The organism is Streptomyces sp. NPDC058457 (assembly GCF_042720695.1).
Taxonomy (GTDB): domain Bacteria; phylum Actinomycetota; class Actinomycetes; order Streptomycetales; family Streptomycetaceae; genus Streptomyces.
In genome coordinates this window covers 1-43,603 of record NZ_JBHXLU010000097.1, presented here as the reverse complement: position 1 = coordinate 43,603, position 43,603 = coordinate 1, and the positions used below count along the sequence as shown (strand labels likewise).

Annotated in this window: 42 protein-coding genes; 19 read left to right on the top strand and 23 right to left on the bottom strand. The window is 71.8% G+C overall.

The genetic code is table 11. From position 1 onward, the window contains the following. Window positions 1–422: 422 nt before the first annotated feature. From ACFWPS_RS44790 to ACFWPS_RS44780, 3 genes are all read right to left on the bottom strand, one after another. Window positions 423–1,538: a WD40 repeat domain-containing protein gene (locus ACFWPS_RS44790; protein WP_383717473.1), complete on the bottom strand. Its 1,116-nt coding sequence runs from the start codon at window positions 1,536–1,538 to the stop codon at window positions 423–425. Window positions 1,539–1,619: 81 nt separating this feature from the next. After that, entirely contained in the window at window positions 1,620–2,840 is a 1,221-nt protein-coding gene (locus ACFWPS_RS44785) for a metallophosphoesterase (RefSeq protein ID WP_383717470.1), read from the bottom strand. Between the two features lie 530 nt (window positions 2,841–3,370). Further along, window positions 3,371–4,345, bottom strand: coding sequence for an enoyl-CoA hydratase/isomerase family protein (locus ACFWPS_RS44780; RefSeq protein ID WP_383717466.1), 975 nt, complete (start codon window positions 4,343–4,345; stop codon window positions 3,371–3,373). A 50-nt stretch (window positions 4,346–4,395) separates the two neighbouring features. Between ACFWPS_RS44780 and ACFWPS_RS44775 the strand changes: the two genes are divergently transcribed. Both ACFWPS_RS44775 and ACFWPS_RS44770 read left to right on the top strand, forming a co-directional pair. Beyond that, window positions 4,396–5,415: a CoA transferase gene (locus ACFWPS_RS44775; RefSeq protein WP_383717463.1), complete on the top strand. Its 1,020-nt coding sequence runs from the start codon at window positions 4,396–4,398 to the stop codon at window positions 5,413–5,415. Further along, window positions 5,409–6,698: an amidohydrolase family protein gene (locus ACFWPS_RS44770; RefSeq protein WP_383717461.1), complete on the top strand. Its 1,290-nt coding sequence runs from the start codon at window positions 5,409–5,411 to the stop codon at window positions 6,696–6,698. Before ACFWPS_RS44775 ends, ACFWPS_RS44770 begins: the two co-directional genes overlap by 7 nt. Here the strand turns inward: ACFWPS_RS44770 and ACFWPS_RS44765 are convergent. The 13 genes from ACFWPS_RS44765 to ACFWPS_RS44705 all read right to left on the bottom strand — a co-directional run bounded on the left by ACFWPS_RS44765 (window position 6,686) and on the right by ACFWPS_RS44705 (window position 20,320). Continuing rightward, window positions 6,686–7,462 (bottom strand): SDR family NAD(P)-dependent oxidoreductase, encoded by a 777-nt coding sequence (locus ACFWPS_RS44765; RefSeq protein WP_383717458.1) that lies wholly within the window; start codon window positions 7,460–7,462, stop codon window positions 6,686–6,688. The genes ACFWPS_RS44770 and ACFWPS_RS44765 overlap by 13 nt on opposite strands. 3 nt (window positions 7,463–7,465) lie before the next feature. Further along, a complete protein-coding gene (locus ACFWPS_RS44760) occupies window positions 7,466–8,614 on the bottom strand; it encodes an acyl-CoA dehydrogenase family protein (RefSeq protein WP_383717456.1) in 1,149 nt (382 codons plus the stop codon). 14 nt (window positions 8,615–8,628) lie between these two features. Next, entirely contained in the window at window positions 8,629–9,765 is a 1,137-nt protein-coding gene (locus ACFWPS_RS44755) for a thiolase family protein (RefSeq protein ID WP_383717453.1), read from the bottom strand. Next, the gene (locus tag ACFWPS_RS44750) at window positions 9,762–10,565 is read right to left on the bottom strand and encodes an enoyl-CoA hydratase/isomerase family protein (protein WP_383717450.1); all 804 of its coding nucleotides are present in this window, start codon (window positions 10,563–10,565) and stop codon (window positions 9,762–9,764) included. Before ACFWPS_RS44750 ends, ACFWPS_RS44755 begins: the two co-directional genes overlap by 4 nt. Continuing rightward, a complete protein-coding gene (locus ACFWPS_RS44745) occupies window positions 10,562–11,746 on the bottom strand; it encodes a CaiB/BaiF CoA transferase family protein (protein ID WP_383717448.1) in 1,185 nt (394 codons plus the stop codon). The genes ACFWPS_RS44750 and ACFWPS_RS44745 overlap by 4 nt, the downstream gene beginning before the upstream one ends. A gap of 1 nt (window position 11,747) precedes the next feature. After that, window positions 11,748–13,331 carry a FadD3 family acyl-CoA ligase gene (locus tag ACFWPS_RS44740; RefSeq protein ID WP_383717446.1) on the bottom strand — a complete coding sequence of 528 codons (1,584 nt, stop codon included), beginning with the start codon at window positions 13,329–13,331 and terminating at the stop codon, window positions 11,748–11,750. A gap of 15 nt (window positions 13,332–13,346) precedes the next feature. Then, the gene (locus ACFWPS_RS44735; RefSeq protein ID WP_383717444.1) at window positions 13,347–14,495 is read right to left on the bottom strand and encodes an acyl-CoA dehydrogenase family protein; all 1,149 of its coding nucleotides are present in this window, start codon (window positions 14,493–14,495) and stop codon (window positions 13,347–13,349) included. Next, a complete protein-coding gene (locus ACFWPS_RS44730; protein WP_383717441.1) occupies window positions 14,492–15,457 on the bottom strand; it encodes an acyl-CoA dehydrogenase family protein in 966 nt (321 codons plus the stop codon). Before ACFWPS_RS44730 ends, ACFWPS_RS44735 begins: the two co-directional genes overlap by 4 nt. 2 nt (window positions 15,458–15,459) lie before the next feature. Next, on the bottom strand, window positions 15,460–16,260 hold the full coding sequence (locus ACFWPS_RS44725; protein WP_383717439.1) for an enoyl-CoA hydratase/isomerase family protein: 801 nt from the start codon (window positions 16,258–16,260) through the stop codon (window positions 15,460–15,462). Window positions 16,261–16,399: 139 nt separating this feature from the next. After that, window positions 16,400–17,209 (bottom strand): FadR/GntR family transcriptional regulator, encoded by an 810-nt coding sequence (locus ACFWPS_RS44720; protein ID WP_383717436.1) that lies wholly within the window; start codon window positions 17,207–17,209, stop codon window positions 16,400–16,402. Window positions 17,210–17,232: 23 nt separating this feature from the next. Beyond that, window positions 17,233–18,000, bottom strand: a complete 768-nt coding sequence (locus ACFWPS_RS44715) for an SDR family NAD(P)-dependent oxidoreductase (RefSeq protein WP_383717433.1) — start codon at window positions 17,998–18,000, stop codon at window positions 17,233–17,235. 10 nt (window positions 18,001–18,010) lie between these two features. Beyond that, on the bottom strand, window positions 18,011–19,174 hold the full coding sequence (locus tag ACFWPS_RS44710; RefSeq protein WP_383717430.1) for an acyl-CoA dehydrogenase family protein: 1,164 nt from the start codon (window positions 19,172–19,174) through the stop codon (window positions 18,011–18,013). A 285-nt stretch (window positions 19,175–19,459) separates the two neighbouring features. Then, the gene (locus tag ACFWPS_RS44705) at window positions 19,460–20,320 is read right to left on the bottom strand and encodes a TetR/AcrR family transcriptional regulator (protein ID WP_383717428.1); all 861 of its coding nucleotides are present in this window, start codon (window positions 20,318–20,320) and stop codon (window positions 19,460–19,462) included. Between the two features lie 167 nt (window positions 20,321–20,487). Here ACFWPS_RS44705 and ACFWPS_RS44700 point away from each other — a divergent pair, with 167 nt between their 5' ends. Genes ACFWPS_RS44700 through ACFWPS_RS44690 form a run of 3 tightly spaced genes read left to right on the top strand, consistent with a single transcriptional unit; the run spans window position 20,488 to window position 23,347 of the window. Next, entirely contained in the window at window positions 20,488–21,378 is an 891-nt protein-coding gene (locus ACFWPS_RS44700; protein WP_383717425.1) for an acyl-CoA dehydrogenase family protein, read from the top strand. Next, window positions 21,375–22,532, top strand: coding sequence for an acyl-CoA dehydrogenase family protein (locus tag ACFWPS_RS44695; protein ID WP_383717423.1), 1,158 nt, complete (start codon window positions 21,375–21,377; stop codon window positions 22,530–22,532). The genes ACFWPS_RS44700 and ACFWPS_RS44695 overlap by 4 nt, the downstream gene beginning before the upstream one ends. A gap of 23 nt (window positions 22,533–22,555) precedes the next feature. Beyond that, on the top strand, window positions 22,556–23,347 hold the full coding sequence (locus tag ACFWPS_RS44690) for an enoyl-CoA hydratase (RefSeq protein WP_383717421.1): 792 nt from the start codon (window positions 22,556–22,558) through the stop codon (window positions 23,345–23,347). 75 nt (window positions 23,348–23,422) lie between these two features. Here the strand turns inward: ACFWPS_RS44690 and ACFWPS_RS44685 are convergent, their stop codons facing one another. The 4 genes from ACFWPS_RS44685 to ACFWPS_RS44670 all read right to left on the bottom strand — a co-directional run bounded on the left by ACFWPS_RS44685 (window position 23,423) and on the right by ACFWPS_RS44670 (window position 26,542). Continuing rightward, entirely contained in the window at window positions 23,423–24,376 is a 954-nt protein-coding gene (locus tag ACFWPS_RS44685) for a dihydrodipicolinate reductase (protein ID WP_383717418.1), read from the bottom strand. Between the two features lie 113 nt (window positions 24,377–24,489). Then, window positions 24,490–25,017: a carboxymuconolactone decarboxylase family protein gene (locus tag ACFWPS_RS44680; protein WP_383717415.1), complete on the bottom strand. Its 528-nt coding sequence runs from the start codon at window positions 25,015–25,017 to the stop codon at window positions 24,490–24,492. Beyond that, entirely contained in the window at window positions 25,014–25,739 is a 726-nt protein-coding gene (locus ACFWPS_RS44675) for an SDR family NAD(P)-dependent oxidoreductase (protein WP_383717412.1), read from the bottom strand. The genes ACFWPS_RS44680 and ACFWPS_RS44675 overlap by 4 nt, the downstream gene beginning before the upstream one ends. Then, window positions 25,736–26,542 (bottom strand): TauD/TfdA dioxygenase family protein, encoded by an 807-nt coding sequence (locus tag ACFWPS_RS44670; RefSeq protein ID WP_383717409.1) that lies wholly within the window; start codon window positions 26,540–26,542, stop codon window positions 25,736–25,738. Before ACFWPS_RS44670 ends, ACFWPS_RS44675 begins: the two co-directional genes overlap by 4 nt. 142 nt (window positions 26,543–26,684) lie before the next feature. On the opposite strand from ACFWPS_RS44670, the gene ACFWPS_RS44665 reads away from it, so the two are divergent. The 11 genes from ACFWPS_RS44665 to ACFWPS_RS44615 all read left to right on the top strand — a co-directional run bounded on the left by ACFWPS_RS44665 (window position 26,685) and on the right by ACFWPS_RS44615 (window position 37,749). Further along, window positions 26,685–27,416, top strand: coding sequence for an SDR family oxidoreductase (locus ACFWPS_RS44665; protein ID WP_383717406.1), 732 nt, complete (start codon window positions 26,685–26,687; stop codon window positions 27,414–27,416). Further along, window positions 27,413–28,879 carry an aldehyde dehydrogenase family protein gene (locus ACFWPS_RS44660; protein ID WP_383717403.1) on the top strand — a complete coding sequence of 489 codons (1,467 nt, stop codon included), beginning with the start codon at window positions 27,413–27,415 and terminating at the stop codon, window positions 28,877–28,879. The genes ACFWPS_RS44665 and ACFWPS_RS44660 overlap by 4 nt, the downstream gene beginning before the upstream one ends. Then, a complete protein-coding gene (locus tag ACFWPS_RS44655) occupies window positions 28,876–30,081 on the top strand; it encodes a CaiB/BaiF CoA transferase family protein (protein ID WP_383717400.1) in 1,206 nt (401 codons plus the stop codon). Before ACFWPS_RS44660 ends, ACFWPS_RS44655 begins: the two co-directional genes overlap by 4 nt. A 57-nt stretch (window positions 30,082–30,138) precedes the next feature. Then, window positions 30,139–31,524, top strand: coding sequence for an ABC transporter substrate-binding protein (locus tag ACFWPS_RS44650; protein ID WP_383717397.1), 1,386 nt, complete (start codon window positions 30,139–30,141; stop codon window positions 31,522–31,524). Window positions 31,525–31,532: 8 nt separating this feature from the next. After that, complete coding sequence (locus ACFWPS_RS44645) at window positions 31,533–31,733, top strand: ferredoxin (protein ID WP_383717394.1); 201 nt, start codon at window positions 31,533–31,535, stop codon at window positions 31,731–31,733. A 33-nt stretch (window positions 31,734–31,766) separates the two neighbouring features. Continuing rightward, the gene (locus tag ACFWPS_RS44640; protein WP_383717392.1) at window positions 31,767–33,137 is read left to right on the top strand and encodes a cytochrome P450; all 1,371 of its coding nucleotides are present in this window, start codon (window positions 31,767–31,769) and stop codon (window positions 33,135–33,137) included. Next, window positions 33,134–34,810, top strand: coding sequence for an OB-fold domain-containing protein (locus ACFWPS_RS44635; protein ID WP_383717389.1), 1,677 nt, complete (start codon window positions 33,134–33,136; stop codon window positions 34,808–34,810). The genes ACFWPS_RS44640 and ACFWPS_RS44635 overlap by 4 nt, the downstream gene beginning before the upstream one ends. Window positions 34,811–34,826: 16 nt before the next feature. After that, window positions 34,827–35,741 carry an alpha/beta hydrolase gene (locus ACFWPS_RS44630; RefSeq protein ID WP_383717386.1) on the top strand — a complete coding sequence of 305 codons (915 nt, stop codon included), beginning with the start codon at window positions 34,827–34,829 and terminating at the stop codon, window positions 35,739–35,741. Beyond that, window positions 35,734–36,234, top strand: a complete 501-nt coding sequence (locus ACFWPS_RS44625; RefSeq protein WP_383717383.1) for a DoxX family protein — start codon at window positions 35,734–35,736, stop codon at window positions 36,232–36,234. Before ACFWPS_RS44630 ends, ACFWPS_RS44625 begins: the two co-directional genes overlap by 8 nt. Before the next feature lie 16 nt (window positions 36,235–36,250). Next, on the top strand, window positions 36,251–37,066 hold the full coding sequence (locus ACFWPS_RS44620; RefSeq protein ID WP_383717381.1) for an NAD(P)-dependent oxidoreductase: 816 nt from the start codon (window positions 36,251–36,253) through the stop codon (window positions 37,064–37,066). Between the two features lie 89 nt (window positions 37,067–37,155). Then, window positions 37,156–37,749 carry a TetR/AcrR family transcriptional regulator gene (locus ACFWPS_RS44615; protein ID WP_383717378.1) on the top strand — a complete coding sequence of 198 codons (594 nt, stop codon included), beginning with the start codon at window positions 37,156–37,158 and terminating at the stop codon, window positions 37,747–37,749. Here ACFWPS_RS44615 and ACFWPS_RS44610 read toward each other — a convergent pair. The 3 genes from ACFWPS_RS44610 to ACFWPS_RS44600 are packed head-to-tail and all read right to left on the bottom strand — an operon-like array spanning window position 37,725 to window position 40,378. Then, on the bottom strand, window positions 37,725–38,576 hold the full coding sequence (locus ACFWPS_RS44610) for an NAD(P)-dependent oxidoreductase (protein ID WP_383717375.1): 852 nt from the start codon (window positions 38,574–38,576) through the stop codon (window positions 37,725–37,727). The two genes, ACFWPS_RS44615 and ACFWPS_RS44610, sit on opposite strands and share 25 nt — an antisense overlap. Next, the gene (locus tag ACFWPS_RS44605) at window positions 38,573–38,944 is read right to left on the bottom strand and encodes a carboxymuconolactone decarboxylase family protein (RefSeq protein WP_383717372.1); all 372 of its coding nucleotides are present in this window, start codon (window positions 38,942–38,944) and stop codon (window positions 38,573–38,575) included. The genes ACFWPS_RS44610 and ACFWPS_RS44605 overlap by 4 nt, the downstream gene beginning before the upstream one ends. A gap of 18 nt (window positions 38,945–38,962) precedes the next feature. Next, window positions 38,963–40,378 (bottom strand): aldehyde dehydrogenase family protein, encoded by a 1,416-nt coding sequence (locus tag ACFWPS_RS44600; RefSeq protein ID WP_383717369.1) that lies wholly within the window; start codon window positions 40,376–40,378, stop codon window positions 38,963–38,965. Window positions 40,379–40,514: 136 nt separating this feature from the next. On the opposite strand from ACFWPS_RS44600, the gene ACFWPS_RS44595 reads away from it, so the two are divergent. From ACFWPS_RS44595 to ACFWPS_RS44585, 3 genes are read left to right on the top strand one after another with little or no spacing between them, the layout of a single operon-like run. Next, the gene (locus tag ACFWPS_RS44595) at window positions 40,515–41,798 is read left to right on the top strand and encodes an aromatic ring-hydroxylating dioxygenase subunit alpha (RefSeq protein ID WP_383717366.1); all 1,284 of its coding nucleotides are present in this window, start codon (window positions 40,515–40,517) and stop codon (window positions 41,796–41,798) included. A 33-nt stretch (window positions 41,799–41,831) separates the two neighbouring features. Next, a complete protein-coding gene (locus ACFWPS_RS44590) occupies window positions 41,832–42,161 on the top strand; it encodes a hypothetical protein (RefSeq protein ID WP_383717364.1) in 330 nt (109 codons plus the stop codon). Then, window positions 42,161–43,423 carry an amidohydrolase family protein gene (locus ACFWPS_RS44585; RefSeq protein WP_383717363.1) on the top strand — a complete coding sequence of 421 codons (1,263 nt, stop codon included), beginning with the start codon at window positions 42,161–42,163 and terminating at the stop codon, window positions 43,421–43,423. The genes ACFWPS_RS44590 and ACFWPS_RS44585 overlap by 1 nt, the downstream gene beginning before the upstream one ends. Window positions 43,424–43,603: the final 180 nt, after the last annotated feature.

The window sequence follows — 43,603 nt, the reverse complement described above, 5'->3', positions numbered from 1 at the left end:
GTACCGGGGACGGGGTTCGGCGGCGAGGCTCACGCCGCTGGCCAAGGTCCGGAACCTGGTCGTCGCCGACCGGTAAGGCCGCGAACGGGGCACCCTCGCCCATCGGCAATGCGGTCACCCGTTGCGTGGCTGGTCATGGGGCGGGGCGGTCTTCCTGAGCCATGCGCGTGCGGCCCCTCTACGTCACGGCGCTGCTCGGCTTGGAGACAGCGCGTGCGGTGCGCAGGCTCTCGGAACGTGAGCCCGTGTTGTCAGCGTGCAGCGGTCGTTGACGCCCTGAACCGTCTCGGAGAACCCCTACCGGAATGCGGGCCGGGCCGGTGTTCGACTCGGGCACGACGATCGTCAGTTTCAGATCGTCGGGGTCGGTACAGCGGCGAAGCCGGACGTTGCTGATTCTCGCCCCTCCCAGGCGCATACTGTCAGCGCGTTTCCCACAATCTCACGGTTGTGTCGAAGCCGCAGCTGGCGAGCAGCCGTCCGTCCGGGCTGAACGCCAGACCCTGCACGGCCTTGCGGTGGCCGGTGAGCTGGACGGTCGCGGTCAGGTGCGTGGGGTCGGTGACGTCCCACAGGGTCACGATCGCGTTCTCGCATCCGGAGGCCAGCAACCGGCCGTCCGGGCTGAACGCCACCGCATACATCTGCCCCGTGTCCCCAAGGCCGGCCAGGGGAAGGGTGGCGGCGTCCGTCCGCACAGGATGTGCCGGGTCGGTGACATCCCACACCATGACGGCTCCTTGCCGCCACGATCCGTTGGTGCCGGAGACAACGCCCAGATCCCCGCTGGCGGTGGCCAGTAGCCGCCCGTCCGGACTGAATCCCACCGAATGAACGGCAGGCGCCCCGCCTGAGGTCAGCGACTTGACCCAGTCGCGGGCCTGCGGTCGGAGGACGGCGGTGCGGACCGGACGCGTCGGCTCGCCGACATCCCACAGGACCGCGGTGTCCTTGTCGCCGTCGGAACCCGTGGCCAGTAGCCGTCCGTCCGGACTGAACATCACCGTCCTGACGGGACCTGACCGCCAGGCATGCCGGTGGTTGGTGACAGGGGTAGCCCGGCTCGGCCGTGCCAGGTCGGTGATGTCCCAGATGATCACGGTGCGGTCGCTGGCGCAGGCGATGAACCGTCCGTCCGGACTGAAACTCACCGCGCGGACACCGCCTTGCCGCCAGCCGTCGCGGGACAACCAGCCGGGACGTTCATGGACAAGGGTCACCGACCGGGTTGGGTTTGCCGGGTCCGTGACGTCCCAGAGGAGCACGCTCCAGTCGGTGCTTCCGGATGCCAGCAGCCGTCCGTCCGGGCTGAACGCCACCGCGTTCACCGCTCGGTGATGGCTGGTGAGTGCGGCGGCCTGGATCGGGTGGGATGCCTCCGTGACGTCCCAGAGGACCACGGTCCTGTCGCTGCTTCCGGATGCCAGCAGCCGTCCGTCCGGGCTGAACGCCACCGAGTTCACCGCTCGGCCGTGCCCGCTGAGGGTAGCGGCCAGCCCCCGCGAGGGAGGCGGCGACGGCCGTCGCAGGAATGCCATGGTGCAGTCTCGCGCGATCCGGAATCCCAGGGAAGGCGGAGGACCGACTTCCGCTGTCCGGCAGTGCGACGGTCTCCGGTGCTACGGCGAGGTGGGCAGGTGGGGGGAGCGGAGCACGAGCAGGGTGATCTCGCTGGGGGCGAAGACGCGGAAGGGCGGGCCCCAGAAGCCGGTGCCGCGGCTGGTGTAGAGGAGGGTGCGGGTGCCGTGGTGGCTGAGGCCGGCGAGGGCGGGCTGGTCGATGCGGACCAGGTGGTGGAAGGGCCAGATCTGGCCGCCGTGGGTGTGGCCGGAGAGCTGGAGGTCGATGCCGTCGGCTGCCGCCCGGTCGACGAACGTGGGCTGGTGTGCCAGGAGCAGGACGGGCAGGTCGGGGTCGGCGCCGTCCAGGGCTCCGGCGAGGTGGGCGCGATGGCCTGGCAGGCCGGAGGACTCGGCGGTGACGTCGTCCACGCCGGCGACCACGAGGGTGTCGCCGCCGCGTTCGAGCAGCAGATGGCGGTTGCGCAGCGGCTCCCAGCCCAGCTCGTCCATCAGGTCGACCCAGCCCTGGGCCTCGCTGTAGTACTCGTGGTTGCCGGTGACGTAGACACGGGCCCGGGTGGCCCGCACGGTGCCGAGGGGGAGGGCCTGGGCGCGGCGGCGTTCGGCCGTGCCGTCCGCGATGTCGCCGGTGTGGCAGACCAGGTCGGCTTCCAGGGTGTTGACCGTCTCGCAGACCCGGGCCGACCAGCGGGCGCGATCGAGCGGGCCGTAGTGGGTGTCGGTGATGAGGGCGACGCGGAGGCCGTCCAATCCGGCACCCAGGCGCGGGAGTTGCACGTCGAGGCGGCGTACGCGTGGCACGCGGCGGGCTTCGGCGTATCCCCAGGCGAGCAGTACGGCGGTCGTGCCGAGGACGGCCCAGGTGACGATTCGGGCCCGGTCCTGACTCTCGCCGACGCCGGCCACGGTCAGGGCGAGCCGCAACAGGACGCCGAGCAGGACGGACCAGGTGAACAGGACCCAGCTCGCGCCCAGCAGGGTGTCCCCGACGATCGCCGCCCGGTCCTGCTGGCGCCGGCCGTGGCCGCGGACCATCGCGAGCGGCATACCGACGAGGCCGAGGACGAACAGGGCGGTGCCGACCGGCGTGACGGGCCGCGGCCAGTGCTGGCCGGTGTACAGGAGCACCCAGCAGGGCACGGCCCACAGCAGGACGGGGGCGATCAGGGGGATGTAGCGCATCAGGCGGTGCAGCGGGCTCTGCCGCGGAGCTTGCACTTCGCTGTCGGCGGGTCGGGTGTTGCTGGTGTCGGTCACGCTTCCCCTCTCTCACCAGGCTGCCGTCCTGTGCACTGTATCCGGTCGTCCTCGGGCCGGCCCGACCCGGCGTCCACGGGTGCGGTCCTGCGGGGCGAAGGGTTCTCCGCGGAATGGCAGGACTCCGCCGTGGACAACTCCGCCGGCATGAACCGCCGTCTGGACGCCCTCCGCTGGGCGCTGTTCACGCAGACACAGTGCCGTTGCCTGTCGGGCTGGTGCGCGGCCGGCTGACCGACTCGGTTTCCGCGTCCACCGTCCCGGTCGTAGCTTCGCGGCTCCGGTTCGATGTCGCGCGGGAAGTCGGAGACGGCGAGGGTGTTCGGCCGCGTCGACTGCTCCGCGATGTACCCGCCGTCGGTCCGGAACCATCGCGCCGACCGGGCCAGGTAGGCCGCGGCGTCGGGCGCGAGCTTTGCCGGGTCGGCAGTGAGCGCACGCTGCGGGGCGACGTTCGTGAGGTGCAGGGCGGCCACCCGGTCCCGGCGCCGTCCCGGTGGGCGACGGCGGTCGCAGGGGCGCGGGGGTATTCATCCGGCGGTGCCGGTCTGCGACGGAGTTGCGGGGGACTCGGCGGCCGGACCGGGAGTCAGCGCGTCGACCAGCCCCCACCTCAGCGCCGTCTCCACGTCTGTCGCAGCTCCTGACAGGGCCAGGTACGCGGCTCGTTCGCGGCCGATGCGGGCGGGAAGGCTGACGGTGCCGCCGGCACCGGGGATCAGCCCCATCCTGATCTCGGGAAGCCGGAAGGTCGTACCGGCGGCGGCCGTGATCGATCCCGCGAAAGCGGCCAGTTCGATGCCCGCGCCGACGCAGGGGCCGTGCACGTGGGCTGTCACCTTGGGGGCGCACCGCTGGAGCAGTGCGGCGGGGCTGCGGTGAACGCGTACGAGGTGTGCTTCGGCGGGGTCGCGCGATGTGCCGAACTCGGAGAGGTCACCGCCGCTGCAGAAGGCCGGCCCGTTGCCGAACAGGTCGACGTGGGTGACCGTCGCGTCCAGTACGGCGACCTCCAGTGCCTCGCACAGGGCGTCCCGTGTGGCGGCGTCGAAGGCGTTGCGCACCTCTGGCCGGTCCAGGGTGAGCGTCATTCGTGCACCGTCGCGGTGCACCCGAACGGGCTCGGCGGCGGGGCGAGAGGCGCGGGGGCGGGCCGAGGTCAGCCAGGTGCGGAAGTCCCGGCCCGCCTGGAGCGTGGAGTAGGCGAGGGATTCGAGGACGAGACGGTCGGACCCGGAGAGCGCGCGGCCCATCCGGAGTACCTGCACGAGGCTCACGCTGGCGGCCGGATGGCGTGTCACGGTGGTGTGCAGGAGCCGTGCGGTCGCGTACGGATCGGCGCAACTCACCCACGGGCGCGGGGGATCAGGGGCAGCGGTGAGCAGGATGTCGAAGTCCTCGGTCGTATCCCTCGGCCGGGCGGCGACAGCGACACGTACGTGGTCCGTCCCGGCCGGTGACGGCAGAGCGCGGTCCAGGTCGACGCAGGAAAAGGGCGACTCCACGGTCCGGAAGTGTAATCTGGCGTCTCCTGAAGGAGAAGGGCGTTCACTTCATGGAGAACCCAGTTCTCGATCAATGGGCGGCCGACGTCGAACCCTGCCTCGGCCCGCTGTCCGAGGTCGTGGACGACTTCACCCGGCTCACGGGCGTTCCGGTCGATCTGCCTGACGTCCTGTTCCGCCGCGCCCGGTCGGCCTCGTTCGGACGGCCCGGGAAGGTGTCGGCGGGCGGCTCCTGCCACCTCATGGCCGCGGAGGACGGTTGGGTGGCGATCAACCTGGCCCGGCCGGACGACGCGGCCTCCCTGCCCGCACTGCTCGGGCTCCTCGGCAGTGCGCCCGGCACCGGTCTGCGAACCGCCGTACTGCGATCGTCCGCCACCCGAGCGGCCCGCGCTGCTCAGTCGCTCGGCATCCCGGCGGCGGTGCACGCGGAGGCAAAGGGCGGTCGCGGGCCCATACGCGTGGAACGCCTCGGCGCGCGCTCTCCACGTCGCCTCGATGGGCTGCGCGTCGTCGACCTGTCCGCGTTGTGGGCCGGGCCGCTCTGTGCCCGGCTGCTGGGGCTGGCCGGAGCACGGGTCGTGAAGGTGGAGAGCACGGAACGGCCGGACGGGGCGCGTTCGGGGCATCCCGCTTTCTACGACTGGCTGCACGACGGCCACGAGAGTCTGGTGCTGGACTTCGCGTCCGGCGCCCTGGCCGCCGCGGTCGCCGAGGCCGACGTGGTCATCGAGGCCTCCCGCCCACGGGCCCTGCGGCGACTGGGCGTACGCGCCGAGGAGTTCCTGGCCGCCCGCCCGGGCAGGGTGTGGGTCGGTATCACCGGGTACGGGCGCGACGACGACCGTGTCGCCTTCGGCGACGACGCGGCCGCGGCCGGCGGCCTGACCGGCCTGGACGAGTCGGGGGCCCCGGTGTTCCTCGGTGACGCGCTCGCCGATCCGGTCACCGGTCTGTACGCCGCTCATGCGGCCGTGCGTTCCCTGGAGCGTGGCGGCGGCGAGCTGGTATGCGTGTCCATGGCCGCCTGCGCGGGTGCCCTTGCGGCGAGCCGGGGAACGCGGTGCTGATCAGGGCGGTGGAGGTCGAGGGACACGGTCAGGTGGACGTACGGGTCGGGGCCGACGGCCGGATCGCGGAGATCGGCCCCCGCCTCGCAGGGCCGGCGGACGTGCACGGGCGCGGCGGGGCGCTGTTGCCCGGACTGCACGACCACCACGTCCACCTCACCGCGCTGGCGGCTGCGACCGCCTCCGTACGGGTCGGACCCGGCGACGTACGCGGACGCGCCGGACTCGCGGCGGCGCTGCGCGAGGGTCCACCGGGCGAATGGGTGCGGGCCGTCGGCTACCACGAGAGCGTGGCCGGAGAACTCGACCGGTGGGCGCTGGACGCGATCGTGCCCGACCGGCCGGTACGGGTACAGCACCGCAGCGGCGCCATGTGGTTCCTGAACAGCGTTGCGCTGCGGTCGGCCGGCCTGGACGACGGCGAGGACCGTGACGGCCGGCTGTGGCGGTCGGACGAGCGGCTGCGCCGCCTGGTTCCGCCGGTCCGGCTGGACCTCGCCGGACTGGGACTTCGGGCGGCACGGTGCGGCGTCACGGGGTTCACCAACGCCGATCCGCGCCCGGCGCCCGGACTCGGGCGGACCCTTGCGGCGCTGCCGCAGCGGGTGGTCGTCATGGGAGGGGACACGACGGCACCGGTCAAGATCATGCTCGACGACCAGAGTCTGCCCACGCCCGTCGGCCTCGCGGCCACCATCGCCGGACTGCGGCCCCGCCCGGTCGCCGTGCACTGCGTCACCCGTGTGCAGTTGCTCGTGACCTTGCTTGCCCTGGAGCAGGCCGGACCGGTCGACGGAGACCGCATCGAGCACGGGGCGGTGATCCCGGGTGACGTCCTGCCGTGGCTACGGCGGCTCCACGTGACCGTGGTGACGCAGCCGCACTTTCCCGTCGAGCGAGGCCGTGAGTACGCCACCGACGTCCCCCCGGACGACCGGCCACACCTCTACCGCTGCCGCAGCCTGGCCGAGGCCGGCATCCCGCTGGCCGCCGGAACCGACGCCCCGTACGGCACCCCCGACCCGTGGGCGGTGATGCGGGCGGCCGTCGCACGGGCGGACGGCGAAGCGGTTACGGCGCGGGCTGCCCTGCGACTCTTCCTCGGTGCACACGAACAGCCCGCCCGGCCACGGCGGTTGAGGGTCGGGAGCCCGGCCGACCTGTGCCTGCTCGATGCGCCGCTGCACGAGGCGTTGGACGCGCTGTCCGCCGATCTCGTCCGGGCCACCTACGTCGGCGGCCGGGCGGTCACTCCTTGCAGCACGCTCACTCAGACGCTGTAGCCGCCGTCCACGGCCAGGGCCTGCCCGGTGATGAACGCGGCCCGGTCCGAGGCGAGGAAACAGACCGCTTCCGCGATGTCCTGACCGTGCCCGAACCGGCGCAGGGGGATGTTGCGCCGGGTGATCGCGAGGGCTTCCGCGTCGAGTTCGCCGGTGTCGATCAGCCGGGCGGCGATGCCGTCGTCGAGCATGCCGGGAGCCACGCAGTTGACCCGGACCCCGTACCGGCCCTCCTCGGCGGCCAGGGCGCGGGCGACGGCCTCGACCGCGCCCTTCGTCCCCGAGGACAGCCCGTCCCGGACCGGGTAGCGACGGGTGGCGACGGTGGTGACGGCGACGATGCTGCCTCCGCTCGCCCGCAGCAACGGCAGCGCCGGATGCACGAGGTTGAAGAACGCCACGGCGTCGGACTCCAGTTGGGCGCGGTACCGGGCGGGCGTGACCTGGCTCAGATGGGTCATGGGCACGTGGGGTCCGGCGGCGTACACGAGCGTGTGCAGGCCGCCGGACGTCTCGGCGGCCTCGGTGACGGCCCGCGCGGTCGCCGCCTCGTCGGTCAGGTCGACCCGCAGCGAGTGGACTTGCCGGCCGAGCGCCTTGACCTCGTCCGCCAGGGCACCCGCCGCCTCGTGGCTGGCCCGGTAGGTGAACGTGACGTCGCTTCCGTGTTCCGCCAGCGTCCGTACGACCGCGGTGCCGATGCCGCCGGTGCCGCCCGCGACGAACGCGGTCCCGGGCCGGCCGGTGAAGTCCTCCACGGACATGGCTCACAACCCCAGTGACTTGGCGATGATGACCTTCATGACCTCACTCGTCCCCGCGTAGATCCGCGTGATGCGGGCGTCCGCGTACAGCCGGGCGATCGGATACTCCAGCATGTAGCCGTATCCGCCGAAGAGTTGAAGGCATCGGTCCACGGCCCGGGCCTGCATCTCGGTGCAGAACAGCTTGACCTTCGCCGCGTCGGCGCCGGAGAGCCGGCCGTCGACCAGGTCCAGGACGGCCCGGTCCAGCAGAGCCTGCGCCGCCTCGACCTCGGCGGCGACGGCGGCCAGTTCGAACTTGGTGTTCTGGAAGGCGGCGACCGGCGAGCCGAACACCTTGCGTTCCTTGACGTAGGCGATCGTCGTGTCCAGAGCCGCCCGGGCCTGTGCCACCGAGCCGACCGCGACCGTCATCCGCTCCTGCGGGAGGTTGTGGCCCAGGTACCGGAAGGCCGCGCCCTCCTCGCCGAGCCGGTCGGTCACCGGCACCCGTACGTCGTCGAAGGCCAGCTCGACCGTGTCCTGCACCTTGATGCCCATCTTGTCCAGCACCCGGCCGCGGGTGAACCCGGGCATGCCGTCCGCCACGACGAGCAGCGTCAGCCCTGCTCGCCGGTCGCCCGGGTCGGTCGCCGTACGCGCCACCACGATCACCAGATCGGCCAGCAGCCCGCCGGTGATGAAGGTCTTGGCGCCGTTGAGGACGTAGGTGTCGCCGTCGCGTACGGCGGTCGTGCGGATGCCGGCGAGGTCGGAGCCCGTGCCCGGTTCGGTCATCGCGATCGCGGTCAGCAGCCGCCCGGACGCCAGCCCGGGGAACCAGCGCCGCCGCTGCTCCTGGTTCGCATAGGCGAGGAAGTAGGGCAGCACGACGTCGAGTTGGGTGCGCACGGTGCCCAGGGTGACCAGGGCGCGGGCCGCCTCCTCCTGGAGGACGACGTTGTAGCGGTAGTCGGGCAGCCCGCTGCCGCCGTACTGCTCCGGGACCGCCATGCCCAGCAGGCCCAGCGAGCCGAGGGTCCCGAAGAAGTCGCGTGGGATCCTTCCTGCCTTCTCCCACTCGCCGTAGTGCGGCACCACCTCCTTCGCCACGACCTCCCGCACCAGTGCCCGGAACGCCTCGTGGTCGTCGGTGAAGACATCCCGTCGCATGCCGAACGCCCCTGTCATTCCGCGAGTTCGACGAGGGTGGCGTTCGCCGTGCCGCCGCCCTCGCACATGGTCTGCAGGCCGTAGCGGATCCCGAGGGCGCGCATGTGATGGATCATGCGTGTCATCAGGACCGCACCCGACGCGCCGAGGGGATGGCCGAGGGCGATCGCCCCGCCGAGCGGGTTGAGGCGCTCGGGGTCGGCGCCGGTCTCGGCGAGCCAGGCCAACGGGACGGGTGCGAAGGCCTCGTTCACCTCGAAGACCCCGACCTCCGACAACGCCACCCCGGCTTTCCGCAGCACCTTCTCGGTCGCCGGGACGGGCCCGGTCAGCATCAGCACCGGGTCGGAGCCGACGACCGCGCCCGCCCGGAACCGCACGAGCGGGGTCAGGCCCAGCGCACGCGCCCGTTTCGGCGTGGTGATCAGCAGGGCCGCCGCGCCGTCGGAGATCTGCGAGGCGTTCCCGGCGTGCAGGACACCGTCCTCCTGGAAGGAGGGCTTGAGCCGCGCCAGTGACTCCACGCTGGTGCCGCGCCGGATGCCCTCGTCCGCCGTGACCCCGGCCACGGGCACGATCTGCCCGTCGAAGGCCCCGCCGTCCTGCGCGGCCGCCGCCCGCTCGTGCGACAGCGCGGCGTACGCGTCGAGCCGCTCCCGCGTGAAACCCCACTTCTGCGCGATCAGCTCCGCGGAGATGCCCTGGTTGAAGGAGAAGTCCTGGTAGCGGGCCAGGACTTGGGGCCCGTACGGCATGCCGCCCGCCTTCGCCGAGCCCAGCGGCACCCGGCTCATGACCTCGACGCCACCCGCCACGACCACGTCCTGCTGCCCCGAGAGCACCGCCTGGACCGCGAACTCCAACGCCTGCTGACTCGACCCGCACGCCCGGTTGACCGTCGTCCCCGGGATGCTCTCGGGCCAGCCGGCCGCCAGCACCGCGTAGCGGCCGATGTTGCTCGACTGGTCGCCGACCTGGGACACACACCCCCAGATCACGTCGTCGACCATCGCCGGATCGACGCCGGACCGTTCGGCGAGCGCCGTCAGCACCGCCCCGGACAGGTCGGCCGGATGGACGCCGGCCAGCCCGCCGTTCCGTCTGCCGACGGCCGTACGGACCGCCGCCGCGATCACCGCTTCCCGCGTCATGTGTCCTTCTCCGTTCGTCTCGGCACCGCCCAGCGGCCGGTGAACAGCGGCTCTCGCCTGTCGGCGAACGCGGTGTACGCCTCCCACACGTCCGCGGTGGCGAAGTTGACCGCCTGCGCCCGCGCCTCGTTCGCCAGCGCGTCCCGCAGGGTGCGGTCGGCGCCCTCGTCGAGCAGCGCCTTGATCTGCGCGAGCGCGACCGGTGCGCCGGACGCCAGGCGCGCCGTCAGGTCGTCGACGAAGGCGTCCACCCTGTCGGCGGCCACGACCCAGGTCACCAGGTTCAGCGCCCGCGCCTGCTCGGCGTCGATCGTCTCCGCCAGCAGGGCGAGCCGCTTGGCCTGCTGGAGTCCGACGAGCTTCGGCAGCAGCCACGAGCCACCGCAGTCGAGCGCCAGACCGCGCCGCGCGAAGATCTGCGAGAACCGCGCCTCGGGCGTGGCCACCACCAGGTCGCAGCCGAGCGCCAGGTTCCAGCCCGCGCCCACCGCCACACCGGTCACCTTGGCGATGGTCGGGAACGGCAACTCGTGCAGCAGCAGCGTCACTTCACTGAGCGTCCGCATCCGGTGCAGCGGATGCCGGTCGGTCACCGGCCGGGAGATGTCGGCACCGGAGCAGAAGGCACCGCCCGCTCCGGTGAGGACCAGAGCCCGTACGGAGCTGTCGGCTCCGGCCTCCCGCAGGGCCGCCGCCAGCGCCTCCCACAGCTCGGCGTCGATGGCGTTCCTGCGGTGGGGCCGGTTCAGCGTCAGCGTCCGTACGCCGTCGGAGGTGTCGCTCGTCAGGAGCACGGTCACCGCACCGCTCCCTGCTCGCGCAGCGCGACGACGTCCGTTGCCTCGAAACCCAGTTCGGCCAGTACGGCGTCGGTGTGCTCGCCCAGTGCGGGGACGGCGCCCATCGGCGGGTCGTACCCGGCGATCACCGGCGGCGGCAGCAGCGCGGGCACCGGGCCCGACGGTGTGCCGATCTCCCGCCACCGGTCGCGGGCGGTCAGCTGTTCGTGGGCGAGGACGTCCTTCGCCGTGTTGTAGCGGGCGTTGCCGATCCCGGCGGCGTCCGCGCGGTCCTGGACGTACACCAGGTCGTGCCGCGCGCACCAGGCACCGATCGCCTCGTCCAGCGGGGCACGGTGCCCGACCCGGCCGGCGTTCGTACGGAACCTCTCGTCGTCCGCCAGGTCCGGCCGGCCCAGCAACTCCCGGGCCAGCCGCTGCCATTCGGCGTCGTTGGTGGTGCCCAGGACGACGGTCTGCCCGTCGCCGGTGAGGTAGGCGCCGTAGGGCGCGACGGCGGGCGAGCTCATGCCGAGCGGCTGCTGCTCGATCCCCGAGTGCAGGGTGTAGGTGAGCGGATACCCCATCAGCTCGGCCATGGTGTCGAACATGCTCACCGCCACGGACGACGGCGGACCGCCCCGGCCCGTGCCGTACAGCAGCGCCAGGACCGACAGCGCCGCGTACAGCCCGCTGCACACGTCCGCCACGGGCGGCCCCGGTTTCGCCGGGGCGCCGGGGCGGCCCGTCACCGAGCAGGCGCCCGACTCCGCCTGGACCAGCATGTCGTAGGCGCGCTTGTGGGAGAGCGGGCCGCCGGGGCCGTACCCGTCGATCTCCACGGGGATCAGTGCGGGGTGCCGTACCCCCAGGTCGGCGGGGGAGAGGCCGAGCCTGGCCGTGGTGCCGGGGGTGAGGTTGGAGACCAGGACGTCGGCGCGCTCCAGCAGTCGGTGCAGGACCGCGAGGCCGGCCTCCGACTTGAGGTTCAGGGCCACCGACTCCTTGCCCCGGTTCGCCCACACGAAGTGCGCCGCCAGCCCGCCCACCACGTCGTCGTAGTGGCGGGCGAAGTCACCGCCCTCCGGGTTCTCGACCTTGATGACACGGGCGCCGAAGTCGCCGAGCGTGCGCGTGCACATGGGGGCCGAGACGGCCTGCTCCAGGGTCACGACCGTGACGCCGGTCAGCGGTCCGCCCACCTCAGAACTCCCCGAGCCGGGCGCGCAGTTCGTGCTTGAGGATCTTCTGGCTCGCGTTGCGCGGGAGCCCGTCCACGAAGCGGACCCGGCGGGGGACCTTGAAGTTGGCCATGTGCTCCCTGGCCCAGGCGATGATCTCGCGCTCGGTCGTGTCCGCCCCCGGCTTCGGCACGACGAACGCGCAGCCGACCTCGCCGAGCCGCTCGTCGGGGACGCCGACCACCGCGACCTGCGCGATCGCCGCGCAGCCCAGGAGCAGTTTCTCGATCTCGGCGGGGTAGGCGTTGAAGCCGCCGACGATGAACATCTCCTTCTTGCGGTCGACGACGGACAGGTTGCCGTCCGGGTCGAGGCGGCCGATGTCCCCCGTGTGCAGCCAGCCTTCGGGGTCGATCGCGGCGGCGGTGGCCTCGGGGTCGTCCCAGTAGCCGCGGGTGACGTTGTAGCCGCGCACCAGGATCTCCCCGTCCTCGCCCGGAGCGGCGTCCCGACCGTTGTCGTCGGCGATGCGGACCTCGACGCCGGGTACGGCCCGGCCGGTGGTGCGGGCCACCGTCTCCTCCGGGTCGCCGACGCGGGTGCTGGTCACCAGCGCGCTCGACTCGGTCAGCCCGTAGGCGCTCAGCACGATGTCGAAGGTCAGCTCCTTCTTCATGGCGCGGATCAGGGCCTCCGGGATCGTCGTGCCGCCCGTCATGGACACCCGCAGCGAGGACAGGTCGTACGCGGACCGGTCGGGGTGGTTCAGGAGGTCGTGGAAGATGGTGGGCGGGCCGAGGAGGATGCTGACCCGTTCGTCGGCGACGATCCGTAGGGCCCGTTCCGGGTCGAAGACGGCCATGGGGATCACCGTCACCCCGTGCATCAGGGAGGCCAGCCACCCCGCCTTGTAGCCGAAGCAGTGGAAGAACGGCGGGATGACCAGGAACGTGTCGGAGGCGTCGAAGGTGTACTCCGTGGACATCCAGCCGTACGCCCGCAGTGACTGTCCGTGGGTCAGCTGCACGCCCTTGGGGTGGCCGGTGGTGCCGGAGGTGAACATCACGTCGGACAGGTCGTCCGGGGCGATCCGGTCGATCGAGGCGTGCGCGGCAGAGGGCGCCGTCCGCGCTCCCGCGTCGAGGAAGTCCTGCCAGCCCAGGGTGGCCTCCACAGGCGGGCCGAGCAGCGACACGGAGGTGGCCAGGGCGGGCAGCCCGGGGTCGGCCCGTCGCAGCTCGCCGATGTAGTCGGTGCCGAGGAAGGAGGCGGCCGCGAAGAGGGCTCTGGCACCGGACCTGCGCAGGATGTAGGAGATCTCCTGGGCTTTGAAGCGGGTGTTGAGGGGGACGACCACACCACCCGCGCCCTGGATGCCGAGGGCCGCGACGATCCACTCCGTGGAGTTCGGCGCGCACAGGCCCACCCGGTCCCCGGGGCCGATGCCCAGCGCGAGTGCCCCGCGCACCGCCCGGACCATCCGCTCCTCCAGCTCACGGAAGGTCAGACGCCCTTCGCCGTCGACGAGGGCCGGGGCGTCGCCGAACCGCCGGGCGGCGATCCTGATCATGTTCGGGATGCTGCGGAACTCCTGGTCGTGTCGCATCGGTGGCTCCGTTGTTCAGGCACGGTCGTCGGCCGGCAGGCGCAGCAGCCGCTTGGCGATGATGTTGCGCTGGATCTGGGACGTTCCGCCGTAGACCGACGCGGCCCGGGAGTAGAGGTAGTCCCCGAAAACCTCGCCGCCCTCCGCGTGCAGCTCCTCGGGGAACACCAACAGGGCGGTCTCGTAGAGGCGTTGCTCGGCGCGGGTCATCAGCAGTTTGTCGACGGACGAGTCCGGTCCGGCGACCTGACCGGCGAGCCGCTGCGCGGTCCGGCGCCGGGCGTGGGCGACGAGGACCCGGTAGTCGACCACGCACTGCCCGATCCGCGCGAGCAGCCCGTCCGGCAGGCTCCCGCGCCGGTCGAGCGCGGTGCGGCGCAGACGGTCGACGAGCAGCCCGTACTTCGACAGGTGCCCGGTGTCGAGGGCGTTGCGCTCGTACGACACCGTCGTCATCGCCAGTGGCCAGCCGTCGCCCTCGGCGCCGACCCGCTCGGCCTCCTTGACGCGGACGTCGTCGAGGAACAGCTCGCAGAACTCCTCGTCGCCGTTGGCCGCGCGCAGCGGGCGCACGGTTACACCGGGCCGGTCCAGCGGCAGGGCGAACGCCGAGATAGAGGTGTGTGCGGGAGCGGTGCGGCCGGTGCGGGCCAGGAGCAGGCAGAGGCCGGAGTACTGGGCGTAACTCGTCCACAGTTTCTGCCCGTTGACGAGATAGCCGCCGTCCGGCTGCCGTTCGGCGCGGGTGCTCATGCCGGCCAGGTCCGAGCCCGCGCCCGGCTCGCTGAAGCCCTGGCACCAGACGTCGTCGCCCGAGAGCATCCGGGGCAGCAGGCGTCGGCGCTGCTCCTCGTCGCCGAACTCCAGGAGAGCGTGGGCGAGATAGCCGATCCGGGGCACGCCGGGGGCGCCGCGCGCCCCCAACTCGTCACTGACGGCCACCTGGTGGAGCGGCGTCAGGCCGCGGCCGCCGTACTCCCGCGGCACGTCGAGGCCGACCCAGCCGCCGGAGTGCAGGATGCGGTGCCAGCGGTGCAGGAAGGCGGGGACCGGTTCGTCCGGCCGCCGCTCCGGCAGCGGGTGATCGGCCAGCCAGGCGCGGAAGTCCCGCCGCAGCCGCTCCAGGTCCGCCGGGTCGCCGAAGTCGAGGGGGCCGTCGGTCATCGGGTCGCCTCCGGTGCGGCCAGGGCGGGCAGCAGGTCGGCCGTGGTGGCCAGCACGGTGGCGCCGACGAGCACCTTGCGCAGGTACAGGTGGGCGGCGTGCTCCCAGGTCTGGGCGATCCCGCCGAACACCTGCATCCCCGCGTACACCGCCTCCACGGCCGAGGTGTTCACCTCCGCCTTGGCCGCGCGGGCCGCCGCGAGCGCCCGGTCCGGCGGCTCGTGGTCCAGGCACCAGGCGGCGTACCGGGTGGCGCTGGTGCCGGCCTCCACCAGGACGGTCGCGTCGGCGAGCAGATGCTGGACGGCCTGGAAGGAGCCGATCCGTCTCCCGTACTGCCGGCGCTCGCGGGCGTACGCCACGCTCTGCTCGACGAACGAGGCAGCGGCGCCGACGAGTTCGCTCGCCACGACCACCAGCGCGTACGCCTGCCAGCGCGGTCGGTCCTCCGGTGCGAGCCGTCCCAGGGGCTCGCCCACAGCGGAGGCCTGCCGCACGCTGCGCAGCAGGTCGGCGGTCGGTGCCTGCGGCCCGAGCCGGGCGCGGGTCACGGTCCCCTCGGTGTCGGCGTACAGCGCCGCATCGGCTCCGTCGCAGTCCCAGGCGCGGAGATCTTGTGAGCCGGGGCCGGGGAGACGCAGGTCGGAGGCGAGGGCCACCGTGAACCGCGCGTCGTGCTCGTCCGCGCGGAGGAGGCGCAGCAGCTCCGGAGCCAGCAGGACGGTGCCCAGCAGCGAGGTGGTCAGCGGCAGCCGGCCGTGCTCCTCGGCGAGCAGGGCGCACTCCTGGACGGTGGCGGCGGGCCGGGCGGTACCGCGCAGTTCGACGAGCCCCAGCCCGTCCAGCGCCTCCTGAGCCGCAGCTCGGGACTGGGGCTTGACGTCGTCGGCCGAGCCGATGGCGTGCTGGGTCGCGAACGTCCGGAGCAGGTCACGGACCAGCGTGAACTCCTCGGGCTGCACGCTCAGCCCTCCCCGGGGGCGGCCGGGCGGCGGTGGGCCCGGGCGGCGAGCTCGCCGACGATGCGGATGTGGTCGGGGCTGGTCATCGTGGACCGCTCCGCCAGGAGTGCCGCCTCCATGCCGCCGCGGGAGACCTGCTCGACCACCGCGGCCAGCGCCGCCTTCGTCGCGCGCAGCGCCTCCGCGGGCTGCGCGGCGAGCCTGTGCGCCAGCGCCAGAGCCTCGGGCATCAGATCCGCGGCGGGCACGACCCGGTTGGCGAGGCCGAGCCCGGCCGCGGTGGCGGCCGGGATGCGGTCCCCGGTGAACAGGTACTCCTTCACCCGGAGCAGGCTCGTCAGCAGCGGCCACAGGGTGACCCCGCCGTCGCCCGCCACCAGACCGACCGAGACATGCGGGTCGGCGAGGTAGGCGTCCTCGGCCATCAGTACCAGGTCGCAGCCGAGGGCCAGGGAGCAACCAAGCCCCACCGCAGGGCCGTTGACGGCTGCGATGACGGGCAGCGGGAAACGGATCATCTCCGTCTGGATGGTCCGGTCGAGCCGGATCGATCGCTCGCGCAGTTCCGGATCGTCATGGTGGCGGCGCAGATGATCGAAGTCGCCGCCGGCGCTGAACGCCCGGCCGGCGCCGGTGAGGACGACCGCCCGGGCCTTGGTGTCGTCCGCCAACTCGCGCCACACCTCGGACAACCTGCGGTGGAGCTCCGCGGACACGCCGTTGAGACGTTCCGGACGGTTCAGGGTGACGATGCGGACGTCGCCGTCGGCGACCACGGTCAGTACGGGACTCACCTCGCTCATGCCAGCGATGCTATTAAAGGTCAGGCCGTAACTGTCAATGGTGTTGCGCGAATACGAGAATGAGATTCTCGCAAACTCCGGTCGTACCCGACATCTCGTACCCCGACATCTCGTACCCCGGCGTCTCGTGCGCCGGCTGTCAGCCTTCGGGGTCGGTCAGCTCAACGCGCTCGCGCACGTCCACCTCCGCCGCCGCACGCGCGAAACCGCACACGTGCCGGGACATCCGCCGCATCGCCGCCGCCTCGTCACCGGCCCGGATCGCGTCGGTGATCCGGGCGTGCGCCCGCGCGGTGACCTCGCGGATGTCCGCTCCCGTGAACTGCCGCAGGTTCGTGGCCGCGTGGATCGACTGCGAGAGCGCGCTCATGAACCCGATGAGCAACTCGTTGTCGCCCGCCCGCGCCACCGCGTTGTGCCAGCGCACGTTCGCCCGCAGGAACCGCTGGACGTCGTCCCCGGCCTCCTTCAACTCGGCGTTCGCGGCGTCCATTTCGGCCAGGTCCCGGTCGGTGCGCCGTCTCGCGGCCAGCGCGGCGCAGGTCGGCTCGATCGCCTCCCGGGTCTCGTGCAGCGCCTCCAGCCGGATCTGCTGGCCGCGGATCACCAACCGCACGGTGTTCGCCAGGGACTCCCGCCCGGGCCGGTGCACGAAGGCGCCGCCGCCGCGCCCCGGCCTGATCTCCAGGAGCCGCTCGACCTCCAGGATCCGCAGCGCCTCACGCACGGTGGCCCGGCTCAGCCCGGTCTGCTCGACGAGCTGGCGCTCCGGCGGCAGGGCCGTGCCCTCGCCGATCTCCCCGGACAGGATCCGCTCGCGGACCTCCGCAGCCAGCACGTCCGACGCCTTCGGCACGGTCAGCGTGTCGAAGCGCGGGGTGTGGGCGGAGGGCTCGGCGCTGGGCACGGGATCAGGCCTCTCGTCGTACGTCCGTTTCGGCTGAACCATTCAACACAGGACGTCCGGCGCTGTCACATGACCATGCCCCCGTCGACCGGCAGCACCTGACCGGTGATGAAGGAGGCCGCGTCGGAGGCGAGGAAGACGAACGCCCCCGCGACCTCCTCGGGCTCCGCCCACCGCCCGAGCGGGATCCGGGCCAGCATCTGGGCGGCGAACTTCTCGTTCGTCCGGATGGTCTCCGTCATCGGGGTCGCGGCCAGCGGGGCGAGGGCGTTCACCAGGATGCGCCTGCGGGCGAGTTCGCGCGCCAGCGACTTGGTGAGGCCGATGATGCCGGCCTTGGCGGCGGAGTAGTTGACCTGTCCGAGCGTGCCGACGATCCCGGCTGACGAGGTGACGTTGATGATGCGCCCGCGCCCGTCCTCCGGCAGGCGGGGCAGTGCGGCCTGGGCGCAGTGGAAGCTGCCCAGTACGTGGATGTCCAGCAGCCGCCGGAAGGCGTCCGCCTCCAGCTTGGCGAACATGGCCGGTGCGGTGACCCCGGCGTTGTTGACCAGGATGTGCAGGGTGCCATCGGCGAGTGCGGCCGCCCGGGACACCGCGGCGTCGGCGCTCGCCCGGTCGGTCACGTCGAGCGCGGTGCTGTCGGCGGTCCATCCGGCGGCGGAGATCTTCCCGGCGACGGCCGCCGCGGCCGTCTCGTCGACGTCGGTCACGAGCACCGCCGCCCCGGCCCGGGCGAGCGCCTCGGCCACCGCCGAGCCGATACCGCCCGCGGCACCGGTCACCAGCGCCGAGCGCCCCGTGAGGTCGAACAGATCCGTACGGTCGGTCATCCCCAGCTCCTCAGTAGCTCCTGGGCAGGCCCAGCGTGTGCGAGCCCAGATAGTTCAGGACCATCTCCTGGCTGACGGGCGCTATCCGCATCAGCCGTGCCTCGCGGAAGTAGCGCGCGACCGGGTACTCCTCGGAGTAGCCCATGCCGCCGTGGGTCTGCAGCGCCCGGTCGGCGGCGGTGAACCCGGCGTCCGCGCACAGGTACTTGGCGGTGTTCGCCTCACGCCCGCACGACCTGCCCCGGTCATAGAGCCAGGTCGCCTTGCGCAGCACCAGCTCGGCCGCGTCGAGCCGGGCGAGGGAGTCGGCGAGCGGGAACTGGATCCCCTGGTTCATGCCGATCGGCCTGCCGAAGACCTCCCGCTCTTTCCCGTACCGCACCGCCCGGTCCAGGGCCACCCGGCCGATGCCGAGCGCCTCGGCGGCGATCAGCATCCGCTCGGGGTTCAGGCCGTCGAGGAGGTGGCGGAAGCCCTGGCCCTCCTCGCCGACCCGGTCCTCGACCGGTACCCGCAGTTCGTCGATGAACAGCTCGTTCGACGTGACTGCGTTGCGGCCCATCTTCGGGATCGGGCGGATGTCGACCCGGGCGCGGTCGAGGTCGGTCAGGAACAGCGTCATGCCGTCGGTCGGCTTCTCCACCTCGTCGAGCTTCGATGTCCGCGTCAGCAGCAGGATCTTCTCGGACTCCATCGCCTTGGAGATCCATACCTTGCGGCCGCTGACGACATAGTGGCCACCGTCCCGGCGGGCGTACGTCGTGATGCGGGACGTGTCCAGGCCCGCGCCCGGTTCCGTGACCCCGAAGCAGACGTGCAGGTCGCCGTCCGCGATCCGGGGCAGGGTGCGCCGCTTGAGCTCCTCGGAGCCGTGCACGACGACGGGGTGCATGCCGAAGACCGACATGTGGATGGCGCTGGCCGCGTTCATCCCGCCGCAGCGGGCGACCTCCTCCAGCAGCAGGGTCGCCTCGGTGATGCCGAGGCCATGGCCTCCGTACGCCTCCGGAATCGTGAGGCCCAGCCAGCCGCCGCCTGCGACGGTGTCGTAGAACTCCTGGGGGAAGACGTGATCGCGGTCCTTCTCCATCCAGTACCGGTCGTCGAAATCGCGCAGGAGACCGTTCACGGCCTTGCGGATCGTCTCCTGGTCCTCGGTCAGCTCAAAGTCCACGGCGGGGAACCCCTCTGCCGGCGGCTGATGGCGAAACATATCAAAGGTCAGACCGAAACGCTTCGTCAAGGGACCGCGGCTTCAAGGTCCGGCTTTGCCGGGGTGGCCGGGGGAGGCTGACGGAGAGATTCGACGGGTGGCCGGAGGGGCGCGAGGGCTGCCGACAGGGCGCGAGGGTTGCCGGAAGGGGGCGGAGCGAGGTTCTCGCCTGCGGCACAGGTTCTCACCCGCGGCACGGCGAAGGGCCCCCGCGTACGATCCCGCGGAGGCCCTGGGCCGGGAATGTCACGCCTGGGGGCGGGCGGCCTTCGTGGTGGCGGCCTTGGTGGCGGTCGCCTTCTTCGCCGGAGCGGCCCTCTTCGTGGCGGTCGCCCGCTTCGTCGGCGCCGCCGCGGCGGCCTTCTTCGCCGGGGCCGCCTTGCGCGTCGTGGTCGGCGCGTCCTCGATCGCCGTGGTGGCGACCGGAGTCTGCGGGCCGCCGGGCCCCCTGAGCCCGCCCAGGCAGAACGCCCAGACCTCCTCGGCGGTGATGGGGGAGGGGTGGGCACCGACCGGTGCCGCGGGAGCCTGTGCCGTGAACATCGCCGTCTGCATGATCAGGGACGCGATGCGCCGCGGCTTCGCGGCCACGGCCTGACCGGCCTCGACGGCCTCCTCCACCAGCTCCGTGAAGTAGGCGAGCAGCGGCAGGTGGGCGGTGGCCACCTGGTCCGGGTGGGTGACCAGCAGCTGGATCGCGAAGTCGGTGAAGAGCGGGGACTGCTGACCGGCACGCGGTGTGGAGGAGGCGTACAGCAGATCGACCGCGATCTTCAGCCGCTCCAGCGGGTCCCGCCCCGCGGCGGCCCGCTCCCGGATCTCGGCGGCCGACTTCGACAGCGCGTCCTCGAAGAGCGCGAGCAGCAGCTCGTGCTTGCCGTCGAAGTGCTGGTAGAAGCTGCGCAACGACTGCCGGGAGCGCTCCACGACCTCCTGCACGGTGAAGTCGGTGGTGCCTTTGTCGGCGATCAGCTCCTGGGCGGCGTCGAGGAACCGCTGGACGCGCTGCTCGGCGCGCAGCTTCGCGGCCCGGGTGGACCGCTCGACGGCGCGCTGCCGCCAGGCGGGCTCGGGGGTCTCGACCGGTTCTGCGGGGACGGCACTCATGAGCAGAACGGTACTCCACGTATGTGAAAAGGAGGGGCACTCCCCCTACCGAATCGCACTCCATAGGAAACAAGAGTATTACTTTCACTGAAAGAGAATGCTATTCTCGCCGATCCGGGCTCACGCTCGACGTGCGGCCACCGGGTACGGACAGGGCGGAGGCGGGCGTGGAGTTTGAACTCGACGAGGACCAGCAACTGCTGCGGCGCACGGTGCGTGAGACGGTTGCCAAGGTGCGCGGCCGACCCGAGGACCAGCAGTGGAGCACCTACCGCCGGCTCGGCTGGCTGGAGGCGCCCCCGCTCGAACTCGTCCTGATCCTTGAGGAGTTGGGCTACGCGGCAGACCCGACGCCGTTTCTCGCCACGGCTACTTGGTTCGCCCCGCTGACCGGTCGCCTCCCCGACGGCAGCGGCACCGCGGTCTTCGACGGCGCCGGCCGCTACGTCCTGGACGCCGACCGCGCCGACGAGGTCGCGCTGCTCACGTCGGACGGCGTGGTCGTCGTACCCGGCGCCGAACTGGCGGCGCGCCGGGTGCTCGTGCTCGACCCGAACCTGCACGTGGCCGAGGTCGAGGCAGGCGCCCTCACCAAGGCAGGCGCCCTCGGCGAAGCCGGGGCCCTCACCGAGGGCGTGCCCGACCTGGCGCTGGCCGGCCTGGCGGCCACCGCGGTCGGCGCCTGCCGCCGGATCCTCGACCTGAGCCTGGAGCACGTGAAGCGGCGGGTGCAGTTCGGCCGCCCGATCGGCTCCTTCCAGGCCGTCAAGCACAAGGCCGCCGACATGCACGTGGCGATCGAACGCGCCCGCGCCCTCACCCACTTCGCCGCCCTGACCATCGCGGAGGACGACCCCCGGCGCACCCGGGCCGCCCACATGGCCAAGGCCGCGGCGGGGGAATGCCAGCGGATGGTCTTCCGGCACGGGCTGCAGCTCTTCGGAGCCATGGGCTTCACCTGGGAGAACGAACTCCAGTACCACCTGAAGCGAGCCCAGGCCTGCGACCTGCTCCTCGGCACCGCATCCGCGCACAGGAAGGCTCTGCTGGCCTCATGAGACTCGCCGACGATCCCGAAGTGACCGCGTTCCGAGCCGAGTTCGCCGCCTTCCTCGACGCCCGCCTGCCCGCCGAGGCCGAGGCGCGGGACCGCTCCCGCTCCAGCGCCCACGTCCCCGACTGGGCGCGCCGCTGGCAGCGCACCCTGTTCGACGAGGGCTGGCTGCTGCCCGGCCAGCCGGCGGAGTTCGGAGGGCGTGACGCCACGCTGCCGCAACAGCTGGCGCATCTGGAAGAGTTGGCGCACCGCCGGATCTACCACAGCTTCAACCCGCAGGGCCTCGGCATCATCGCCGCGTCCCTGATCACCTTCGGCACCGCGGAGCAGAAGCGCCGCTGGGCCGTGCCGATCCTGCGCGCCGAGATCACCGCGGCGCTCGGGATGAGCGAGCCCGAGGCCGGCTCCGACCTGGCCTCCCTGCGCACCCGGGCGGTGCTCGACGGTGACGCCTTCACCGTCGACGGGCAGAAGATCTGGACCTCCGGCGCCCACGACGCCGACGTCCTGCTCGCCTTCGTGCGCACGGACCCCGACGCGCCCAAGCACAAGGGGATCAGCGCGCTGCTGATCCCCACGGCCACCGAAGGCGTCGTACGGCGTCCCTTCGGCTCGATCGCAGCCGAGGACGATCTCGACTTCAACGAGGTGTTCTTCACGGACGTCCGAGTACCGCGCGAGAACCTCGTCGGACCGCTCCACGAGGGCTGGCGGGTGGCCAACGGCTCCCTGGGGCACGAACGCACCCTGCTGTGGCTGTCGTTCGCCGAACGCCTGGAGGACCTGGTGCAGGACGCGGCCGACGTCGGAGCGGGTGAGGAGTGGTATGCCACCCTTCTCATGGACCTCCAGGCGCTACGGCTGCTCGGCTACCGGCAACTCGGTCCGGACCGCGACCCCGCCGAGCTGTCCGTCCTCAAGCTGCTCGGCTCCGAGGCCGTCCAGTCCGCCTCCCTGTACGCCCTGGAGGCCCACGGCGCCGACGCCCTGCGGCATCCCGCCCGCACCGGGCCGTACCACCACATGAACAACGAGGCGTTCATCTCCAGCTGGTTCGAGCGGTACGCGCGCAGTTTCGCCGGCACCATCGCGGGCGGCACCAGCGAGATCCAGCGCAACATCGTCGCCGAGCGCATCCTCGGCCTGCCGCGTTAGAGGACGGACAGAGGACCCCAGTCATGGACCAGATCCTGTACGACGTCGAGGACGGCGTCGCGACGATCACCCTCAACCGGCCGGAGGCCGCCAACGCCCAGACCATGGCCCTCCTCGACGACCTCGACGCCGCCTGGACACGCGCGGCCCGGGAGGAGGCGGTGAAGGTGGTCGTGCTCAGGGCGAACGGCCGGCACTTCTCCGCGGGCCACGACCTGAAGGACCGCTGGCCGGGACCCGGCGAGATCACCCTGGAGTGGATCTACGCCGCCGAGACGCGCCGGTACCTCGAATACTCGCTGAAGTGGCGCAACATCCCGAAGCCCACCATCGCGGCTGTCCAGGGCAAGTGCATCGCGGCCGGGCTGATGCTGTGCTGGCCGTGCGACCTGATCGTGGCCGCGGAGAACGCGGAGTTCTCCGACCCGGTGGTCCACATGGGCATCGGCGGGGTCGAGTACCACGGCCACACCTGGGAGCTGGGGCCCAGGAAGGCCAAGGAGATCCTCTTCACCGGCCGCCCCCTGACCGCGCACGAGGCCGAACAGGTCGGCATGGTCAACAGGGTCGTGCCATTGGCCGAACTCGGCCCGGCGACGGACGAGTTGGCCCAGCGGATAGCGCGGATGCCGTCGTTCGGCCTGCGCCAGGCCAAGCGCGCCGTCAACCAGACACTCGACGTCCAGGGCTTCTACGCCGCCCTCCAGTCCGTCTTCGACATCCACCAGACCGGGCACGGCAACGCCCTGAGCGTGGACGGCTATCCGATCCTGACCCGGCTGGACGAGATGAAGAGCCGCCTGAAGCAGGGCTGAACGGGGGAGGGGGCCGGGCCCTCTCCCGTCCCGGACCTGAGCCGACCGTCCCGGCCTCGGCGGACCGTCCCGGCCTCAGCCGAGGTCCGCGGTGAACAGGGGGAGGTCCACGGTCGTACGGATGCCGGGCGCGGCCGCACACACGGCGGGGACGGCGTTGACCGCCCGATGTGCGGTGTATCCGGGGGAGACGGCGGCCAGCCGCTCCAGCGGTACCGGGAACCGCATGTCGACGTCCAGGGGCGTGTCGCCGTCGACCGTCAGATGCCAGCCGGTGGGGCGCAGGTCCCAGTCCGCGTCCAGTTCCGTGGTGCAGTACCAGGTCGCGTCGAACTCCAGCAGCGTACGTCCGCCGTGCCGGCCGGACAGTGTGATCCGCTGCGCGGCCACCGTCCCCGCGCGAAGGACTCCGGCGGCGATGGCGGTCGTGCGGGAGGCGGTGGCGATCCGGCCCCGGGCCTCGACGGATTCGAGGGGCAGGCCCAGGGCGTCGGCCACCAGCCGCAGGGACGGCCCGAAACCCGACCGGACGTGTGCCAGGCGGCCTTCGTCGAACGCACCGTCCGCAGCCGCCCCGAAGCCCATCACGTCGAAGAGCAGCCCAGGTGAGTTCCGGCGCGACAGATCGGCGTACTCGTGGACGGTCAGCTTCTCAAGACTCCGCTGCACGGAGGCCAGGACGAGCGGTACGGCCTCGGTGATGAAACCCGGACTGCTCCCCGTGGCGTACAGCGACGTGCCGCCTCGCTCGCAGGCCTCCTCGACCCGGAGCCGCAGCGCGGGATCCAGGCCGGGCGGGTGGTGGAAACCGCCCGCCGTGGTCACCACGTTCGCACCGGACGCCAGCAGGGCGTACAACTCGTCGTGGTCGGTCGCGCGGGGCATGTACAGCACGCAGTCGGCGCCCAGTGCGAATATCTCGTCGGGGTCGCAGGTGGTTACGACCCCGGTCGGACCACCTCCGCACAGCTCGCCGGCGTCCCGCCCGGCCTTCTCCTGACCCGTGACGTACACACCGGCCAGAGCCATGCGCGGATGGTCGACAACGGCACGGAGGGAGCGCGTACCGATGTTTCCGGTGGCCCACTGGACGACCCGTAGGGGCCGCTCCGGATACCGGGGAGGTCGGGGACGATGTGGCCTCACCCCTCGCCCGCCATCCCTCCGTCGTCCATACCCGCATCCGGCTCCACACCGAAGGTGTTGTACGCCATGGCCTGCAGGCGGTACGCGCCGACGACGAACACGAACTCCATCAGCTGCGGCTCGTCCAGTTCCTTCGCCAGTTCCGCGTACAGCGCGTCCGAGAGCGAGGAGGTGGTGTCGAGTTCGTCCACCGCCCGGTTCACCAGGGTCTCCACGCCCTGGCGTGCTCCTTCGATCTCCTCGTCCGTGACACCGGCCTCCCGGGCCAGCAGCACGTGATGCGCCCACTCGTACCGGCAGCGGTTGCGCCAGGCGACCCGGAGGACCGCCAGCTCGCGCATCCGGGCCGGCAATGTGCCGCGGTAGACGAGTTGGGTGCTGAACGTCAGGAAGGCCTTGGCCAGGCGCGGATGGTTCAGCAGGAGGCCGAGCGCGTTGGACGGCGGGACGGTACGGCCGCCCGTGAGCGGCCGCAGGGCCTCGGCGTCCCAGTCCTCGTACGGTATCGGCGGCAGCCTCGTCACGTGTTGCGGCCCCCGTTCACGCCGATGATCTGGCCGGTGATGTAGCCGGCCTCCTCGCTGACCAGGAAGGAACAGGTCGCGGCGATGTCCTCGGGGCGGCCCACGCGGCGGACGGGGGTGCGCGCGATGTGGTCCTCGACGGTGCCGCCGAGGCGCTGTTCGCGCTCCGCGGTGCGCAGCATCGGGGTGTCCACGAAGCCGGGCGGGATCGCGTTGACGGTGATGCCCCGCGGGCCCAGCTCCAGTGCGAGGGACTTGGTCAGCCCGTTCACCGCGGACTTGGCGGCGACGTAGTGCGCCATGAACGGCTGCCCCGAGTGGGTGCTGGAGGAGGAGATGTTCACGATCCGGCCCCAGCGCCCCTCCCACATGTCCGGCAGTGCCGACTGCACGCAGTGGAAGACGCCGTTGAGATTGATGTCGACGACACGCTGCCAGTCGGCGAAGGACAGGTCGCCGAAGCGCGTGAAGCCGTCCTTGCCCGCCGCGTTGACCAGAACCGAGACGGGGCCGAGACGCTCGCGCACCGCGTCCATCGCCTTGTCGACCTGGGCCCGGTCGGTGACGTCGACGGTGAACGCACAGTCGTCGGTGCCGGGGGTGAGGTCCAGTACGGCGACCTTCAGCCCGTCGGCGGTGAGACGGCGGACGATGGCCTGACCGATGCCGGAGGCGCCGCCGGTGACGACCGCCGTGCGGGCCGCTTCCGCCGCCCCGCTCATGCGAACGCCTCGTCGCCGACGACCGTGGTCCGGTGCAGCAGCCGCTCGGAGCTCTCGTCGTACGGCAGCGCCCGGTGCAGGATCCCGGTGTTGTCCCACACGACCAGGTCGCCGACCTCCCAGTCGTGGGTGTAGCGGAACCGCTCCTGGGTGGACCAGTCGAGCAGGGCGTCGAGGAGGGCGCGGCTCTCCTTGGGGTCCATTCCGACGACGTGGTCGGCGGTGGCACCGGCGACGAGGGAGCGGCGGCCGTCCCGGCGCCGCCACACCAGGGACATCTCGTGGGCAGGCTGGGTGCGCCAGCCGGCCAGCTCCTCCGGGGTGGGGTCCGGGGTCACCAGCCGTTGCGCCGCCTCGAAGGTGTGCACCACCCGCAGGCTCTCGTAGCGTTCGCGGTCCTTGACCGGCAGGTTCTCGTACGCGGCGTAGGTGCTGGCGAAGTCCGTGCCGCCGCCCACCGTGGCCACGTGCCGGGCGGTGAGCGTGGTCGCCTTGACCGGTACGTCGTCGCTGGTGCCGTCGAGGTGCCAGAAGAAGGCGCCCTTGAGGTACTTGGCGCTCGCGCTCTTCTCCGGGTTGATCGAGATGGGGAAGATCTCCTGACCGCGCAGCGCGACCACCTCGCCGAGCCGGCGGCTGAACGCCAGCTGCTGCTCGTCGTCGAGGTGCAGCCCGCGTACGACCAGCACACCGCGCCACTTGAGCGCCTCGACGCAGCGATGCACGAAGGTGTCGTCGAGCGGGTCCGCGACGCCCGTGAACTCCACGCCGAGCGAGGGGCGTACGGCCTTCGAGTCGATCATGAAAACTCCCCTTTCGTTTGCGAGAACCATATTCTCCAAATGGTGGAGCGGGAAGTGAAGAGCATGAGATTCTCGTGTTCGAGTCCTTGATTCGCTCAAAGTGAGAATGTAGTTTCCAGCCCAACCGAGCAAGGAGGCTGGGATGCGCTTGCAGAACAAGGTGGTGATCGTCACCGGTGCCGGCCAGGGCATCGGTGAGGGATACGCCAGGGCACTGGCCGCCGAGGGCGCGCGGGTCGTGGTGGCGGATCTGAACGAGGAGCAGGGCAAGCGCGTCGCCATGGACATCGGCGACGCGCTCTTCGTCGCGGTCGATGTGGCCGACCCCTCCTCCGCCGAGCAGCTCGCCGCCACCGTGATGGGCGAGTACGGCAGGATCGACCACCTCGTCAACAACGCGGCGATCTTCCACGGGATGCGCCGCGAGGGCGTCGTCACCGTCGACTACGACTACCTGGACCGGTTCCTCAAGGTGAACCTGCTCGGCGCGCTGCACGTCACCCGCGCCGTGCTGCCGCACCTGAAGGAGGGCGCGGCGATCGTCAACCAGTCGTCCACCGCGGCCTGGCAGGCCACCGGCTTCTACGGGCTCGCCAAGGCCGGCGTCAACCACCTCACCGTCTCGTTGGCCTCCGAACTCGGCCCGCGCGGCATCCGCGTCAACGCCATCGCGCCCGGGCCGACGGACACCGAGGCGACCCGCAGCATCATCCCGGAGGCGCACCGCACGGCCATGGTGCAGTCCTTCCCCCTCAAGCGCATGGGGTCCCCGGCGGACCAGGCGGGCGCGCTGCTGTTCCTGCTCTCCGACGACGCGGCCTGGGTCACCGGCCAGATCCTCGCCGTGGACGGCGGATCGCTGGTGCGGCTGTGAGCGCGCCTGCCGGCAGGTCCCAGCTGATCGACGGCAAACTCGTCACCGCCGACACCACGTTCCCCACCTACAACCCCGCCACCGGTGAACTCCTCGGCCACGCCCCCGACGCCACGACCGCCAACGCCGAAGCCGCCGTGGCCGCCGCCCGCCGCGCCTTCGACACCACCGACTGGTCCACGGACCGCGACCTGCGACTGCGCTGCCTGCGCCGGCTCCACCAGGCCCTCGACGAGCACCGCGAGGAACTGCGCGAACTGACCATCGCCGAGGTCGGCGCCCCACGCCAGCTCACCCACGGACCGCAGCTCGACGAGCCCATCGGCATAGTCAGGTTCTACGCCGACCTGCTGGAGACCTACGAGTTCTCCGAGGACCTCGGCGAGATCGAGTCGCGTGGCCAGCGCCACCACCGCTGGGTCGAGAAGGAGGCGGCCGGCGTCGTCGCCGCGATCCTGCCGTACAACTACCCCAACCAGCTCGCCCTCGCCAAGATCGCCCCCGCCCTCGCCGCGGGCTGCACCGTCGTCCTCAAGGGCGCCCCGCAGACCCCGCTCACCACCCTCGCGCTCGGTGAACTCATCGCCGAGCACACCGACATACCGCCCGGCGTCATCAATGTGCTCAGCTCCGCCCGCGCCGAGGTCGGCGAACTGCTCACCACCCACCCCGACGTCGACGTGGTCACCTTCACCGGGGCCACCACCACCGGCAGCCGGATCATGGCCGCGGCCGCGGACTCCGTCAAGCGGGTCTTCCTCGAACTCGGCGGCAAGTCAGCCATGATCATCCTGGATGACGCCGACTTCGTGAAGGCGGGCATGTTCGCCGCGTTCACCATCTGCTCCCACTCCGGCCAGGGCTGCGCCCTCACCTCCCGGCTGCTCGTACCGCGCGAACACCACGACCGGATCGTGCAGTTGGTCGCCGCCGGCATGGCACGCGTGAACGTCGGCGACCCGACCGACCCCAAGACCACCATGGGCCCGCTGATCAGCGAGCAGCAGCGCGACAAGGTCGACGGCCTGGTGCGCCGAGCCGTGGCGGCGGGCGCGACCCTTGTCCGCGGCGGCAACCGGATCGAGCCCGGCTACTTCTACGAACCGACCCTCCTGGCCGACGTCGACCCGGACAGCGAGATCGCCCAGGAGGAGGTCTTCGGCCCCGTCCTAGCCGTGATCCCCTTCGACGACGAGGAGGACGCGGTCCGGATCGCCAACAACTCCCGCTACGGCCTGTCCGGCGCCGTGCACAGCGCCGACGAGCAGCGCGCGATCCGTCTCGCCCGGCGCATCCGCACCGGCACCTTCTCCATCAACGGCGGCAACTACTTCGCGCCCGACGTGCCGTTCGGCGGCTACAAGCAGTCCGGCGTCGGCCGGGAGAGCGGGCGTCCGGGATTCGAGGAGTTCCTGGAGGAGAAGTCCTTCGCGCGGGTCGTCGTACCCCTGGAGCAGACATGAGGCCTCTGGAGGGCATCCGGGTCCTCGAAGTCGCGATGTACGGCTTCGTGCCCTCGGCCGGAGCCGTGCTCGCCGACTGGGGTGCGGACGTCGTCAAGGTCGAGCACGCCGTGAACGGCGACCCGCAGCGCGGACTGCGCCAGACCGGCACCTTCCGGGTCGAGGGCGACCCCAACCCCAACGTCGCGCATGCCAACCGCGGCAAGCGGTCCATCGGCCTCGACATCGCCAGGCCCGAGGGACGCGAGGTGCTGTACGAACTGGCCAAGGACGCCGACGTGTTCCTCACCAGCTTCCTGCCAGCCTCCCGGGCCCGCCTCGGCATCGACGTCGGCGACATCCGTGCCGTCAACCCCCGAGTCGTGTACGCCCGGGGGAGCGCCCTCGGGCCGCGCGGCCCCGAGGCGGACCGGGGCGGCTACGACATGACCGCCTTCTGGGCCCGCGCAGGCACCGCCGCCAGCATCACCCCGCCCGGCACCGAGGGCCTGATCAGCCCGCCCGGACCGGCCTACGGCGACACCATCTCCGGCACCAACCTGGCCGGCGGCATCGCCGCCGCGCTGCTCCGCCGCGAGCGCACCGGTGAGCCGGCGGTGGTGGACGTCTCCCTGTTCGGCAGCGGCCTGTGGGCGCTGGGCCACGCCATCGGCCTCTCCCTGCACCTGGAGCGGGCCTGGGAGGGCGTACGGCCCAGCGCCCACGGTTCGCCCCGCAACCCGCTCTCCGGCCTCTACCGGACGGCCGACGACCGCTACATCTCCTTCGTCATGCTCCAGCCGACGAGGTTCTGGCCGGGCGTCTGCCACTGCCTGGGGCGGCCGGACCTCGCCGAGGACCCCCGGTTCGCCACCGGCGAGGCCATCGCCGAGCACACCGAGGAGGCGGTGAAGATCCTCCGGGAGATCATCGCGGGCGGCACCCTCGCCGAATGGTCCGAGCGGTTCGCCGCCCTCGACGGACCCTGGGCCCCCGTCCAGGACACCCTCCAGGCCGCCGCCGACCCGCAGGCCCGCGCCAACGGCTACCTCGGACAGGCAGGTGACCTCGAACTCGTCGCCAGCCCCGTCCAGTTCGACGTCGAGGACATCACCCTCGGCCCCGCACCGGAGTTCGCCGCGCAGACCGAGGAGATCCTCGCCGAGCTCGGCTACGACTGGGACCGCATCCTCGCCCTGAAGGCGAGCGGCGCGGTCACCTGACCCCGCACTTCCGCACCTCCCTCGGACGACGGTGTCCGAGCCCTTCGAGGAGGCACCATGCGCAGGCTGCTGATCGGCGCGGTCACCGTGACCGCGGTGCTGCTGGCCGGCTGTTCCACGCGCTCCGACGACACCACCGGCTCCGACGCCGCGCACAACGCCAGCCCCACCGCGAGCGGATCGGGGCCGTCCAGCACAGACTTCGGCACGCTGAAAGACGTGTGCGGTCCCGGCACCGCCAAGTCCTCCACCTCCCAGGGCGTCACCGCCGACAAGATCCAGGTGGGCGTGATGTCCGACGTCGGCTTCAGCAAGAACTCCGAGTTCGTGGACGCCGCCAAGGTGTTCACCTCCTGGTGCAACGACGCGGGCGGCATCAACGGCCGCAAGCTCGACCCCGTCACCCGCGACACCAGGCTGACCGAGGTCCGCCAGCGCGTCCTGGAGGCCTGCAAGGCGGACTTCGCGCTCGTCGGCGGCGGCTCCGCACTGGACAGCCTCGGCGTGCAGGACCGCCTCAAGTGCCTGCTGCCCAACTTCCCCGGCCAGTCCAGCCAGGTCGGCGCCATCGGCTCCGACCTCCAGGTGATGGCCTCCCAGTCCGTCGCCGGGTACTTCCAGTACGCCGGCTACTACTCGTGGCTGCTGAAGGACAAGTACCCGGACTCGGCGAAGAAGGTCGGCATCATCGCCGGTGACTCGCCCGTCACCAAGGTGATGGCCGCCCAGTTCAAGGAGGCGGTGGCCGGCCTCGGCGGAACCGTCTCGTACAGCGACCTCTACCCCGCGGCCGGTGTCTCCGACTGGACGCCGTACGCCCAGTCGATCAAGAACAAGGGCGTCAAGGGCCTGGTCTTCCTGGGCGACTTCGCCTCCCTGGCCAAACTGGAACAGGCCCTCACCAACATCGGGTACACACCCGACTGGATCGACGCCAACAGCAACGCCTACGGCCCGGCCTTCCTCCAACTCGCCGGCACCGCCCTGGCCAAGCAGCACAACTACGCCGAACTGTTCGCCACCGCCCCGCTGGAGAGCGCCGCCTCCAACCCCGCCACCCAGCAGGTCATCGACCTCTACAAGAAGTACGCGCCGGACAAGCAGGTCACCTACCCGGCCCTGCGCGCCTTCTCCGCCTGGCTGCTGTTCGCCACGGCGGCCCGTGACTGCGCGACCCTCACCCGCACCTGCGTGTACGACAACGCGGTGAAGAACACCGACTGGACGGCGGGCGGTCTGCAGGCTCCGTTCGACCTCACCTCGAAGGAGCCGCCCAAGTGCTACTCCATCGTCGAGGCGACCAGCAAGGGCTGGCAGGCGGCCGACTTCCAGCCCGACCAGGGCGCCTACCGCTGCGACGCCCCCGTCTACAAGTACAAGGCCGACTACGGCAAGCCGGCCACGCTCGCAAGCGTCGGCAAGTCGATGACCGACCTGAAATGAAACGGGAGATGAGTCACGTGAAGGTACGCGTCGACCCCGAGCGCTGCCAGGGCCACACCCTGTGTGCCATGCGGGCGCCGAAAGTCTTCGAGCTGAGCGAGATCGACGGGCATTCCTCACCGGTCAACGAGGACGTCCCCGCCGACCAGGAGGACGCGGTGGTCGAGGCCGTCCGCTCCTGCCCCGAACGCGCCATCAGCGTGTTCTGAGCCGCACCCGGCGGACCGAGAGGAAGCCATCCCATGACGACCGCACCGGACGACACCGGCGACGAGGCCCGCAAACAGCCCCGGGTCCACTTCGACCGGCACGCCCCCGAGTACCGGCATCACTTCGAGGAGAAGACCGGGGAGTTCCACACCGGCTGCCCGCTGGCCTGGTCCGACACCTACGGCGGCCACTGGGTCGCCGCCGGCAACCGCGAGCTGCTCGCCTTCGCCCGGGCCGGCGAGAAGCTCTCCAACGACCATGACGTGCACGGCGAGCGCCGCGGCTACCAGGGCATCAGCATTCCGGCGCCGCCACGCGGCAGGGGGCTGCGGGGCGGTTTCCTGGAGATGGACCCGCCCGAGCAGCGCGCCTACCGCAACGTCCTCAACCCCTATCTCTCCCCGGCGGCGATCAAGCGCTGGTTCCCGTTCATCGACGAGGTGACCCGGGCCTGCCTCGACGAACGGATCGAGAGCGGCCGTATCGACTTCGTCGACGACCTCGCCAACATCGTCCCCGCCGTCTTCACGCTCGCCATGATGGGTATCCCGCTGAAGAAGTGGGAGCTGTACAACGAACCCGCCCACGCGGGCGTCTACACCCCGCCCAACTCGCCGGACATGGCGCGGGTGGTGGAGGCCCACCTGGCGATGCTCAAGGACATCGGTGACACCCTCCAGGAGGTCCGGGCGGCCCCGCGTCCCGGCCTCGTCGACGCCCTCGTCCGCATGGAGTTCGACGGCACGGCCCCGGCGGAGCGGGACCTGGTCGGCGCCCTCGCGTTGCTCATCGGCGGCGGCTTCGACACCACGACCGCCCTGACCGCGCATGCCCTGGAGTGGCTCTCCGAGCACCCGGAGGAGCGGGAGCGCCTCAGCCGCGAGCGGGACACCCTCCTCGACACGGCCACCGAGGAGTTCCTGCGCTACTTCACGCCGGCGCCCGGGGACGGCCGTACGGTCGCCGAGGACTGCGAGATCTCGGGCAAGCAGTTCAAGGAGGGCGACCGGCTGTGGCTGTCCTGGGCGATGGCCAACCGCGACCCGGCGGTCTTCGCCGACCCCGACCGCGTCGACCTCGCCCGCGGCGGCAACCGGCACACCGCCTTCGGCCTCGGTATCCACCGGTGCATCGGCTCCAACGTGGCCCGTGCGGTCTTCAAGCGGATGCTGCTCCATGTCCTGGACCGCGTCCCGGACTTCGTCTGCGATCCCGAGGGCACCGTGCACTACGAGACCATCGGCGTCATCCAGGGCATGCGCCACCTCCCGGCCACCTTCACCCCTGGCCGCCGACTCGGCCCCGGCCTCGCGGAGACCCTGGAGACCCTCCAACGTGCCTGTGACGAACAGGGGTTGGCGGAACCGGTGACGATACGCAAGGCGGAGGCGAAGCTCCGTTGAGCACGCCCGACGAGAAGCCCGGAGCCGCCCGCCCCCGGCCCGTGACCGCCCCGGAGACCGAGTTCTTCTGGACGTCCGGCCGCGACGGACGGCTCCGCTTCCGCACCTGCGGCTCCTGCTCGTCCCTGATCCATCCGCCGCAGCCCGTCTGCCGGTACTGCCGGGGCCGCACCGGCGGCCTCCGCGAGGTCTCGGGCCGCGCCACGCTCATCGGCTTCACGGTCAACCACCGCTTCCCCTTCCCCGGGCTGCCGACCCCGTTCGTCGTCGCCCAGGTGGCGATCGAGGAGGATCCACGGGTCCGGCTGACCACCAACGTCGTCGGCTGCACACCGGAGGAACTGCGGCTGGGCATGCGCATGGAGGTCGTGTTCGAGCAGGCCGACGACGTCTGGCTGCCCCTGTTCCGGCCGTGCGCCGAGCAACCCCAGCCCGCACCGCTGCCCACCGACGAACCCGCTCCGGAACGCATGCGGGAACACGTCCGTGCGGCACCCGTCCCGCGCCGGTTCGAGGAGCGTGCGGTCATCAGCGGCGCCGGAGCCTCCCGGATCGGCCGCCGGCTCATGGTCCCACCGCTCGAACTCACCGTGGAGGCCTGCGAGAAGGCCGTCGCCGACGCCGGACTCACCTTCGACGACATCGACGGCCTCGCCACCTACCCGGGCGGCGGTGCCTACGGCGGCTTCGCCGAGGGCGGCATCACGGCACTGGAGTCCGCGCTCGGCATCCACCCCGGCTGGCACAACGGCGCGGGGGAGACCTTCGGCCCCGGCGGCTCGCTGATCGCCGCGATGCTGGCGGTCGCGGGCGGCCTGGCCCGGCATGTGCTGTGCTTCCGTACGGTCTGGGAGTCGACGTACGCCGAACTGCTGAAGCAGGGCAGGATCCGGGCGGCCCAACCAGCAGGCCCAGAAGGGTGGTTCAAGCCCTTCGGCGCCGTCTCCCCGGCGACGATGCTCGCGATGAACGCCCAGCGGCACATGCACCGCTACGGCACCACCCGCGAGACCCTCGGCTGGATCGCCCTCAACCAGCGCGCGAACGCCGCCCGCCACCCGGACGCGATCTACCGCGACCCGCTCACCATGGACGACTACCTCGCCGCACGCACCGTCACCACCCCCTTCGGCCTGTACGACTGCGACGTCCCCTGCGACGCCGCGACGGCCGTCGTGGTCTCCGCCGCCGAGACGGCCCCCGACCTTCCCAGGCCCCCGGTCCGCTTCGAGGCCGTCGGCACCCAGATCCTCGAACGCCCGGAGTGGGACCAGTCCACCCTCACCCACGAACCCCAGGTGCTCGGCCAGGCCGCGCACCTCTGGACCCGCACCGACCTCGGCCCCGCCGACGTGGACGTGGCCCTCCTCTACGACGGATTCACCTTCAACTGCCTGTCCTGGATCGAGGCGCTCGGCTTCTGCGGCATCGGCGAGGCCCGGGACTTCCTGGACGGCGGCAAGAACATCGCCCGCGACGGGGTACTGCCCCTGAACCCGCACGGCGGCCAGCTCTCGCACGGCCGCACCCACGGCATGGGCCTGGTGCACGAGGCGGTGCTCCAGCTGCGCGGCGAGGCCGACGCCCGCCAGGTGGCCGGTGCGCGTACCGCGGTGGTCTCCAGCGGCGGGCTCACCCCCAGCGGCGTTCTCCTGCTCAGGACGGACGGATGACATCCAGGACGGTCGCATGACCTCGCTCGAACCCGAACTCGCCCACGCGGTACGACGGCTGGTGGCCGACGTGCACGGAGTGCCCGTCTCCGGACTGCTCGCCGAGGTGCCACGCCCGCAGGCCGTGATCGTGGCCCTGCACGGCGGCGCCACCACCTCCGCCTACTTCGACCATCCGGGCCACCCCCGGCTCTCCCTCCTGCGCACCGCGGCCGCCGCGGGCTTCACCGTCCTGGCCCTGGACCGCCCCGGCTACGGCAGTTCGGCCGGGTACGAGGACCGGATGGGCACTCCCGAGCAGCGCACCGACCTCGCCTACGAGGCCGTGTCCGCACTGCTGGACGGCCAGGAGCGCGGCCTCGGCGTGTTCCTCTGGGCACACTCGGCGGGCTGTGAACTGGCCGTCCGCATGGCGAGCGACCAGCGGGGCGCCGGTCTGCTCGGCGTGGAGCTCGCCGGGATGGGCCGCGTCCACCACCCCCGCTCGGTGCTGGCGATGGAGGAGTGGCGCCGCGATCCGACGCGCACCCGGCCCAACCTCCGCCGTGCACTGTGGGATCCGCCGCACGCCTACCCGCCCGACGTGTACGGCGGCCGGCACATCGGCTCCGCCTCGCCCGCCTACGAGGGGCACCGGGAGAACTGGCAGGAGGAGTTCGCCCGGCTCTCGGGACAGGTGCCGGTGCCCGTCCACCTCACCCTCGCCGAGCACGAGCAGGTGTGGGCCAACGGCCCCGAGGGGCTGGCGGACCTCGCCTCGATGTTCACCGGATCGCCCCGCGTCGTCGTGCACGAGCAGGCGGGCGCCGGCCACAACACCAGCGTCGGCCGTACCGCCCTCGCCTACCACCTGCACGTCCTCGCCTTCGCCGAGGAGTGTGCGCTGGGCGTCCAGGCGCTGCCCGCGGAGCGGCGGCACCGCGATGGGTGAGGCCTCGGACGCGGCACTGCTCGCCGTACGGCTCGTGCTGGGCGCGGTCATGGTGGCGCACGGCTGGAACCACTGGCGCGGCCCGGGCGGGATCCAGGGGACCGCCGGCTGGTTCGGCGGCCTCGGTCTGACCCGGCCCCGGCTGCAGGCCTGGCTGAGCGTGCTCACCGAACTCGGGGCGGGCGGCCTGCTCGCGCTGGGCATGCTGACCCCGCTCGCCTGCGCGGCCGTACTGTCGGTGACGCTGGTCGCCGGCCTGCTCGCCCACCGGCCGCACGGCTTCTTCGTGTTCAAGGAGGGCTACGAGTACGTCCTCGTCCTCGGAGTGCTCGCGGTCGCGCTCGGCGCCTGGGGACCGGGGAAGTACGCACTCGACACGGCGGCGGACATCACGGTGACCGGATGGACGGGGGCCGGTGTCGTGCTCGCGGTGGGTGTGGTGGCCACCGCCGGACTGCTGGCGGTGTTCTGGCGCCCGCGGAAGACGACCTGACGTGAGGAGGGCACCCATGCGTGTGGGCTTCATCGGACTGGGCAGCCAGGGCGCGCCCATGGCCCGGCGGATCGCCGGGGCGGGACACGAGACGACCCTGTGGGCCCGCAGACCCGCCACGCTCGCCCGGTTCGCGGACAGCGGCGCCAAGACGGCAGGCTCGCCCGCCGAACTGGCCGCCGCGAGCGACCTGGTGTGCCTGTGCGTCGTCGACGACGCCGACGTCGAGCAGGTGGTCACCGGCCCGGACGGGGTCCTCGCCGGGCTGCGCAGGGGCGGGGTGATCGCCGTCCACTCCACCGTGCATCCCGGCACCTGCCGCCGGTTGGAGGCGGTGGCCCGGGCCTCCGGTGTCTCCCTCCTCGACGCGCCGGTCAGCGGGGGCGGCCGGGCCGCCGAGCAGGGCACCCTGCTCGTCATGGCGGGCGGTGACCCCCAGGTCTTCTCCTACTGCCGCCCGGTGTTCGAGACGTACGGCGATCCCGTCGTCCACCTCGGGCCCACCGGCTCCGGACAACTCGCCAAGATCCTCAACAACGTGCTGTTCACTGCCCAGTTGGGGCTCGCCGCCGACGCGCTCGGGGTGGCTGCCGCCCTCGGCCTGGACCGGGCCGAGCTCTCCCGGGTCCTGCCCCGCGGCAGCGCGGCCAGCTTCGCGCTGGACCGGGTGGCCGACGCGGGCGGCACCCTCGACCGCATCGCCGCGCACGCGGGTGGGCTGCTCGCCAAGGACGTCCGTCTGTTCGCCGACATCGTGGACACGGCCGGTGCCGACACGCGTGCGACACTCCGCGAGGCCGCGCTCGCCGCCCTGGCCGCGATGGGGAAATGAGGCCGATCCAGTACGCCCTCTCGCCCTGCCGAGGCGCCCCTGCATAGTGTGGGCGGGCACCTCTCCAACGGCGGAAGGGGCCCCACGTGGTGTCCGCGAGGCGTCAGCAGATCCTGGAAGCGGCCCTGGAGGTCTTCGCCGAACGCGGGTTCAAGGGCACCTCGATCGACGCGGTGGCCGAGCGCGCCGGCCTCACCCGGCAGGGCGTGCTGCACTACTTCCCCAGCAAGAAGCGGCTGCTCCTCGACCTCCTCGCCTTCCGCGAAGAGCTCGCCCGGGAGCACCTCGCAGGACGCAGGCTCGGCGAGGACTGGGCCGGCGACTTCGCCGAGGCCGTGGCCTTCGAAGTGCACCATCCCTCGCTCGCCACCGTGCAGACTGTGGTCCTCGCCGAGGCGGTCACCGGCCAGGAACCGGCCTGCGGCTACGTCCGCGAACGCAGCCGGTCCCTCCAGGAGCATCTCACCGCCCATCTGATCGAGCGATACGGAGAGCGGCTGCCCAGCGGACTGGACCCGCGGACCGCCGCGGCCGCTGTCCTAGCCCTCATCGAAGGCGTCCACCAGCTGTGGCTCGTCGACCAGGACGCCGAGCGCTACCCCCGGATCGTGCGCGAGGCGCTGTCCGTACTGCTCGGCACCGACAGCGTCCCGGAGCCTCAACTGCCGCTGACGAACGGATAGATGCGGGTGAAGTCGACGTCCGGCTCGGCCGTGGCGAACGCCTCCCACACCGCCTCCGTGATGGCGGCGAGCGCCACGGGCCCGTCCGTCTCGTCCACCTCGCGCAGATACAGCCGCAGGTCCTTGGCCATCAGCGAGTTGCTGAACCCCGAGGCATAGCGACCGGTCAGCACCTCCTGCGGGAACTTGTCGATCGTGGCCCCGCTGCGACCGCTGGACGCGTTGAGCACGTCCAGCAGCACACCCATGTCCAGTCCGGCGGCCCGCGCGAAGGCCACGGCCTCGCTGGCCGCCGCCAGCGCGGTCGCGGACAGGAAGTTGTTGGCGAGCTTCAATGCCTGCGCCTGCCCGGGGCGGTCACCGACCCTGCGCCTGCGGTCGCTCAGCCCCGCGAGCACCGGTTCGACCTGCGCGCAGTCCTCGTCGGAGCCCGCGTACATGACCATCAGGGTGCGTTTCCGCGCCCCCGCGACTCCGCCCGACACGGGCGCGTCGACGTACGACAGCCCGGTGGCGGCCAGATGACGGGCGGCCGCCACCCCCACGGTGGAGGTGTCCACGAGGTGGGTGACCCGCCGGTCCCTCGTGGCCAGGAGGTCACCCACGACGTTCCCGCAGACCGTGCCGTCCGGCAGGCTCAGCACCACTGTTCCGACGGCTCGGGCCACCTCCGCCGGGTTCGGTGCCCAGCGGGCGCCGTCGGGGGTGCGGGCCGGACCGGCGGCGTCGTACGCCACCACCTCGAAGCCGTCGCGCACCAGGTTCGTCGCCAGCGCCCCGCCCATGTTGCCCAGCCCGATGAAGCCCACCGCCCGGCTCCTGTTCACACCGCCTCCCGCGCGGCCCGCACCTGGCGAAGGATCAATGACGCCTCGTTTCCGGCCGGCGCACCGCAGTAGGCGGTCAGCTGGAAGAGGAGTTCGTCGATCTCGGCGTCGGTGACACCGGCGCGCGGCGCCGCCTCCAGATGGATGCGGAAGGCACCCATCCGGCCCGTCGCGGCCGTCATCGCCAGCACCAGCAGACTGCGGTCGCGCCGGCTCAGCGGCCCGCCGCGGGCCCAGACCCCCCAGGCCGTCGCCGTGACGAAGTCCTGGTACCCGGCCGGCAGGGTGTCCGCGGCCGCCGTGCCGTCGTCGCCGATCACCTCACGGCGCACCGCCCGTGCGGCCCGCTGCGCTGCTTCGTCGTACATCGGTCATCCCCTCCCTGGTCAGCCCAGGCTCGCGCTGACGGTCTTGAGCTGCGCGTACTCGTACAGTGCCGCCAGGCCCTTCTCCCGGCCGTGGCCGCTGTGCCGGTACCCGCCGAACGGCGTCTCGATCGTGAGCGGGCCGCCGTTCACCGCCACCTGCCCCGCCTCGATCCGCTCGGCGAGCCGCAGCCCGCGCGCCAGGTCGCCGCTCCACACCGCCGCCACCAGCCCGTAGTCGGTGTCGTCGGCCAAGGCCAGCGCCTCCGCCTCGTCGCGGAAAGCCAGCGTGACCAGGACCGGTCCGAAGACCTCCTCGCGGGCGATGCGCGCGTGCGGGTCCACCCGGGCGTACACGGTGGGCCGGATGTACAGGCCGCGCGCCTCGGGCCCCCGCGGGTACGGGCCGCCGCCGGTGGCGGGCGGCGCCGGTGCGCCGGCGAGGAACTCCAGCACCCTGCCGTACTGCGCCTCGGTGATGAGCGGGCCGAAGTCCACGCCGGGGCGCAGCTTCTCCACGGCCGTGACCACCCGGTCCACCACCTCGTCGTGCACGGACTCCTCGATCAGCAGCCGGGCGGTGGCCGAGCACACCTGCCCGGAGTTCGCCCCGACCGCCGTCACCGCGGCGGCCACGGCCCGGTCGAGGTCCGCGTCGGCGAACACCACCAGCGGTGACTTGCCGCCCAGTTCCAGTGTGACCGGGACCAGCCGGCCGCCCGCCACGCCCGCGAGATACCGGCCCGTGGCCACCGACCCGGTGAAGGCCAGGCGCCGCACGCCCGGATGGGCGGCCAGTGCCTCACCGGCGTCCGGCCCGGTGCCGGTGACCACGTTCAGCACCCCGTCCGGCAGACCGGCACGGGTGGCCAGCCGGGCCAGGTGCAGCGTCGAGGCCGAGGTGAACTCCGAGGGCTTGGCCACCACGGCGTTGCCCATCGCCAGGGCGGGGGCCAGGGCCCGGCAGGCCTGGTTGAGGGGCAGGTTCCAGGGGGTGATCACGCCGACCACGCCGTACGGCTCGTAGCGCGTGTACGTGTGGACGCCCGCCCCCTGCTCGATGACCTGCCCGTGACCGGCGGCCCGTACCACCCCCGCGTAGTAGCGGAAGTAGGCCGCCGACATGTCCGCCTCCAGCCGCAGCTGTGCGGGGACCTTCCCGGTGCATTCGCGCTCCAGCCGCATCAGGGTGCCGGCGTCGGCCTCGATCGCGTCCGCGATCCGGTGCAGGACCGCTCCGCGCTCGGCGGGGGAACGGGCGGCCCAGCCGTGCCGGGCCCGTTCCGCCGCGGCGACGGCACGCCCGACGTCGGCCGCGCCGCCCGCCGCGATCTCGTCGCCGGGCAGCCGGGTGGCCGGATCGAGCGTCGCCAGCCAGGTGCCGCTCGCCGGCGGCTCGGGGCGGCCTTCGATCCAGTGGTCGTGGCGTGTCGTCAAGGGCGTCCTCCACTCGTGAGAAGCGCGGGGCCGATGACCCGACCATAGGTTCCATATGCAGAATACGGAAACGCTATTCTCCAAATCAGAGACGATTGTTATCGTGGGGCTGTCAACCGACCGGAGGTTCCCACTCATGGCGCACTTCCCGAAGCCCGCCGAGGGCAGCTGGACCGAGCACTTCAAGATCGGTACGGAGCCGGTCTCCTACGCGGACTCGATCTCACCGGAGTTCTACGAACTGGAGCGGGACGCCATCTTCCGGCGGACCTGGCTGAACGTCGGGCGGGTCGAACAACTGCCCCGCAAGGGCAGTTACTTCACCAAGGAGCTGGACGCGGCCCGCGCCTCCGTCGTCGTGGTGCGCGGCACCGACGGCGAGGTGCGCGCCTTCCACAACGTCTGCCGCCACCGCGGCAACAAGCTGGTGTGGGACGACTACCCCCGCGAGGAGACCAAGGGCACCTGCCGTGCCTTCACCTGCAAGTACCACGCCTGGCGCTACGACCTGGAGGGCAAACTCGCCTTCGTCCAGCAGGAGTCGGAGTTCTTCGACGTCGACAAGTCGAAGTACGGGCTGCTGGCCGTGCAGACCGAGGTGTGGGAGGGGTTCGTCTTCGTCAACCTCGACCCCGACAACACCACATCGCTGCGGGACTACCTCGGCCGGTTCGCCCACGGCATCGAGGGCTACCCCTTCCACAAGCTCACCCAGGTGCACAAGTACCGCGCCGAGATCGGCAGCAACTGGAAGCTGTTCATCGACGCGTTCGCCGAGTTCTACCACGCGCCGATCCTGCACTCCGGCCAGTACGTCTCCGAAGAGGCCGCCAAGATCAAGAAATACGGCTACGAGGCGCTGTCGTACGACATCGACGGCCCGCACAGCATGGTCTCCTCCTGGGGCGGCATCGCCCCGCCGAAGGAGCGGGCGATGGTCAAACCCGTCGAACGGGCGCTGCGCAGTGGCCTGTTCGGGCCCTGGGAGGCCCCCGACATCGGCCTGACCACCGAGCAGCTGCCGCCGGCGATCAACCCCACCCGCAGCAAGGTCTGGGGCATGGACTCGTTCGTCTTCTTCCCCAACTTCATGCTGCTCGTCTGGCGGCCGAACTGGGTGCTGACCTACCACTACTGGCCGACCTCCTACAACACCCACATCTTCGAGGGCACCTGCTACTTCGTCCCGCCCGAGAACGCCTTCCAGCGGCTCCAGCAGGAACTCGCGGTGGTGTCCTTCAAGGAGTACGGCCTGCAGGACGGCAACACCCTGGAGGCCACCCAGACCATGCTGGAGTCGCGCACCGTGGACGAGTTCCCGCTGTGCGACCAGGAGGTCCTGCTGCGCCACCTGCACGCCACCGCACAGCGGTTCGTGCGCGCCCACGAGCAGCCGGTGGCGCCGGCCCCCGCGTCCTGAGACGTCCATCGAGCAGACAGGGAGAGTGCAGAGATGACCACGGTCTTTCCCGACGGGTTCCACGAACTGGAGCCGTTCGCGGACTGGGCGATCCAAGGCGAGCGCGCCCGCTACGCCAAGCGCGTCGCCAGCACCATGGAGGAGTTGCAGGCCTTCTACGACGTGGCGTTCCCGCTGCTGCAGAAGGGCACCGTGTATCTGGAGCAGGTCGGCATGGCGGGGATCGGCGAGCAGGACAGGAACCTGCTGTGGGCGTTCTGCTCGCTGGTGACCGTCGCCTTCCCGGTGGAGGCGTGGGGCCAGCCGAGGGTCCCGGACAGCGGTCCCGCCGGCATCCACGCCGTCGTCGAACCCGCCGTGTGATGGCGGGCCGGGAGACGGCGCCAAGGCCGCCCGTGCTCCTGCGGGCGGCCCGGCTCCTCGACGTCGACAAGGGCGAACTGGTCGAGCCGGGTGAGGTGTTGGTGGTCGGCGAGCACATCGCCGAGATGCAGCCGGAAAGACTGCCGGAGGGCACGGTCGTCCACGAACTCGGGGACGTCACCCTCATGCCGGGCCTGATGGACATGGAGGTCAACCTCTTCCTCGGCGGCCCCGACCACCGCAGCCCGCTGATCCCGGTCCAGGAGGATCCGGCGCTGCGCACCCTGCGGGCGGTCGCCAACGCCCGCCGGACCCTGCACCGCGGGTACACGACCGTACGCAACCTCGGTCTGTTCGTGCAGACCGGGGGCGTGCTCCTGGACGTCGCCCTGAAGAAGGCGATCGACCTGGGGTGGGTGGACGGACCGCGCGTGGTGCCCGCCGGGCACGCGATCGCACCGACCGGCGGGCACCTCGACCCGACCATGTTCCAGGCGTTCGCGCCAGGCGTGCTGCCCCTGACCGTGGAGGAGGGCATCGCCGACGGCGTGGCGGAGGTGCGCAAGGCGGTCCGGTACCAGATCAAGTACGGGGCGAAGGTCATCAAGGTCTGCGCCTCCAACGGTGTCATGTCACATACCGGCCCGGCGGGCGCGCAGCAGTACTCGGACGAGGAACTCCACGCCGTCGTCGACGAGGCACACCGGGCGGGCCTCAGGGTCGCCGCCCACTGCATGGGGGACTCGGCGATCCGGGCCGCCGTCGAGGCCGGCATCGACTGCATCGAGCACGGCTTCCTCGCCAGCGACGCCACCCTCGACCTGATGGTGGAACGCGGCACCTTCCTGGTGGCCACCACGTATCTCACCGAGGGCATGAACACCGAGCACGCGGACCCGGAGCTGCGGGCGAAGGCCGCCGAGGTCTTCCCTCGCGCCCGTGAGTCCACCGCCCGCGCGATCCGGCGCGGTGTCAAGGTGGCCTTCGGCACCGACGCGCCCGCCATCCCGCACGGCAAGGGCGCCCTGGAACTGCTTGCCCTCGTCGACCGGGGCATGCGGCCGCTCCAGGCCCTGCGCGCCGCCACCACGGTCGCCGCCGAGCTGATCGGCGCCGACGACCGGGGCCGGCTGCGGCCGGGCCTGCTCGCCGACGTCATCGCCGTCCCCGGCGACCCGCTCGCCGACCTGTCCGTCACGGGGCGGGTGTGCTTCGTGATGAAGGGGGGCCGGGTGTACCGCGACGACACGCAGAATTCCTGACCGCCGCACGGCACGCAGCGGCCGGTCGGCACCGCGTCGAAGGGGGGCGACGCGGTGCCGACCGGCGGTTTCTTCGCGTTGCGGACGGGCGCACGGCACTGCGCGGGAGACCGCCTGCGGTCTGTGTCCGACGGTCCGGGCCCATCGCTGCGAGAGGGCTCGCGGTGCGTGCCCAGGCAG

Coding starts and splice junctions, on each gene's coding strand:
- ACFWPS_RS44790 (WP_383717473.1), bottom strand. CDS start 1,538: ATGGCATTCCTGCGACGGCCGTCGCCGCCTCCCTCGCGGGGGCTGGCC.
- ACFWPS_RS44775 (WP_383717463.1), top strand. CDS start 4,396: ATGGAGAACCCAGTTCTCGATCAATGGGCGGCCGACGTCGAACCCTGC.
- ACFWPS_RS44765 (WP_383717458.1), bottom strand. CDS start 7,462: ATGTCCGTGGAGGACTTCACCGGCCGGCCCGGGACCGCGTTCGTCGCG.
- ACFWPS_RS44760 (WP_383717456.1), bottom strand. CDS start 8,614: ATGCGACGGGATGTCTTCACCGACGACCACGAGGCGTTCCGGGCACTG.
- ACFWPS_RS44755 (WP_383717453.1), bottom strand. CDS start 9,765: ATGACGCGGGAAGCGGTGATCGCGGCGGCGGTCCGTACGGCCGTCGGC.
- ACFWPS_RS44740 (WP_383717446.1), bottom strand. CDS start 13,331: ATGCGACACGACCAGGAGTTCCGCAGCATCCCGAACATGATCAGGATC.
- ACFWPS_RS44735 (WP_383717444.1), bottom strand. CDS start 14,495: ATGACCGACGGCCCCCTCGACTTCGGCGACCCGGCGGACCTGGAGCGG.
- ACFWPS_RS44725 (WP_383717439.1), bottom strand. CDS start 16,260: ATGAGCGAGGTGAGTCCCGTACTGACCGTGGTCGCCGACGGCGACGTC.
- ACFWPS_RS44720 (WP_383717436.1), bottom strand. CDS start 17,209: ATGGTTCAGCCGAAACGGACGTACGACGAGAGGCCTGATCCCGTGCCC.
- ACFWPS_RS44715 (WP_383717433.1), bottom strand. CDS start 18,000: ATGACCGACCGTACGGATCTGTTCGACCTCACGGGGCGCTCGGCGCTG.
- ACFWPS_RS44705 (WP_383717428.1), bottom strand. CDS start 20,320: ATGAGTGCCGTCCCCGCAGAACCGGTCGAGACCCCCGAGCCCGCCTGG.
- ACFWPS_RS44695 (WP_383717423.1), top strand. CDS start 21,375: ATGAGACTCGCCGACGATCCCGAAGTGACCGCGTTCCGAGCCGAGTTC.
- ACFWPS_RS44690 (WP_383717421.1), top strand. CDS start 22,556: ATGGACCAGATCCTGTACGACGTCGAGGACGGCGTCGCGACGATCACC.
- ACFWPS_RS44685 (WP_383717418.1), bottom strand. CDS start 24,376: ATGGCTCTGGCCGGTGTGTACGTCACGGGTCAGGAGAAGGCCGGGCGG.
- ACFWPS_RS44675 (WP_383717412.1), bottom strand. CDS start 25,739: ATGAGCGGGGCGGCGGAAGCGGCCCGCACGGCGGTCGTCACCGGCGGC.
- ACFWPS_RS44670 (WP_383717409.1), bottom strand. CDS start 26,542: ATGATCGACTCGAAGGCCGTACGCCCCTCGCTCGGCGTGGAGTTCACG.
- ACFWPS_RS44665 (WP_383717406.1), top strand. CDS start 26,685: ATGCGCTTGCAGAACAAGGTGGTGATCGTCACCGGTGCCGGCCAGGGC.
- ACFWPS_RS44655 (WP_383717400.1), top strand. CDS start 28,876: ATGAGGCCTCTGGAGGGCATCCGGGTCCTCGAAGTCGCGATGTACGGC.
- ACFWPS_RS44650 (WP_383717397.1), top strand. CDS start 30,139: ATGCGCAGGCTGCTGATCGGCGCGGTCACCGTGACCGCGGTGCTGCTG.
- ACFWPS_RS44645 (WP_383717394.1), top strand. CDS start 31,533: ATGAGTCACGTGAAGGTACGCGTCGACCCCGAGCGCTGCCAGGGCCAC.
- ACFWPS_RS44640 (WP_383717392.1), top strand. CDS start 31,767: ATGACGACCGCACCGGACGACACCGGCGACGAGGCCCGCAAACAGCCC.
- ACFWPS_RS44630 (WP_383717386.1), top strand. CDS start 34,827: ATGACCTCGCTCGAACCCGAACTCGCCCACGCGGTACGACGGCTGGTG.
- ACFWPS_RS44625 (WP_383717383.1), top strand. CDS start 35,734: ATGGGTGAGGCCTCGGACGCGGCACTGCTCGCCGTACGGCTCGTGCTG.
- ACFWPS_RS44620 (WP_383717381.1), top strand. CDS start 36,251: ATGCGTGTGGGCTTCATCGGACTGGGCAGCCAGGGCGCGCCCATGGCC.
- ACFWPS_RS44605 (WP_383717372.1), bottom strand. CDS start 38,944: ATGTACGACGAAGCAGCGCAGCGGGCCGCACGGGCGGTGCGCCGTGAG.
- ACFWPS_RS44595 (WP_383717366.1), top strand. CDS start 40,515: ATGGCGCACTTCCCGAAGCCCGCCGAGGGCAGCTGGACCGAGCACTTC.
- ACFWPS_RS44590 (WP_383717364.1), top strand. CDS start 41,832: ATGACCACGGTCTTTCCCGACGGGTTCCACGAACTGGAGCCGTTCGCG.
- ACFWPS_RS44585 (WP_383717363.1), top strand. CDS start 42,161: ATGGCGGGCCGGGAGACGGCGCCAAGGCCGCCCGTGCTCCTGCGGGCG.